Genomic DNA, 55,820 nt, shown 5'->3' on the forward strand with positions numbered 1-55,820 from the left:
CCGTTACCGCCCCTGCCGCCGTTGCCGCCGCTGGTCGCCGCGGCCCCGTTGCCGCCGGTCAGGCCGGTGCTAGAACCGTTGCCACCCTGTCCGCCAGTCCCGACGGCACCTGGATCGCCGCCCTTGCCGCCGTTGCTGCCGGCGATGCTGGTCGAGGTACCGTCGGAGCCCCTGCCTCCGTTTCCGGCGATGCCCGCCGCGCCACCAGCGCCGCCGTTACCACCGGCACCCTGGTTACCGGCGAGGGCAGCACCACCGTTACCACCCTGGCCACCGGTACCGCCGGCGCCGCCATTACCACCGGTACCACCGGCCTGGGACGGGTTCGTCGAGGGAGCGCCGACACCACCGGTACCACCCTGGCCGCCGGCACCACCCGTGCCACCGGCCCCACCGTTACCGGAATCGGAGCCACCGGCCCCACCGTTACCGCCGGTGCCACCGTTACCACCGACGACACCGACACCGCCGGCTGCGCCGGAGGTCGCCCCGCCGCACCCGTGCCCCCGAGCAAGCCGGCACCACCGGCACCACCGGCGCCACCGTCGCCGTTCGCACCGGCGTCACCACCGTTACCGCCGAGGCCGCCGCTGACCTTGCCCGCGCCGCCTGTGCCGCCCGCGCCACCGTTACCCGAGGTCGCGCCGCCGGCGCCACCGTCACCACCGATACCGCCCACACCGACCGACGACTGCCCGATGCCGCCGGTCCCACCGGCGCCACCGTTTCCGGTGTCGCCGCCGGCCCCGCCGTGTCCGCCGTGTCCGCCCTGACCACCAACCGTTCCGCTGGCGCCGCCCATACCGCCGTCGCCACCGTTCCCAGAGCCGTCGCCGGCCCCGCCGTTGCCACCCGTGCCGCCAGTTCCGACTGCGCCACCCGCACCGCCGGCGCCGCCCTTGCCGCCGGCCAGGTTTGAACCCTCCGCGGCGTTGAAGCCGGCGCCACCGTTTCCGCCGTCACCACCACTGGTGACCGCGGCGCCGGAACCGCCATTTCCGCCGGCAACGGAGCCGGTTCCACCATTGCCACCCAGGCCTCCGGTGCCCGGGTCGCCGCCCTTACCGCCAGCGCTGCCGTCCAGGTTGGTAGCAGTGCCGGCAGCGCCGTCGCCGCCCTTACCGCCGAATCCGGCAACGCCGCCCGTCCCGCCGGCGCCCCCGGTGCCGACGGTGCCCTTGGCCGACGCACCGCCGTTGCCGCCGACACCGCCCTGGCCGCCGACCCCGCCGTTCCCCGCATCGGTGCCGTTGACAGTCGGGTCGGTGGAGTCGACGCCCTCCGAGCCGGTGCCACCTTGACCGCCGGTGCCTGCCGCGCCGCCGGCGCCCCCGTTACCGGCCTGGCTTCCGGCGGCGCCACCGGCACCACCGTTACCGCCGATACCGCCGGTGCCACCGGTGGCCTGCGCGCCCAACGCGCCCGTGACGCCCGTGGCACCGTTACCACCGGCGCCGCCCGCGCCACCGTTGCCGAGATTCCCGCCGGCGCCGCCCGCGCCGCCGTTACCGCCGTTGAGGCCGCTCGCGGTCGGGTCGGTGTAACCATTACCGCCCGCACCACCGTTACCGCCACTGGTGGCCGCAGCACCGTTACCGCCGCTCGAGCCGACATTGAGGCCGACGCCGCCCTGTCCACCGCCACCGGCGCTGCCCGCGTTACCGCCGATCCCGCCGGCGCTGGCGTTGAAGTTGGCGGCGGTTCCATCGGCACCCCGGCCGCCGTTACCGCCGAGCCCGGCCGCACCGCCGTTACCGCCGTTACCGGCGAGGCCGATCGGACCGGTCGGGTTTGGCGCCGCGCCACCGTTACCGCCGTTGCCGCCCTGACCACCGACACCGCCGACCCCGCCGGTGCCACCGATCTGGGTGGGGTCGGCCGCGTCGGCGCCGACCGCGCCGGTGCCACCCTGGCCACCGACACCGCCCTGGCCGCCGGCGCCACCGACACCCGCAGCCGTCCCGGCGGAACCACCGTCACCGCCGTTACCACCGTTGCCGCCGAGCCCTCCGGCACCACCGGTCTGGGTCGGGTTGGTGCCGGTGGCGCCCTGTGCGCCACTGCCGCCGGCCCCGCCCGCGCCACCGTTGCCGACCAGGCCGCCGGCGCCGCCGCGACCACCGTTACCGCCGTTGGCCCCCGGAGTGGTGGCGTTCCAGCCCGCGCCGCCGGCACCGCCGTTGCCACCACTCGTCGCGCCAGTGCCGGTAGCACCAGTTGCCGCGATCGCGGTGCCGGCGCCGTTCACGCCGCCGAGGCCGCCGGCACCGCCGGCGCCGGGGTTGCCGCCCTGACCGCCGGTTCCGCCGTTGGGATTTGTTGCGGTGCCGGCTCCACCGATCCCGCCGTCACCGCCGATGCCGGCCGCGCCGCCGGTACCGCCGCCACCGCCGGCGCCGGTGACACCGCCGGTTCCAGAGCCCAGGGCGTAGCCCGCGGCACCGCCGGCGCCGCCGTGACCGCCGGCACCACCCGATCCGCCTAACCCGCCGGTGCCGCCGGTGGCACCGGCCACGGTGGCGTTGGCCCCGGTAGCGCCGGCACCGCCGCCACCACCCTGGCCGCCGAGGCCACCCGCACCGCCGTTGCCGCCATTGCCCGATATCGCACCGCCGCGTCCACCGGCTCCACCCACGCCACCGGTGCCGCCGACGGCGCCGGTGCCGCCAGCTGCACCTGCGCTGGCTCCGGCTGCGCCGGCGGCGCCCACCGCGCCTGCGCCGCCGGTACCACCGTTGCCGCCGTTACCGGTCACGCCGCCGTCGCCGCCGGCGCCGCCTTGGCCACCGACCACTCCGATGCCGCCGGCGCCACCGTTGCCACCTGCGCCGGAACCGTCGCCGTTACCGCCGCTACCGCCGGCACCGCCGTGACCGACCACCCCGGCGTTGCCGCCGGTTCCGCCATTACCGCCGGTCAGACCGGAGCCGCCGGGGGCGGTGAGACCCATACCGCCGACACCGCCGTTGCCGCCGCTGGTCGCCGCGGCCCCGGTAGCGCCGTTCGGCGCGCCGAGTGAGCCCGCACCACCCGCGCCGCCGATACCCGGGTTACCACCCAGACCGCCGGTCCCGCCGTGGATGAACGTGCTGTCGCCGTTGCCGCCGGCACCGCCGTTACCACCGAGTCCCGCCGCACCGCCGGCGCCACCCGCGGCGCCGGCACCGAACATGCCGGTGCTGCCGGCCGCGCCACCGGCGCCACCATTGCCGCCCTGGCCACCGGCGCTGCCCGTCGTGCCCCCGCCCGTGGCGTCGGCGCCGTTACCGCCGTATCCACCCGCGCCGCCGACGCCACCGGCGCCGGCCGTGCTGAACACGGTCCCGCCGTTACCGCCGTGGCCACCGACACCTCCGGTGCCGCCGGCGATGCTCAGTGACGGGTCGCCGGCACCGCCCGCCCCACCGGCGCCGCCCACACCGCCCGCGCCGAAGAAGCCGGCATTTCCGCCCATACCGCCGGCACCACCGGTCAGACCCGCAGCGGCGCCAACACCGCCGGTACCACCGATGCCGCCGTTGCCGAACAGGATGCCGCCGGAACCGCCGTTACCGCCGGTGGCACCGGCGCCGCCGGTACCGCCCCGGCCACCGTTACCGAACAGCCCGGCGGCACCCCCGTTGCCGCCGACCTGGCCGTCCGCACCGGATCCACCCGCACCGCCGTTGCCCCACAACAACCCGCCCGCGCCACCGTTGGCGCTGGTTCCGGCTGCCCCATCGGCGCCATTGCCGAACAACGGACGCTGAAAGAGCGCCTGGGAGGGCGCATTGATCAGGTCCGACACCGCCTGCAGTGGGTTGGCGTTGACCGACTCGGCGAGCGAGTAGGCGTTGCCCGCCGAGCTGAGGGCCTGCACAAACTGCTGGTGGAAGGCTTGCGCCTCCTGGCTGAGCGCCTGGTAACTCTGGGCGTGCGTTCCGAACAACGCGGCGATGGCGGCCGAGACCTCGTCCTGAGCCGCCGGCAGCAGCGAGCTGATGGGGCCAGCCCATGCCCCATTGGCCTCGCTGATCGACGTGCCCAGACTGTTCAGGTTCGCCGTCGCAGCAGCAAACAGGTCCGGGGCAGCCACCAAATACGACATCGCGGAAACTCCTGTGGTTCATGGCCGATGGGGTCACTCGAGTTGGGAATGTACATGCTCGCGAGCCGGAAACACCAGAAGTTGAAACAAGAATTTTCAGATTTTCTGAAACAGCACCGCGGTGGAGCAGATACCGCTCCTGCATCCACTCCCCGCCCAAGTTTGCGGAGGGTCAGTTGAATTCATCAGGTCGTTCTCCTGAGAAGCTCTGACCTAGCGATACACCTTTTCAAACGAACCATATTTCGTTGTGCCACAACGTATTACAGCGGCTATTGCAGGCCTGTGGAATAGGGCGTAGCGTACTGACAGAAGTTGAATACGTGGCCCGTTCCAGGGGCAAAAATCCCTAACTAACGGGCCCGTCAAACGGTCACGACGCACCGGTATTTTGTTTGCTAGAGCCCATAGCGAGGACACCGAGGCGGGTAGCCGCCGTTGACACTTCCCGTCCGGAGTGTCACGGGGACGACGCGCCAGCGGTTCCTGTGCTGATGGGTATTTCAATCCAGCAGACGGCGCCGCACCAACCGTCAGTTAACGATCGCGGTGGCTACTTGCCGTAGCGCCGATGCCGCATGCTGTAGTCCCGCAACGCACGCAGAAAATCGACGCGCCGGAACGCCGGCCAGTGCGCCTCGGTGAACCACATCTCCGAGTAGGCGCTCTGCCAGAGCAGAAACCCGGATAGCCGCTGCTCTCCCGAGGTGCGGATCACCAGATCGGGGTCGGGCTGTCCGGAGGTGTACAGATTTTCCGAGATTCCTTCGACGGTGACCGCGTCCACCAGTTCCTCGGCGGTCGCGCCGTTGGCGAGCGCCTTGTTCAACAAGGCGCGTACCGCGCCCACGATCTCCTGGCGGCCGCCGTAGCCCACCGCGACGTTGACGTGGAACGCCGCGTTCTGCGGCGTGGAGTCCACCGCGTCGCGCAGTCGTCGGGCCGGCTCCTCACCAAGCAACTCCAGATCGCCGACGGTGCGGACGCTCCAATGGTTGGCCGGCGCGCAGATCTCCTCGACGACGTCGGTGATGATCTCGATCAGCGCGCCGAGTTCCTCGGGATCGCGCTGCAGGTTCTCGGTGGACAGCAGGTAGACGGTGGTCATCTCGATGCCGGCGTCCTGGCACCACCGCAACATCTCGGCGATCTTCACCGCTCCCATGCGGTACCCGACGCTGACGTCGTCGTAGCCCAGGCTGCGCGCCCAGCGACGGTTCCCGTCGCACAGAACCGCGATGTGACGCGGCAGTTCGGATTTGGTGGCGGCCAGTCCCTGCCGTAGTCGCAGCTCGTAAAGCCGGTACAGCGGCTCCTTGAGCCGTGGCGGGATGATCTCCACGAGGATCCACAGTACTGTGACCGACGCCCTTTTCCCGGTGTCATCTCCGGCAATCTCACGTGGCGTCATACGGGCCTCTGACAGATGGTTTCGCTAACCTGATCGGTAACCCTCAACCGCCATCAAAAGACGGGGCACAAGCACAGATGAGCAGCCAGACCAGCACGCTCACCGACAACCAGCCGCAGTCGCAGCCTGAGCCGGACGGCCACTCGCCGATCGACGCCGCGCAGAAGGCCGCGCACCACCTCGTCGAGGGCGTCGCCCGGGTGTTGACCAAGCCGCGCTTCCGGGGCTGGATCCACGTCTACTCGGCGGCCACCGCCGTATTCGCCGGCGCGTCCCTGGTCGCGGTGTCGTGGGCGGTGGGCTCCACCAGGGCCGGCCTGGCCACACTGCTGTACACCTTCGCCACGATCATCATGTTCACCGTCAGCGCCACCTACCACCGGGTCAACTGGAAGTCGGACACCACCCGGATGTGGATGAAGCGGGCCGATCACTCGATGATCTTCGTGTTCATCGCGGGCAGTTACACCCCGTTCGCGCTGCTGGCGCTGTCCGGCCACGACGGGCATGTGGTGCTGGCGATCGTCTGGGGCGGGGCGGCGGCCGGCATCATGCTCAAGATGCTGTGGCCCTCAGCACCGCGCTGGGTCGGTGTGCCGCTGTACATCCTGCTGGGTTGGGTCGCGGTGTGGTACACCGCGTCGATCCTGCACAACGCCGGGGTGACGGCCATGGTGCTGCTGTTCGTCGGCGGCGCCCTCTACAGCATCGGCGGCATTCTGTACGCACTGAAGTGGCCCGACCCGTGGCCGACGACATTCGGCTATCACGAGTTCTTTCACGCCTGCACCGCGGTCGCGGCCATCTGCCACTACATCGCGATGTGGTTCGTAGTGTTCTGAAGCCCGTTACAGCCGGGTCACGTCGGCCGGCGACCAGTAGGCCTTCATCGCGGTGACCTTGCCGCTGCCGTCGAACACCATGGTCTCGATCGGCTCGATGCGCATCCTGCTGTCGCCGGCACCGACGATCAACCGGAAGTGAAACGCCGCCTCGTTTCCCGACACCCGCAGCGTCACCAGCTCGCATTCGCGCGCCACGCCCTCCACTGCCGAGTAGAAGCCGCGGATGGCGCTCTTGCCGATGTGGACCTCACCGCCGCCCACCGGGTCCTCGAGCGTCGCGTCGTCGGCGAAGAAGGCGGCCAGCTCGTCGGCGGTCCCGTTCGACACCGTCTCGATGTAGCGGTGAACCGTCTCGGTGATGGCTTGGGTCCGGTCGGCGGTGTTCGGCATGTGACGCACGCTACTACCCAGGTACAGCCAACGCCGTAGCGAGTGCCTGCGCACTGGTCACCGGCAAGTCGCAGACCCGGCCCCGGCAGACGTACGCGGCGTCGGCTCCGGCCACGCGGTCGCGTCCGGCCAGCAACGGCGACGAGTCCACCGCGCCACCGACCACGACGGCCCCGCCCGGCGCCAGCCGGCGGGCGTCGGCCAGCAGCGGCGACGCGTCCCCGGCGCAGGCGACCGCGATCTGCAACGGCCCGCGCACCGCGGCTTCGGCGACCGCCAGCCAGTGCCCCGCCGACCGCGGGGCGCGGGCCAGCAGCACCGAATGCGCGCCCAGCGTCTCACCGGCCAGCCGCAGATACCATTCGGCGCGCTCGTCGATCAGGTGAGCGCCCATCAGCAGCGCCTCGGCGAGCGCCGACGCGCCCGACGGAGTGGCACCATCCAGCGGGTCGGCTGGTCGCAGCACCAGCTGCTCGGCGTCGTCGGCGGTGTCGAACCAACGGCCCTGCGGGCCGCCGAAATGCTCGACGGCCGTGTCGAGCAGGCCGGTGGCCGCGTCCAGCCAACGCGCATCGGAATCCAGCTGGTACAGCGTCAGCAGGCCGGTGGCCAGCATCGCGTAATCCTCCAGGATCGCCGCGCTGTCCCCGACCGTCCCGCCCAGGCTGGCGCGGCGCAGCCGCCCGGCCACCAGGTGCAGGTCCAGCAGCGCGGCCGCGCATCGCCGTGCGGCGCGCACCAGCGCCGGCTGCCCCAGCGCCACGCCCGCTTCGGCGAGCGCGGTGATGGCCAGCCCGTTCCAGGAGGTCACCACCTTGTCGTCGCGGCCGGGCTGTACGCGGCGCGCCCGGGCTGCCAACAGCTCGGCACGAACCCGCTCCAGCCGGTGCAAATCCTCGGGGTCGTGCCGCAACTGCAGCACCGATGCCCCGTGTTCGAACGTCCCGGACGCGGTGACGTCGAAAACCTGCGCCGCCCACAAGCCGTCGTCGGCCCCGAGCACCTCGGTCAGCTGCGCGGGCGTCCAGACGTAGCTCGAGCCCTCGACGCCGCCGGCGTCGGCGTCCAGCGACGAGACGAACATGTCGCCGGCGGCGAGGTCGGTGAGCAGGAACTGAGCCGTCTGCGCGGCCACCCGGTGCGCGAGCGGGTCAGCGGTCCGGCGGGCCCAGTGCGCGTAGCACCGCAGCAGCAGCGCGTTGTCGTAAAGCATCTTTTCGAAGTGCGGGACCACCCAGGCGGCGTCCACGCTGTAGCGGGCGAACCCGCCGGCCAGTTGGTCGTAGATGCCGCCGCGGGCCATTGCGCTGCCGGTGCGCTGCACCGCCATCAGCACCTCCGGCGACCCGGTGCGCTCGTAGTGCCGCAACAGCGCCTCCAGCAGCGCCGACGGGGGAAACTTGGGTGCGCCACCGAAGCCGCCGTGGGCGGTGTCCTGGTCTTGCAGCACCGCGGCGACGGCCTGGTCGCACAGCTCGGGGACTAGCTCCGGGCCGCCGCCGGGCAGCCCCGAGCTCATCGCCCGCAACTCGCCGGCGATGTGTTCCGAGGCCTGCTCCACCTCGTCGCGGCGTTCCCGCCACGTTTCGGTGATGGCCGAAAGTAGTTGCAGGAAGCCTTCTTTCGGGTAGTAGGTGCCGCAGAAGAAGGGGCGGCCGTCGGGGGCGAGGAAACAGGTCATCGGCCAGCCGCCCTGACCGGTGAGCGCGACAGTGGCGTTCATGTAGACCGCGTCGATGTCGGGACGTTCCTCGCGGTCCACCTTGATGCAGACGAATCCTGCGTTCATGACGGCCGCCACGCCGGGGTCCTCGAACGACTCGTGCGCCATCACGTGACACCAGTGGCAGGCGGCGTAGCCGATGGACAACAGGATCGGCACGTCGCGCGCCGCCGCCTCGGCCAGCGCCTGCGGCGTCCACTGCTGCCAGTGCACCGGGTTGTCGGCGTGCTGTCGCAGATAGGGGCTGGTGGCCTGGGCGAGGGTGTTGGTGCCCGACTCAGCCGGGGTCATGAGCGGATCCCGACGGTCGCGCGGAGCCGTCGCCCTCAGGCGGGCCGGGCCCATCCGCGTCGACTGCGTCGGTGCCCTCGTCGGCGGCCTGGTCGGGCTCGGGGTGCTGCGGGTCGAAGGACGGCGGAACCTTTCTGAGCTGACGGTTCATCGACCGCACTAGGAACACGGTGGCGACCACCAGCAGCACGACGATCAGCAACCCCAGCGGGCTGGCCTTGCCGAAGTCGGGACCGTTGTTGCGAGTTCCCCCGGCAGCAATCACGGTGAGCAGAAGATGGTTCACCAGTCCTCGATCCCCGCGAAAAGATCCGTCTCCGGTAGGACCGCCGGGACCCGCGAGCGCGCCAACTCGAACTCCTCGGTCGGCCAGAGCCGCTCCTGCCAGGAGATCGGTGCGGCGAAGAATTCCGCGTTCGGGTCGATCTGGGTCGCGTGGGCCAGCAGCGCGTCGTCGCGCCGGCCGAAGTACGCCGAGCATTCGACGCGGGTGGTCACCCGCTTCTCGAAATGATCGTGCTCGGGCAGCCAGTGCTTGAGCCACTTCGCGAACGGGCCTTCCTGGCCGTGCTTGGCGAACTCGTCCTGCAGCAGTTGCATCCGGGCCCGTAGGAAGCCGTGCACGTAGTACAGCTTGGACACCGCCCACGGCTCGCCGGCGTCGGGGAATCGCCGGTGATCGGCGGCCGCCTCGTAGGCACTGACCGATACCTCGTGGCAGCGGATGTGATCGGGGTGCGGGTAGCCGCCGTTCTCGTCGTAGGTGATCATCACGTGCGGCCGGAAGTCACGGACCACGCGGACCAGCGCTTCGGTGGACTCCTCGAGCGGCACCAGCGCGAAGCAGCCGTCCGGTAGCGGCGGTGGCGGGTCGCCCTTGGGCAGGCCGGAGTCGACGAATCCCAGCCAGGTGTGCTCGACGCCGAGGATCTCGGCGGCCTTGGCCATCTCGTCGCGACGGATCTCGGAGATGTGTCCGTGCACGTCGGGCAGGTCCATCGCCGGGTTGAGGATCTCCCCGCGCTCGCCGCCGGTCAGCGTGACCACCAGCACCTGATGTCCCTCGTCGGCGTATCGGGCCAGGGTGGCGGCACCCTTGCTGGATTCGTCGTCGGGGTGGGCGTGCACCGCCATCAACCGCAGCTTGCTCACGTGCTCCCTCGTGTCGTGTTGATTCGAGTCGGTCTCGCCGGCCGCCCACCGGCCCGCTCGGATGCCCATATAATTCCAGTTCTCCTGTACCCCACAAATCCCGAGGGCATGACTGAAGGCTTGACTGACGGTTCCGATTCGCGTCCCGCGGCGCGTTATGGCCGTCCTCGACTGGCACCGAAATCGCGGCGACGGGTGATCGTGGGGCTCACCGCGGCGGTGCTGGCGGCGGGCGTGGTGGTTGCCGTCGTCGGCTACCAGCGCATCGGGACCGCAGACGTCACCGGCACCTTGGCGGGCTATCAGGTGATCGACGACGAGACGGCTTCGGTCATCATCAGCGTGACCCGCAAGGACCCCTCCCGGCCGGTGGACTGCATCGTGCGGGTGCGGTCCCGGGACGGCAGCGAGACGGGCCGGCGAGAGGTGTTGGTGCCGCCCGCCGACCAGACCACCGTGCAGGTGACCACCACGCTGAAATCCAGCAAGCCGCCGCTGATGGCCGACGTATACGGGTGCGGCACAGACGTACCCGCGTATCTGCGGCCGTCATAACCGCAGAAAAATCGCCGAACTGCGGATATGTCGGTCATTCATCGTTAGCACGGTGGTAACGTAGGTGAATGCACGGTCCTGCTTGGGACCGTGTATTGCTGCATTAGAGGCCGTGGGCAGGACGGAGCGGCAGCGCCGGGGGTGGGACCTGAAGACGTCCGACCGGTTGCCGTTACCTGGCCCAGGGCTCACATACTTGCGCAACTGCGCGGAACGACAACACGAGGAGCAGGACCAGATGACGGACACTCAGGTGACCTGGTTGACCCAGGAGTCACATGACCGACTCAAGGCCGAGCTCGATCAGCTGATCGCGAATCGTCCGGTCATCGCAGCCGAGATCAACGACCGGCGCGAGGAGGGGGATCTGCGCGAGAACGGCGGATACCACGCCGCGCGCGAGGAGCAGGGCCAGCAGGAGGCCCGGATCCGCCAGCTGCAGGACCTGCTCAACAACGCCAAGGTCGGCGAGGCGCCCAAGCAGTCCGGCGTCGCGCTGCCCGGTTCGGTGGTGAAGGTCTACTACAACGGCGACAAGTCGGACAGCGAGACGTTCCTGATCGCCACCCGCCAGGAGGGCGTCAACGACGGCAAGCTCGAGGTGTACTCGCCGAACTCACCGTTGGGCGGCGCCCTGATCGACGCGAAGGTCGGCGAGACCCGCAGCTACAAGGTGCCCAGCGGCAGCACGGTGGAAGTGACCCTGGTCAGCGCGGAGCCGTACCACTCCTGACCTTCTCCGCCGAGCGTGAACGGCGCGCGCTTCGCGTCGTCGAATTCACCGTCGGCGAGGAATTAACCCGGGATTCAGGCCAGCGCTTGCTCGAGGTCGGCCAGCAGGTCGGCGATGTCCTCGATCCCGACCGACAACCGCACCAGGTCGTCGGGAACTTCCAGCTGCGACCCGGCCGTCGAGGCGTGCGTCATGGCGGCGGGGTGCTCGATCAGCGACTCCACGCCGCCCAGCGACTCGGCCAGGATGAACACCCCGGTGGCGGCGCACAGCTTCTCGGCGGCTTGCCGTCCGCCCCGCATCCGCACCGAGACCATGCCGCCGAAGCCACGCATCTGGCGCGCGGCGATCTCATGGCCGGGGTGCCCGGGCAAGCCCGGGTACAGCACCGCGCTGACCGACGGCTGCCCGGCCAGGAATTCGGCGACGGCCAACGCGTTCTCGCTGTGCCGCTGCATGCGCAACGGGAGCGTCTTGAGCCCGCGCATCGTCAGGTAGGCGTCGAACGGGCCCGGCACCGCGCCCGCGCCGTTCTGCAGAAACGCGAACGCCTGATCCAGCTCCTCGTCATTGGTGACCAGGGCGCCGCCCACCACGTCCGAGTGCCCGCCGATGTACTTGGTTGTCGAGTGCAACACGATGTCGGCGCCCAAGGTCAGCGGCTGCTGCAGCGCCGGCGAGGCAAAAGTGTTGTCCACCAGAACTTTTGCCGAAGCCTCGGCGCCCAGCGCAGCGATACCCGCGATGTCGGCGATCGACAGCAGCGGGTTGGTCGGCGTTTCCACCCAGATCAGCCGCGTGCGCGCGGTGATCGCCGAACGCACCGCGTCCAGGTCGGACAGCGGCACCGGCGTGTATTCGACACCCCACTGGGTGAAGACCTTGTCGATCAGCCGGAAGGTGCCGCCGTAGGCGTCGTCGGGAATGACCAGATGGTCCCCGGGACGCAGCACCGCCCGCAGCACACAGTCGCTGGCGGCCATCCCGGAGCTGAACGCGCGGCCGAATGCGCCGTCTTCGACGGCTGCCAGTGCGGCCTCCAGCACGGCCCGGGTCGGGTTGCCGGTGCGCGCGTACTCGAAGCCGCCGCGCAGGCCGCCGACGCCGTCCTGGGCGAAGGTGCTGCTGGCATAGATCGGGGCGTTGACGGCTCCGGTGGCCGGGTCCGGTCGGTAACCGGCGTGGATCGCTTTGGTCGCCAACCCGGCGAACCGGGTCACGTCGTGGTCGTCGCTCATCGACCGTCAGCCTAATCGGACGACGGCGCGGGTCAGGTCAGAGCGGCAGGCAGACCGTGGTCATGATCTTGTCGGCCAGGGTCTGGCGCTTTTTGTCCCACAACGGAAACAGGAACCCGATGTAGCAGATGATCGCGTCGACCAGGTGCGCGATCTGGCGCACCAGCGACATGCCGAAGCCCAGGGGTTGGCCGCTGACCTCGCTGACGACCTTGAACTTCATGATCGACTTGCCGATGCTCGATCCGGTGGTGCCCTGTTTGTAGCCGTAGTTCCAGATCACGTAGGCGGCGATCGCCAGATATGCCAGCCAGTTGGCCAGGACGCCGATCATCGATTCCTGGCGCCAGCAGGTCGCGGCGACACCCGGGTACCCGCATTTCTCCTCTTCGGTCACCTTCGAGATCGCAAACGCGACGGCGTACACGATCAACACCGGCGCGTAGTCGATCAGGAACGCCACGGCCCGGGTGGCCCACGGGGTGTAGGACTCCGACGGCAGTTCGCGGATGGCGGGTCCCGGCGGCGGCGGCGCGACCGCACCGGCCGCTGGAGGCGGCGGCGGGTAGCCCCCGGGTGGCGGCGGGGGTGGCGGGGGCGGCGAGGACGGCGGAGTCGGGGGGGTCGAGCCGCCGACCGTCGCTGAGCCACCGACCGGGGGCGGGTCGAAACTCACCTCCCCGCGGGGTGCCGGAGGCGGCGCCGAGGGCGTCAAGAATCCACCCGACGGAGCTTCACCTGCTGATTCGGGCGGCGGGTACGACCCGCCTGGCGGCTGATCGGTCATTGGGCACCCTTCCGGTACGGATTTGCTGAACTAAGCCGGATAGCGTACCCGAGCGGGGAGAGCCAGGTCACAGCCGTCAGCGTCGCCGCGTCCCCTCGGACAGGAATCCCAGCAGGTCATACCGGGTTATCACGCCGACCGGCTTGCCCTCCTCGACGACCATCAGCGCATCCCAGTCGCGCAACGCCTTGCCGGCCGCACTGACCAGTTCGCCGGCGCCGATCAGCCGCAGCGGTGGGCTCATGTGCTGCGATACCGCGTCGGCCAGCTTGGCGCGGCCCTCGAAGACCGCCGAGAGCAGCTCCCGTTCCGAGACACTGCCGGCGACCTCCCCCGCCATCACCGGCGGCTCGGCGCCCACCACCGGCATCTGCGACACCCCGTACTCGCGCAGGATGCCGATGGCGTCCCGCACGGTCTCCGACGGGTGCGTGTGCACCAGGTCGGGCAGCGCTCCGGACTTGCGTCGCAGCACGTCCCCGACGGTGGCCTCGGCGGTGGAGCCGTCCAGCGGGCTGCGCAGGAATCCGTACGACGACATCCACGCGTCGTTGAAGATCTTCGCCATGTAGCCGCGACCGCCGTCCGGCAGCAGGACGACCACCAGCGACTCGGGGCCCGCTTCTTCGGCGACCTTCAGTGCGGCGACGACGGCCATCCCGCACGACCCGCCGACCAGCATGGCTTCCTCGCGGGCCAACCGCCTGGTCATGTCGAAGGAGTCGGAATCGGAGACCGCGATGATCTGGTCGGGGATGGACGGGTCGTAGGCCGCCGGCCAGAAGTCCTCGCCGACGCCTTCGACCAGATAGGGCCGACCGGTGCCGCCGGAGTACACCGACCCTTCGGGGTCCGCGCCGATGACCCGGACCCGACCGTCGGAGACTTCCTTGAGGTAGCGGCCTGCGCCGGTGATGGTGCCGCCGGTGCCGATGCCGGCGACGAAGTGGGTGATCTTGCCGTCGGTGTCGGCCCAGATCTCGGGACCGGTGGTGGCGTAGTGGCTGGCCGGCCCCTCCGGGTTGGAGTACTGGTCGGGTTTCCAGGCGCCCGGAGTCTCCCGGACCAACCGGTCGGACACGCTGTAGTAGCTGGCGGGGTCCTCGGGCGGCACTGCCGTCGGGCACACGACAACTTCGGCGCCGTAGGCGCGCAACACATTTCGTTTGTCCTCCCCGACCTTGTCGGGGCAGACGAACACGCACTTGTAGCCGCGCCGCTGGGCCACCAGGGCCAGTCCGACACCGGTGTTGCCCGAGGTGGGTTCGACGATGGTGCCGCCCGGCTGCAGCGCCCCGCTGGCTTCCGCGGCATCGATCATCCGCTCGGCGATGCGGTCCTTGGAACTGCCGCCGGGGTTGAGGTATTCGACTTTGGCGGCCACGACGCCGGACCCCTCCGGGACCACGGAGTTCAGCTGCACCAGAGGGGTACCGCCGATCAGGTCACTGATGTGCTGCGCGATTCGCATGTGCCTATGGTCTCAGGCGATTTCGCGCCGCGCACTCGGGCTTGGGCTTACCCGGTCGCCTCGCGGATGTACTCCCCGATCTGGCGCAGCGAGCGTTCGGCTTCCGGCAGGATCGGGCCGGCGACCTGGAAGTCGTGCACCTGCCCGGGCCAGACCCGCAGCTCGGCCGGAACCCCGGCCGCCGCCAGTTTGCGGGCCGCCAGCCTCGCGTCGTGCAGCAGCACCTCGGACCCCGACACGTGGATCAGGGTGCGCGGCAGGCCCGGCTCGATGTGATCGAGGGGTTCGTAGATCTCTTCGGGCTGGCCGTCCACGATGTTCTTCGCCGCACACCTAGCAACCAATTCTCCGAGCGCGTCGAAGGCGTTCGACGGGAACATCGCATCCGTTTTGATGTTCGGGTGGGCCTGCTTTTCTTCCTTTGCTAGCTGCAGCAGCGGTGAGATTGCCACCAGCGCGGCGGGCTCCTCACCGGCGCGCTGCAAACGCTGCGCGAGGGACAGCGCGAGGTAGCCGCCGGCGGAGTCGCCGGCCAGCACAATCTGGTCCGGTTCATGCCCGAGCAGGCGTAGCCACTGATAGCCGTCGTGGCAGTCGTCGAGGGCCATCCCGATTGAGTGCTTGGGCATCAGCCGGTAATTGACCACGAGAATCGGCGAGTCAGCAAACTTGGAGAGTGCTTCAACCAGTCGGCCGTGCGAGTTTGCGCCACAGGTCAGGAAGGCGCCGCCGTGCAAGTAGAGGATGACCCGTCTGGTGCCGTCCGCCGGCAGCACGCCGGGCGCGCGAACCAGCTGTGCGGAGGCGTTTGGCAAGTTCACGTCGGCCCGGACGGTATTGGTCGCGGGGAGCAGCACGCGGGCGGCGTGGTCCAGCAGCCCCCACGGCCAAGGGAAATGCGGGACGTTGCTGCCGACAGCCAGAACCGGCCGAATGGTTACGCGCGATGCAAGCGTAGCTAACCGCGCAGCGACGCTGGGACCAGACTCGACAACCTCGACGGGGGCGCCGTCGCTGATCGCGAATCTGCGTGCTTCGAGTCTACGAGCCTTCAACGCGTCGCGCGGGCGAATGGCGACTCTAGGTGCGCCAGAAACCTTGTTGGGTGCGGTCATGCTCAACACTTCCTACGCCGTTGTAGTCCGATACAGCATGTGACGAGGAGGCGGAGCGCTTGGTTCAGCCAACCTCGCAGACTTAGCTTGACAGTCGTTTACCCGTTCAACATCCAATGAATCAGTTTCGATACCACATGTGTTCCACACCGTAACCGGTTTGTTCGTCAGCTACTCACGAAATCAGCACAACCGTCCTAAAATGACTGCCGTGAGCATGCGCGTGCCACGACGGTCGACGATCGCCTGGGCCACCGCGGGTGCACTTGCCTCGACGGGCTCGGCCTATCTGGGTGCACGCAACCTGCTGGTGGGTCAGGCGATGCATGTGCGCACCGTGATCCCGAAGTCCTGGGATGCGCCGCCCCGGGCCGACGGTGTCTACAGCGCCGGCGGCGGACCCGTCCAACGCTGGGAGCGCGGGCTGCCCGTCGACCTGCACCTGATGGTGTTCGGCGACTCCACGGCGGCCGGGTATGGGTGTCTGACCGCTGAGGAAGTGCCGGGTGTGCTCATCGCTCGCCAGCTCGCCGAGCAGACCGGCCTCCGGATCCGGCTCAGCACCAAGGCGATCGTCGGGGCCACGTCCAAGGGCGTCCGCGGTCAGGTCGACGCGATGTTCGTGGCCGGGCCACCGCCGGATGCGGCGGTGATCATCCTGGGCGCCAACGACGTCACCGCGCTCAACGGCGTGGGGCCGTCGGCCCAGCGGCTGGGATTGTCGGTGCGCAAGCTGCGCGACCGCGGCGCGGCCGTGGTGGTGGGTACCTGCCCGGACTTCGGCCTCATCACGCCGATCCCGCAGCCGCTGCGGTCGCTGGCACGGACCCGCGGGTTGCAGCTGGCGCGGGCTCAGGCGGCGGCGGTCACGGCGGCCGGCGGGGTGCCGGTGCCGCTGGCCCATCTGCTGGCTCCCAAGTTCCGGGAGATGCCCGAGCTGATGTTCTCCGCGGACCAGTACCACCCGTCGGCGGCGGGATACGCGGTGGCGGCCGAGCAGCTGTTCGTGGCGCTGCGGGAGGCGCTGAGCGACAGGCTCGGTCCGCCTCCGGCGTCGGATCCGGTGCCGGTGGCACCCGTGACGGTGCCGGGCGAGATCGTCGTCGCACGACGAACCCGGGTGTCACGGTTGTGGACGCGGGGACTGGTTGCCGGGCCGCCGGACGAGGGCGCGGCTGTCGCCGCCCCCTGACCCAGGCCGTCCTTCGGACGCGCGTCGTCGCCCGGATAGGCTCGGCGCTGCCAGGCTCGAATGGCCACAGCCCACCGGAGGAATCTCATGCCCGAAGCCGTCATCGTCTCAACTGCCCGCTCTCCGATCGGCCGCGCCATGAAGGGCTCCCTGGTCAGCATGCGGCCCGACGACCTGGCGACCCAGATGGTGCGTGCGGCGCTGGACAAGGTGCCGGCGCTCAACCCGCACCAGATCGACGACCTGATGCTGGGTTGCGGTCAGCCGGGCGGCGAGTCCGGCTTCAACATGGCCCGGGTGGTCGCGGTCGAACTCGGTTACGACTTCCTGCCCGGCACCACGGTCAACCGTTACTGCTCGTCGTCGCTGCAGACCACGCGCATGGCGTTCCACGCAATCAAGGCCGGCGAGGGCAACGCCTTCATCTCCGCCGGCGTGGAGACGGTGTCCCGGTTCGCCAAAGGCAGCGCCGACTCGTGGCCCGACACCAAGAACCCGCTGTTCGACGAGGGGCAACAACGCAGCGCCGCCGCGGCCGCCGGCGCCGACGAGTGGCACGACCCCCGCGCCGACGGGAACCTGCCGGACGTCTACATCGCGATGGGTCAGACGGCTGAGAACGTCGCCGTGCTGACCGGTATCAGCCGCGAGGACCAAGACCACTGGGGTGTGCGCAGCCAGAACCGCGCCGAGGAGGCGATCAAGAGCGGCTTCTTCGCCCGCGAGATCGTCCCGGTCACGCTGCCGGACGGCAGCACCGTCAGTACCGACGACGGGCCGCGGGCCGGAACCACCTACGAGAAGATCAGCGAGCTCAAGCCCGTCTTCCGGCCCAACGGCACCATCACCGCGGGCAATGCCTGCCCGCTCAACGACGGCGCCGCGGCGGTGATCATCACCAGCGACACCAAGGCCAAGGAACTCGGCCTGACGCCGCTGGCGCGCATCGTGTCCACCGGAGTCAGCGGGCTGTCCCCGGAGATCATCGGTCTGGGGCCGATCGAGGCGACCAAGCAAGCGCTGCAGCGGGCCGGCATGTCGGTCAATGACATCGACCTGTTCGAGATCAACGAGGCGTTCGCGGTGCAGGTCCTGGGCTCGGCGCGCGAGCTGGGGATCGACGAGGACAAGCTGAACGTCTCCGGTGGAGCGATCGCCCTGGGGCACCCGTTCGGCATGACGGGCGCGCGCATCACCACCACGTTGCTGAACAACCTGCAGACGCACGACAAGACGTTCGGCGTGGAGACCATGTGCGTCGGCGGTGGTCAGGGCATGGCGATGGTGATCGAGCGGCTGTAGAGAAAGCCGGCACGCCGCGAGGCGTGCCGGCTTTGCCCGTTCAGGGACTAGCCGCCGCTAGTCGTTCTGTAGATAGCTGAGCAGACGCAGGATCTCGATGTACAGCCACACCAGGGTCACGGTCAGGCCGAGGGCGATGCCCCATGCGGCCTTCTCCGGCGCCCCGGCGCGGATCATCTGGTCAGCGGCGTCGAAGTCGATCAGGAAGCTGAAGGCCGCGATACCGATGCAGACCAGCGAGAAGATGATCCCGACGGGCCCGGCGCTGCGCAGGCCCAGGCCCTCACCGCCGCCGACGTGGAACATCGACAGCACCAGGTTGCCCAGCATCAGCACGACCACGCCGATCAACGCCGCGAACAGCATCCGGGTGAACTTCGGAGTGACGCGGATGGCCCCGGTCTTGTAGACCACGAGCATGCCGAAGAACACGCCGAGGGTGCCCAGGATCGCCTCGCCGATCAGCACCCCCGCGTTGGCGGAGCCCACCGAGAAGTGCGCCAGCACGAACGAGATGGCGCCGAGGAACAACCCCTCGAGCGCCGCGTAGGTGAGCACGATCGCCGGGTTGTCCTGCTTGCGCCCGAAGGTCGCGATCATGACCAGCGCGAAGCCACCGAATGCGCCGATCATGGCCAGCGGCATCGCCAGGCCCACGTTGGTCGCGGTCAAGAAGTAGGACACGACCGCCGTCGCCGACAGCAGGGCCAGCGTCAGGCCGGTCTTGGTGACGACGTCATCGATGGTGACCGGCCGCGAAACTTGTGCCGGCTGCTGGTAGGGGGCGTAAGGGTCGGGCTGGTAGCCCGGCGTTACGCCCGGGCCGAATTGCGCGTACCCGCCCTGCTGCTTGGGCAGCGAACGGAATACCGGGTTGCTTGTCTCCCGCACCGTCGGATCCTCTCTCAAAAGTGCTGTTGGCTTCGAGCGTGCGAACAACTACCCAACGAGTGGTGGTCCGCTCGAGTTCCCAGCGGAGCTGCTGTTTTCTCGGTCGTCCGGGACCTGCGTCCGCGGTCCGGATGATGGTCCGGATAAGCCTAAACCTTAGCCCCGCGGGCATCGCCGAGCGAGTAACGATCTAGATTGCTGGTCAAACTCTATGGCGGCGGCCGAGTCGCAGCTGAGTCGTGGCGAAGCGGCCGGGTCTGACAAGGATTCCGACGAGGGGAGACGTGGCGTGACTGGGGCCGTGACTGGGGAATCCGACGAGGTCCTGACCCGCGTCGACGGCGGGGTCGGCTTTGTCACCCTCAACCGTCCCAAGGCGATCAACTCGCTGAACCAGACGATGGTGGAGTTGCTCAGCACGGTGCTGACCCGCTGGGAGCGCGACGACGCGGTACGCGCGGTGGTGCTCACCGGCGCCGGCGAACGTGGGCTGTGCGCCGGCGGCGACGTGGTGGCGATCTATCACAGCGCCCGCAAGGACGGCGTCGAGGCGCGGAAATTCTGGCGTGACGAGTATCTGCTCAACGGTCAGATCGGCCGGTTCGCCAAGCCCTATGTGGCGGTGATGGACGGCATCGTGATGGGTGGCGGGGTGGGCGTCAGCGCACACGGGAACACCCGGGTGGTCACCGACACCTCCAAGGTTGCGATGCCCGAAGTCGGCATCGGGTTCATCCCGGACGTCGGCGGCGTCTACCTGCTGTCCCGCGCGCCGGGCAAGCTGGGCCTGCACGCCGCGCTGACCGGGGCGCCGTTCGACGGCGCCGACGCCATCGCCCTGGGCTTCGCCGACCACTACGTGCCGCACGGCCAACTCGACGCGTTCACCTCGGCGATCGCCACCGACGGCGTCGAGGGCGCGCTGGCCGGCTACGCCATCGAGCCGCCGCCGAGTAAGCTTGCCGCACAACGTGAATGGGTCGACGAGTGCTATTCTAAGGACACCGTCGCAGACATCGTCGCCGCCCTGCGCGACCACGACGCGGGACCGGCCCACGACGCCGCCGACCTGATCGCCACCCGCTCCCCCATCGCGCTGTCGGTCACCTTCGAGGCGGTGCGCCGCGCAGCTGAGCTGCAGACGCTGGAAGACGTTCTGGTGCAGGATTATCGGGTGTCGTCAGCGTCGTTGCGATCACACGATCTGGTGGAGGGCATCCGCGCGCAACTGGTCGACAAAGACCGCAATCCGAAGTGGTCGCCGGCGAGGTTGGACGACGTCACCGTCGCCGACGTCGCCGCGTATTTCGCTCCGGCCGACGACGACCTGACGTTCTAGAAAGGCGAACCATGACTTACGAGACCATCCTGGTCGAGCGCGACGAGCGGGTCGGCACCATCACCCTGAACCGACCCAAGGCCCTGAACGCCCTCAACACCCAGGTGATGAACGAAGTCACCAGCGCGGCAACCGAATTGGACAATGACCCGGGTATCGGCGCAATCATCATCACCGGCTCGGCCAAGGCGTTCGCCGCCGGCGCGGACATCAAGGAGATGGCCGGGCTGTCGTTCGCCGACGCATTCGGCGCCGACTTCTTCGCCACCTGGGGCCGGCTGGCCGCGGTGCGCACCCCGACGATCGCCGCGGTCGCCGGCTACGCCCTGGGCGGCGGCTGCGAGCTGGCGATGATGTGTGACCTGCTGATCGCCGCCGACACCGCGAAGTTCGGCCAGCCGGAGATCAAACTCGGCGTGATCCCGGGCATGGGCGGTTCACAGCGGCTGACCCGCGCGATCGGCAAGGCCAAGGCGATGGACCTGATCCTGACCGGGCGCACCATCGACGCCGCGGAAGCCGAACGCAGCGGCCTGGTTTCGCGCGTGGTCCCCGCCGACGACCTGCTGACCGAGGCCAAGGCGGTCGCCACCACCATCTCCCAGATGTCGCTGCCGGCCGCCCAAATGGCCAAGGAAGCTGTCAACCGTGCGTTCGAATCCACGCTGGCCGAGGGGCTGCTGTACGAACGCCGGCTGTTCCACTCGACATTCGCCACCGACGACCAGACTGAAGGCATGACCGCCTTCGTCGAGAAACGACCGCCGGACTTCACCCACCGATGAGCGATTCCGCGACCACCACCGCGGCCGAGAAGCCGGCCGGGGACGAGCCCGCTGAGGGCCCGGATCCCGCTGCGGCACAACCGATTCAGGGTCATTGGTGGGTTCGCAACTACACCTACACCGGCACCATGGTGGGCCTGATCTTCGTCTGGCTGTCGCTGACTCCCTCGCTGCTGCCCCGCGGACCGCTGTTTCAGGGCGCGGTCAGCGGGTGTTCGGGCGCCATCGGTTACGGGCTGGGGGTGTTCACCGTCTGGCTGGTCCGCTACATGCGCTCGCAGACCACCAGCCCCCCGGCGCCGGCCTGGGCGTGGGCGCCGCTGATCGCCGTCGGGGCGATCGGGATCGTGGTGATGGCGATCCGGTTCCACGTCTGGCAGGACCGGGTGCGCGACATCATGGGCGTGGAACACCTGAAGTGGTACGACTATCCGCTGACCGGGGTGTTGTCGGTGATCGTGCTGTTCACCCTGGTCGAGGTCGGCAAGTTGATCCGCTGGCTGGTGATTCTCCTGGTGGCGCAAGTGGATCGGGTTGCGCCGTTCCGGCTTTCGGCGACCATCGTGGTGGTGGGGCTGGTGGTGTTGTCGATCACCCTGGTCAACGGTGTGGTGCTCAAGTTCGCCATGCGTTCCATGAACGACACGTTCGCCTCGGTCAACAACGAGATGGATCCTGACTTCGCACCGCCGAATACGAAGCTGCGTTCGGGGGGACCGGAGTCGGCGGTGACGTGGCAGTCGTTGGGCCACCAGGGCCGGATCTTCGTCGGCGGTGGCCCTTCGGTGCGGCAGCTCACCGCCTTCAGCGACACGCCGGCCATCGAGCCGATCCGCGCCTATGCTGGCCTGGATTCGGCGAAGGGCATCGAGGCGACCGCGGAGATGGCCGCCCGCGAACTGGCCCGCACCGGCGGGCTGCAACGTGCGGTGGTCGCGGTGGCCACCACCACCGGCACCGGCTGGATCAACGAGGCGGAAGCCTCGGCGCTGGAGTACATGTACAACGGCAACACCGCGATCGTCAGCATGCAGTATTCGTTTCTGCCCAGCTGGCTGTCGTTCCTGGTGGACCGGGAACGCGCGCGTCAGGCCGGGCAGGCGTTGTTCGAGGCGGTCGACAAGCTGGTCCGGCAGATGCCGGAGGGCAGCCGTCCCAAGCTGGTGGTGTTCGGGGAGAGCCTGGGATCGTTCGGCGGCGAGGCACCGTTCATGAGCCTCAACAACATCCTGGCCCGCACCGACGGCGCGTTGTTCAGCGGTCCGACGTTCAACAACACCATCTGGACCCAGCTGACCGCGACGCGGGATCGTGGCTCGCCGGAGTGGTTGCCGATCTTCGATGACGGGCACCATGTCCGGTTCGTGGCGCGGCCCGAGGATCTGAACCGTCCGTCACCCGAGTGGGGCCGGCCGCGGGTGGTGTATCTGCAGCACGCCTCCGACCCGATCGCGTGGTGGCGGCCCGACCTGGCGTTCAGCCAGCCGGACTGGTTACGCGAGAAGCGCGGCTACGACGTGCTTCCCGAGATGCGCTGGATTCCGCTGGTGACGTTCCTGCAGGTCTCCGCCGACATGGCGGTCGCGGTCGACGTGCCCGACGGGCACGGTCACCGCTACGTGGCCAACGCCGCCGACAGCTGGGCGGCGGTGCTCTCGCCGCCGGGCTGGACGCCGGAGAAGACCAAGAAGCTGCGGCCGCTGCTGCACGCCGAGTCGATGCCGCTGGGCACCGGCGAGGGCTCGGACGGCTAGCTCAGCGAGGCGAGCACCCCGGCGGCGGCCAGCGCCTGATAGCCGCCGATCACGTCGGTGGCGCGGTGCAGTCCCAGGTCCAGCAGTGCGGCGGCGGCCAGGCTGGAGGTGTAGCCCTGCGAGCAGAGGATCACCCATTCGACGTCGTCGCCGGCGGCTTCGGGCAGCCGGGCGTCGCTGGTGGGGTCGCAGCGCCATTCCAGGACGTTGCGTTCGATCGGCAGCGCCCCGGGGATCTCGCCCTCGCGGGCGCGTTGGGCCTGCGGACGGATGTCGACCAGCACCGCTCCCCGCGCCACCGCCTCGGGCACCTGTTCGGCGGGCAGCCGCCGGTACCGGCTGCGGGCCGCCTCCAGCACGTCGTCGATGCGGCTCATCCGGGCCCTTCGGGTTGGTCGGTCAGTTCGGTGCGCTGCCGCCGCAGCGAGTTGCGCTCGGTGACTTCGTAGTACGACATCGCGGTCAGCGGCGGCGAGTACGCGTGCACGCTCAGCGTGGGCTCCAACGTGCGAGCAGCCAAGCCGGTCACCGGCGTCGGGCCGGGGATGGGCCTGGGCGCCCACACCACGTCGTGCACCCAGCCCAGCGGAAACCCGGCCTGATCGCCGGCGTCGAGCCGACGGCGACGCAGTTTCCTTCCGTCCCAGCGGAATTCGTTGAGCGAGCCGGAGAGCACCGTCAACGCGCCCAGTGAACCGCCGTGGTCGTGCAGTTCGGTGGCGTGTCCGGGAACCCAGCTGATCAGCCAGATATCGAGTTCCTCGTCGCCGTGGATGCGGGTGAACCAGCGTTCGGTCTGCGGGACGCCGCCCGGGGGCAGCAGGTGGTCGCAGCGTCCGCTGAGCACGTCGTCGGCGGCCTGATCGGTGGCGTGCAGCAGGTCGGGCACCCGCAGCCGGGTGGGCCCGGGATAGGGGGCGGTCAGCGCGGCGGACAGGGTCGGGTAGGGCCGGGACAGCGGTTTGGCGAGTGGCTTGGCAAGTGGCATGGCCATGGGAGAACTCCGGGTTGGGAACGTTTGGAGGCAGGCGGTGTCAGGGCCGACAACACTCGCAAAATCCGAACCGGGCCATCACGGGAGGAAGTTTTGCATAGATTGAGACGGTGCGTCGGTGCCGTCGTCTCCCGCTGCGGTGGTCAGTGCTGTGGAAAACGACTGTTGCGATCGTGGTTAGCGGGTGCGCGTTGACGGGCTGCTCGGCCGGCGGCGACGGCGGCAAGGCACCCTCGTCGTCGGTGTCGACGACGACGGCGACGAGTTCGCTGCCGCCCGGTGCCATCGGGGTCTCCCCCGCCGGTGTGACGACGCGGGTCGACGCTCCGGCGGAGTCGACCGAGGAAGAGTATTTCCAGGCCTGCCATGCCGCCCGGGTGTGGATGGACGGTCAGGGCGCCGCCGGCGACGCCGCGATCGAGCCGTATCTGGCGATGGTTCAGGGGTCCGCATCGGGCGTTGCCGGCAGCTGGAACAAGCGGTGGGCGGATTTGGGTCCGGCGCGGCAGGCGGGAGTGATCGTCGCGGCGCAGGCGGCGGCCCGGGGCGAGTGCGGCTAGCCGGCCCGGCAGCGGCTTCGGCGAATTGCGATCAGGGGTAGGCGAACTGCCGGCCGGGTCGGCGGAGCGGCCTGGCGCCAAGCAGAATGGCGGGATGGCCGAACCGACTGCCGTGCACCCGCGCCGGTCCCGCGTCGCGCTGGCCCTGGGCAGCGGCGGCGCCCGCGGGTACGCGCACATCGGCGTGATCCAGGTGCTGCAGGAACGCGGCTACCAGGTGGTCGGGATCGCCGGCTCGTCGATGGGCGCGCTGGTGGGCGGAGTCAGCGCGGCCGGCCATCTCGACGAGCTCGCCGAGTGGGCCCAGTCCCTGACTCAGCGCACCATTCTGCGGCTGCTGGATCCGTCGTTGACCGCGGCGGGCGTGCTGCGGGCCGAGAAGATCCTGGACGCGGTGCGCGACATTCTCGGGCCGGTCGACATCGAGGAGCTGTCCATACCGTTTACCGCGGTGGCCACCGATCTGCTGACCGGCAAGTCGGTGTGGTTTCAGCGCGGACCCATCGACGAGGCGATTCGCGCGTCCATCGCGATACCCGGGGTGATCGCTCCGCATGAGATCGACGGGCGTCTGTTGGCCGACGGCGGCATCCTGGATCCGCTGCCGATGGCGCCGATCGCCGCCACCAACGCCGACCTGACCATTGCGGTGAGCCTCAACGGCAGCGAACCGGGCGCCACGCGGGACGCCGAACCGGGTATGACGGCCGAGTGGCTGAACCGCATGGTGCGCAGTACCACAGCGCTTTTCGACATCAGCTCGGCCAAGGCCCTGCTGGATCGGCCGACGGCGCGCGCGGTGCTGAGCCGGTTCGGCGCGACCACACCGGAGCTCGAGGAATCCGAATCCGACCCGGAAAACGTTGCTGGACAACACCACAACGACGACGACGTCGAGGTGCCGGAGATTCCCAAGCTCGGCGGTTTCGACGTGATGAACAGAACTATCGACATCGCGCAATCGGCGCTGGCCCGCCACACCCTGGCCGCCTACCCGCCCGACCTGCTCATCGAGGTGCCGCGCACCACCTGCCGCAGCCTGGAGTTCCACCGCGCTGCCGAGGTGATCGGGACCGGCCGCGACCTCGCCACCCGCGCGCTGGATGCGTTCGAGGACACCGGCCAGACCCGCCAGCCGGCGATCGAAGGCTGAATCAGACACCCAGAAACGTTGCGACGGAACGAGCTTCGCGACGGCCCTGGGCGCGACCGGCCGTCGCCGACCCGATCCGGCAGCGTGGGTCCAGCGGGTTGGCCCCGAATGCCGCCAGCGACTGCTCGTCGGCGAACACGGTGATCGTCTCGCCCGGGAACGCCGCGATCTCGGCGGCCGGCCCGGCGCCGAACGGCGACGGGGTGTCCGCACCCGCGGGCACCAGCACCACCGCGACGTCGCAGTCGTCGACGACGCCGATGTTGACGGAGCTGTTGACCCCGCCGTCCATGTAGCGCCGGCCGGCGATGGTCACCGGTGGCCAGGCGCCGGGCACCGCGCAACTGGCGGCTACCGCGTCGACCAGGTCGACTCCCCAGTCGCGGTCGAACACCACCAATTCGCCGGTGGCAGTGTCGATTGCGGTGATCCTCAGGTCCCGCTCCGGCCACTGGTGCGACGGCAGACGCGCGGCGATGATCTGGCGCCGCACCGACTCGGGCACGGTTTCGGTGGCCAGCGCCACCGACCCGATGCGCTGCAGCCGTCCCCGCGTGCGGTCAAATCCGTCGGTGCGGGGCTCGCGCAGGGCATCCAGGAAGAGCTCGGTGATGGTCTCGATGTCGACGCCGGGATCGATCTCGGCGGAGGTCTCGGCGATCTGCCGGCCGAACAGCGCCTCCAGTGGGCTGCCGCTGCCGATCTGCGCGGAAACCGCCGAGCCCGCCGAGGTGCCGAGCAGCACGTCGGAGTCCAGCAACAGCCGCGCCGCCTCCGGCGATTCGTCGGCGATACCTTGCAGAACCCCGGTCTCCCAGGCGATTCCGGCGACTCCGCCACCGGCCAGGACAAGTGCGCGCCGGGTCATCTACGTTTCTCCGCGGGGCGCGGGGTGCCGCGTGCCCGGCAGCGCATGCTGGGCGCGAAACACCGGCTGAGCCAGATCATCTCGGCGTAGCAGCTGGCGGGGCGGGTCGGGCAGCACCAGGGTGCGCGTGACGTGCAGATCGGTGTCGACGTGTACCAACTCCCCCGCCTCGAGCAGACACCAGCGCGGGTCGTCGTCCATCGGCTCGGTGGCGAACAGCACCGACGACCTTTCGGCCAATGTGTCGCTCTGCGCATGAATCCGCACCGTGGACATGTCGAAATCGGGGTCGCCGTCCACGTGCCGATCCAGCATGAACAGCTGATGCGTGTCCGGGTAGCGCAGCGCCCACATCTGAGTTCCCATGCACAGCAATATATTGACGGCGTAGATCGGCACGTTGGCGGCAAGCCAGCCGACGGCGTCGGCGATACCGGTCGACACCTCACCGTGGGCACGGATGCTTGCGGTGATGAGTGCGAACACCCGCTCGGAATCGGTCTGACCCAAAACCAGGTCGTACGTGCCTAATTCGCGTAGTCGTTCGTCGAGGACGTCGAGACCTTCGATCATCCCGTTGTGCGCGAAGATCCGGCCGTCCTGCAGGAACGGGTGGGTGTTGAGCACATCTCTGGAGCCGGTCGTGGAATACCGGACATGGGCGATGAAGGTGGTTCCGGTCAGTCGGTGCGCCTCGGTGGCGAAGTCGTGGTCACGCCAGGCCGCGATCGGCTCTTTGAACAGTTGGGCGCGGCCGTGCTCGTCGAAGACGCCGATGCCGCTGCCGTCCGGGTTCTGCCGGCTCTGCCGGGCCAGGCTGTCCGGCGCGTCCAGCAGCCAAAAAGTTGCTGTCACAACCTCTGTCCCGGCATGCAGGCCGAATAGCCGACACACGTTTCAATCCACCAGCTGGGCGGACAGTTTTTCCAGCACCACGCGGGCGTAGCCCTTCCACATCTTGGCGAACACCGGCGTCACTGCCGCCGCCGCAGGTGATTTGGGGTGCAGCGTCCACTGCCAGCTCACCCGGGTGCCGGTGCCGGCGGGGGTGAACGACCAGAGGCCGTCGACCGAGGTGACCAGGGCTGCCAGCGGGCCGCTGAGTCCGGACAGTGTGTACCCGAACGAGTTTGGCGGTTCAACGCTGGTCAGCGTCTCGCGTGCGCGGCCGCCGCCGACCATCAGCAGCACGCGAGTCTGGCCGACGGCATCCCAGGCGCCGGTTTGCTCGCGCACCTCTTTGATCGGCGGGATCACGCCGTACCACTGCGAGAAGATCCGCGGCAGCGGTATCGGCATCGTTGCGGTGAATGCATCCTCGACCGAGACCGGGATGGCCCGCGACTGTTCCACTACGACAGGTCGTGGCATGCCTATCCTTCTTTTCGCGAAAGTTGCGGCGCCGCACGGCCGGTGATCAGCGGCAGGTCGAAGAAGCTCTGGATGCCGGCCGGGGCCGCGCACGTCGCGGGTACGGCGTTGACGCAGTGCGCCGCGGTCGCGACGATGCCGGGATTGCTGATCAGTCCGGCTGCCACGCTTTCCGGCTGCCAGCCCTTGACGGTGACGAAGGTGTCCGGGTTGCCCCGCACCTCGATCTCGTAGCGTTCCCCGGCCGGCCCGAAAGACCAAGGCGGATCCAGGTTTTCCTCGCCCATCAGCCAGTTCACCGTGATCTGGACGACGGGCGTGTCACCGACCAGGGCCTCCCAGTGGAATCGGCGGCCGGCGACCTGGCCGGGCTCGATCACCCCGATCGGGGAATCGATCGGGGCGCTGGCCACGGCCACTTCCTGGGAAGGGCGGATCTCGGGTTCGGCGGCGAAGCCGAGTTTGTCGACGATCAGCCGAACCGATTGGAAGAAGCCGCCGTTGAGCAGCTTCTGCATGGGGCCGGTCAGCGCACTGTCCGGGGTGCCGCCGAAACCCATCACGTAGCGCAGCACGTCCGGCGCCCCGTAGGTGCGCAGGTCGGAGAACTCTTCGGCGCGAACGAATGTCACGCCCGTCGACATCACCGACAGCAGCAGCGGGAACAGCTCGGTGGCCGCGCCGGGGCCGATGCCGGCGCCGTGCAGCGTGGCGTTGCCGGCCTGCGCGGCGACTTCGAGTGGGGCGGCCTCTTTTTCGGTCGGGTAGTACCAGCCGAGCGGGGTGATCACGTTCTTGCCGGAGCGCAGCAGCGCGGCGACCTCGTCGACGCTGGGCAGCAGCGGCGCGTAGATCACCGCGTCGGCGTCGAGCGTGAGGATGTCGTCGATGTTGTTGGTGGCGGTCACGCCCAGCGGTGCGGTGCAGATGATGTCGCCGACGTCCTTGCCGCTCTTGGCTTCCGAATGTACCCAGCACCCGGCGAGTTCAAGTTCGGGGTGTTCGAGCACCCCCTTGATGGCGGCTACGCCGACCCCTCCGGTGGCCCACTGCACGACCTTGAGGCTCATGGTTACCTTTCTACCGCGAGCCTAGTCGTGCGCTTCGGCGACGTCGTATTCACCGTCGGCGTACCGCGCCCGGATCGTCTTCTTGTCGTATTTGCCGACGCTGGTGCGCGGGATCTCGTCGACGAACGCCCACCGTTCCGGCAGCCACCATCGAACGACCTTGTCGGCCAGAAACTTTCGCAGGCCATGCGCGTCGACCTCGGTCCCTTCGCGGGCGACGACGACGGCCAACGGCCGTTCTTGCCAGCGCTCGTCGGGAACCGCGACCACGGCGGCCTCCTTGACGTCGGGGTGCGCGATCAGGCAGTTCTCCAGCTCGACGGAGGAGATCCATTCGCCGCCGGATTTGATCACGTCCTTGGCGCGGTCGGTCAGGGTGATGAAGCCCCGCTCGTCGATGCGACCGACGTCGCCGGTGCGTAGCCACCCGGAGTCGAACTTGGACTCGTCCTGCCCCAGGTAGTACGAGCCGGTGATCCACGGCCCGCGGACCTCCAATTCACCAACTGCCACACCGTCTTTGGGCAGTACCGCGCCGTCGTCGTCGACGATGCGGGCTTCCACCCCGAACACCGGCTGGCCCTGCGTGACCCGGTAAGCCCAGTGCTGGTCGTCCGGGCTTCCCGGCGGCGGCCACGCCATGGACGCCAGCGGCGACGTCTCGGTCATGCCCCACAACTGCCGGATCTGGACGTTGTGCTTGTCCTCGAAGGTGCGCATCAACGACTCCGGAACCGCCGAACCACCGCAGGCGACCATGCGCAGCGAGGACATGTCGTGGCCGGGGTCTTTCTCGAGGTGGTGCATGACGTCGTTCCAGATGGTCGGTACCGCGCCGGCCAGGGTGGGTCGCAGCTTCTCCACCATGTCGATCAGCGAGGGCGCGTCGAGGTGGCGGTCGGGCAGCACCAGGTCGGCGCCGGCGGCCAGCGCGGCGTACGGCAGCCCCCACGCGTTGGCGTGGAACATCGGGACGATCGGCAGCACGCGGTCGCTGGACCCGACGCCGATGCCGTTGGTGCTGCACGCCGCCATGGTGTGCAGGAAGCTCGAACGGTGGCTGTAGACAACGCCTTTGGGGTGGCCGGTGGTGCCGCTGGTGTAGCACATGGCGGCAGCGGATTTCTCGTCGATGTCCGGCCACTCGAATTCGGTCGACTCGCCGTCGAGCACGTCGGCGTAGCGGACCACCGTCTTGCCGGATTCCGCCAATGCCGCGGTGTCGCCGTCACCGACCGCGATGACGGTGTGCACGGTGTCGAATTCGCCGAGTACCGGCGCCAGCAGCCGGGCCAGCGACAGGTCGACCAGCACCACCTGATCTTCGGCCTCGTTGGCCACGTAGACGAGTTGTTCGGCGAACAGCCGGATGTTCAGCGTGTGCAGCACCGCGCCCATCGAGGGCACCGCGAGGTAGGTGGTGAGGTGTTCGGTGTTGTTCCACATGAACGTGGCGACCCGCTGGTCGCCGGTGATGCCGAGGCGGCGCAACGCGTTGGCCAGCCGCGCGGCCTGTTGGCCCACTTCGCGATACGTGGTGCTGCGGTAGCCGTCCTCGGTTGCGGTGACGACCTCCCGCAGGCCGTGTACGCCGCAGCCGTGCCGCATGATCGCGGTGATGGTCAGCGGGAAGTCCTGCATTGTGCTGTACATCGACGTACCGCCTCCCGCGTCTCGGCGCACCCTACGTGGGCGAATGCTATCGCCGCACCACGAGCGGGGATACGCCGGGCGTCAGACGAGCGCGGCGTCGTATCGCAGCAAGTCGGGCACGAACAGATCCGCCGACCGGTTGGCTTCCAGCGCCGCCTGTTCGATCCCGGCCGCGCCCGCGCCGACCGGGACCACGGTGATCACGCCCGAATAGTCGGCGATGTACAGGTTGGTGCCGTCGCGGCTCTCGACCACGCAGGACGGCTGGGTGCCGACGTTGATGGAGTCGACGACGTCCTGGGTGAGCGTGCACAGCACGGTCACGCTGTCGTCGCTGACCAGATACGCGCGGTCGCCGTCGGCGCTGAGCGTGAGCCGGGTGAGCAGGCCGGTGAGCTCGGGGATCTTGCGGGTGGCGGTGACCTTGTTGGCGCTGGTGTCGACGACGTCGATCGCCACGAAGTCCGGTCCGCTGCTGGCGACGTAGACCAGCGCGCCGTTGGGGCTGACGGCGACGTCGCGAACGGGCAGCCCGATGTCGATTGTGCCGATCACCGCGGGTCCGTTGACCCGCACCTTGGGCCGCGGCTTGGTGTTGGTGCGGCGCCACCGTGTACGGCCGCCGGTTTCCTCGGTGGCCAGCCCGGTGTCGACGACGACGACCTGGCCACCGGACGGGCCGTTGACGCCGACGTAGGCGCGGTCGCCGTCGGGGCTGACGCGGACACACTCGGTGACGGTGCCGGCGGTGGTGGCGACGTCGACCACCCGCAGCTGCCCGGATTCGGTGTCCAGGACGGCGAGGTCGGCGTTGCGGGCACCGTTGCGGGCGATGTAGACGTGCTTCCCGTCGGCGCTGACCGCCAGGTCGCTGACGCTGAGCGCGACCGGATGGGTCGCGACGACGACTCCGGCCACGCAGTCGACGACCTGGATCGCGTCGTAGGCGGGCGACACGCTGCTCACATACGCGCGGTCGGCGGCGGCCAGGGCGATCGCGAAAGGCTCGTCGACGCCGGGGATGGTTTCGGCGACCCGGCAGGCACGGGTGTCGACGATGGAGACGCTGTCGCCGCCGTGGTTGGTCACCACCAGGCGCCGCCCGTCGGGGCTGATGGCGATGCCGCTGATGGCGCCGTTGTGCACGGGAATCTGAACGGCCACCGGGCCGCCGTCGAGGACCTCGACATCCCGGCTTACCCGGCTGTTGTGGTTGTTCCCGAGGCTCATGCTGGCACCGCCTTCACTCTTGTCGGTCCCCGGGAATTGGGTGGGTGTGCGTGGCGCGGAGCTGTGCGACGCCCGGTTCCCGGGGCGGGCACGAAACAGCACGAAAATAACCGTTTCGATGCGTATGACTCGATATTCTAGTCGCATAATTGCCGGTAATTGATTGCCGAATCTGCGCTGTTATGCAGATCACGACCGGGGTTCGGGTCAAAATCAGGCGGGGAAAACCATCGGCCTCATCTGCCCCAACGCAGCGAATGCCATCAAGGTTGTTGAAATGCCCATAGCGCAATCGTGGCTAATTTACGCCCCGTTAAGCCGCCCACGGCATCAATTTAAGAAAATCTTAATTTCATGCGTGAAAACGAGGCGCACATCACAGTCCCCAATAGGCGAGTCGAGTCGATTATTCCCGAATCGCCTGCTCAGCTGAACTGCGTACGTGGCCGCGGCAACCGCACGCCGTCGACGGTCAGGTCCAGTTTCTCGTTGTAGAAGGCCACCAATCCCGCGATCGGGGCCACTGCGGGCAGCGGATAGTGGTAGGTCCAGGCCAGATCGGGTTGCACCGCCCGGCCCGTTCGCACCGACCAGTAGCCCGACGTCACCCCCTTGTAGGGACACAGCGTCTGACTGGACGACGGTTCCAGGTGCTCGAAGAAGACATCCGCCGGATCGAGGTAATACCTGGTGGGCAGTCCGGTCTCGAACAGCAGCACCGGGCAGCGGGTGTCGGCGAGCAGGATGCCGTCCAACTCGACCCGGACGTGACGGTGCGAGCGCAGCGCGTCGACCCGTGCGTACGGGTTGCGGGGGTGCCCGTAGATCTGCTCGTCCTCCTCCAACCAGCGCAGCGGAGCCCAGTCGAATCGCACCAGGCCCGCGACCGGGCTGTCGCTGCCCTCGTCGAACACCCGCGCCGCCGACGGGTGGCTCTGGCCGCCGCCGGTCAGGGTGTGCAGCCGCGAAGGGCCCAATTGCACGCGCTGCGGATGGTTCTCGTCGTGCAGGAATTCGGTATGCACGTCGGCCAGCGGGATGTAGTACTGCGGGTAGTACGGCAGCTCCCACACGTAGCGCGCCGCGGTGGTGTCGAACACCAAATCATGGCCGAGAAAGCCGCGCACCCGGCGCGGTGCCGACTCGATTCGCCCACGCGCAGCGGCACTTTCGGGGTAGTCACGCATCTGGTGGCTACTGATCCCGGGAGGCCAGCCCGACGGGCGCATGACCGATCGCCTTGTGGATCGCCTCGGCCAGGGCCAGCGCGCTTTCCTCGGTGAGTTCCAGGGCGACCCGGGCCGACGGGCCCAGGTCCGGGTTGAGCACGTCGATGTTGACGGTGTGGCCGTAGGGCGCGTGTACGGGATGGTCGACGTACACCGTGGCCCGGCTGGCGCCGAACCATCCAGTGGCGCCTTTGCCGCTGCCGTCGATCTGGACATGTTCGGTGAGATAAGTGCACATTGCCTGGCAGACCTAGCCTTTCAGGTGGGTGGCGAAGAATTCGTCGATGCGGCGCCAACCGTCGACCGCGGCCTCCGGGCGGTAGGCCGGACGGTCGACGGAGAAGAAACTGTGGCCGGCCCCCTCATAGGTGTGGAATTCGTGCGGCTTGCCCAGCCGCGTCAGCTCGGCGTCCAGCGCGGCCACCCCGTCGGGCGCCGGGAAACGGTCCTGCGCGCCGAACAGGCCGAGCAGCGGGGCACTCAGGTTGGCGGCCAGCCCGAGAATGGGTTTCATCGTCTTGGGCATGCCCTCCGGTGCGTCCTCCACGATGAAGGCGCCGTAACAGTCCACCGCGGCGTGCAGCGGCAGCGAACAGGCCGCGAGAAAGGCGTGCCGGCCACCCGAGCAGTGCCCGATGACACCGAATTTGCCGTTGGCGCCCGGCAATTCACGCAGATGTTCGACGGCGCCGGCAACGTCGCCGACCAACCGGTCGTCGGGCACGCCGCCGGCCGCTCGGGCGGCCGCGGCCGCGTCGTCGGGCGCGGCACCGGGAGCTTCGCGCGAATACAGGTTCGGCGCTATGGTGTGGAACCCGCTGACCGCCAGCCTGCGAACGAATTCTTTTGTCTCCCGGTCATATCCGGGCATGTGGTGGATCCAGACGATGCCGCCGCGTGGTCCGCCGGCCAGCGGCATGGCGCGGTAGGCTTCGATCTCGTCGCCGCCGTGCCCGGTGATGGTGACGGTTTCGGCGCGGATGGCGTCGGGGCTGATGTCGCTCACCGGTCCAGCTTGCCACTCGCGCGGGGTCCGCGGTCGCGCGCCGGGTCAGCCGACCCTGACCGAGATCTTGACCTGTTCGGTCGTGGCGGGCAGCTTGGTGGTGTCCACGACCAGGAACTCCCCGCTGTCCTGGGCGCCGTTGGGCAGCGTCTTGGGTTTGAGCCGAAACGGCGGGGTGTCCGACGCCAGGCCGGCCAGCCCGAAGTCGCTGTCGTTGGCGATGATCAGCGTGTTCCCGCCGTCGGGGGTGATCAGGCCTTCGACCTTGTTGTGACCGAAGAAGTCCCCGGCGGGCGACAGCGAGCGCACCAAGCCGCCCAGGTCGAGCTTGAGTTGCTTTGTGACGACCGAGATTCCGGCCGCCTTGAGTTTGCCGACGGCGTCGCTGTCGGTGCTGACGCCGACCATCGTCTCGATCGGCGCCCGGTTGATCAGTAGCCCGCCGGCGTCGGCCTGATACACGGCGCCGGGCAGTGTCGACAGCGGGCCGACGTCGGTGGCCCCGGCGATGTCGATCTGGTAGATCTTCTTGTCGGCGTTCGGCGCGAACTTGGTGTCGCTCTCGTCGACCAGGAACTGGGTGGCGCTCAGGGCGGTGATCTCCGAGACCCCGACGCGCGTCTGCTGCGGGTTGGCCAGCGGGTAGAGGTATTCGTGCACGATACTGCGGTCGGTCAGGTTGACGGTCACGATGCGGGTCACCGGGACCGATTTGGCCGGGCCCTGCAGTCCGGGCGTCTGCAGGGCCGACTGCATGATCGCCACCAGTGTGTTGCCGTCCGGGGTCATGGTCAGGCCTTCCAGGCCCTGGTTGGGCGTACGCAGCGAAAGTTCCCGGGGCAGCGTTGCGTCGAATGGCGAAAGCCGTTCCAGCTCTTTGCCGTTGGCGTCGAAATGGATGATGTAGGGGCCGTATTCGTCGGACACCCAGAAGGTGCCGTCGCGGGTGGCCACCAGGCCCTCGGGGTCCACGCCGTACTCCGACGGCGGCAGCGGCGTGCCGTCGAGGTCGACCAGCGACTCCCCGGTGGTGGCGTGCGGGTCCACCAGCCCCACCATCGGGACGCCGTCGGTGGCGTAGAGCAGGACGGTCTGCTGCACGGTCGCGACGCCGTCGGCGAGCTTGAATTTGGCGATCTGCGGATGGAAGTCGGGCAGTGGCAGCACTTTCTCGCCGGGGCTGCGGCCGTCGACGTTGGGTCCGCGGTCGGTGAGGCCGTAGATCTCGTCGGCGCTGCCCGGTACGGCGGCGATGGCCGAGCCGTGGGCGGCGGCTTTGATCGTCACCCCGGCCATGGTGGCCAGCGGCAACTGGTCCTCGGCGTAGACCTTGACCGCGCGACTGGTGGTGACGCTGAAGTCGTCGTTACCGGAGAACCCGGAATCGGGGGTGTAGATGATGGCCCCGTTGTCGCCGTAGCTGATCTTGCCGTGCTGGGGCTTGCCGAACGCCACCGGTGTGACGCCCCCGGTGGCCGCCAGCAGCTGGCGTGGCGAGATGCTCAGCGGGCCGGCGGCATGGAACTGTGCGTTGCCGGCGGGCGCCGAAGGCGACGGCGCCGCGCTGGACGCGCAGGCCGACACCGTGACGAGCACGGTGGCCAGGACCGTCAGAGTTCGCGCAGTATGTGCCATTTGCCTTGCTTAGCAATCGAAGTTGACGCCTCGGTGTACTGCGGCTACCGCTTCTTGTCCCGCACCTTGTAGGTCGACGGCCACGACTTGCGGGACTCGTCGCCGGTCAGCGGGGTGCCCATGCCGCCGACCTTGACGTTGTAGGCCTCTTTGCCCGGGCCGACCTCCCGGTTGGCGTGTTCCTGGGCCAGGTAGTAGAGCTCGTCGATGGTGGCCTCGTCGTAGGCCACGAAGGACGTTTCCCGGGCCACGTCGTCGATGCCGGCCAGCATCCGCTCCGGCAGGTAGCGCGACATCAGCGCGGCCACGCCCAGCAGGGCGAACGGGATCACCCAGTAGAAGACGAACGAGGTCGGGGTCTTGGTGTCCAACAGCGTCGCGTTGCCCTGCAGAATCGGCGGAATCGCCGACGCGACCGTCATACCGCCGAATGCGGCCACCCACACCCAGGTCAGGATGCTGGTGGTACGGCGGAAGAGTTCGGTGCTGACCACGTCGGCGGGCTGCTCGGCGGCGGCGTACTCACGCACGAACGGTTTACCGATCAGCACACCGACCAGCGTGACCAGGAAAATCCCGGCGTTACTCAGCGGTTCGATCCAGCGGGCCAGGAAGGCGTCGCTGGCCGAGAACGCCAGCACCGCCAGCACCGCAAACGTTGCGACACCACCGATTTCGAGCGATTGCGCGGGCTTGCCGCCGGCCCGTCCCACCGCGAACACGCAGACGGCCATCAGCAGCGCGATCGACACCGCCGTGGCGAACGGGACGTTACCGACCAGAACCCAATAGACGATCCACGGCGCAAAGCCAAAGAGCATGCCCACGAAGGGTCAGTGTATTGGCGGGCCAGATGTCGTAGCGGCGCGGGCGGCACTGCTAGCGTTCACACCGCAAACATGTCGCCGAGGAGTGTCCATGGCCAACGCACTGACCACCATTGCGCAGAAACTGCAGCAAGTTAGCGAGGCCGGGCGTGCGGTCAAACGACTCGCCGACACCGGCATCATCGACCTGCGGGACCTGAATTCGACGGTGCAGGCCGGCAAGCTGTCCCGGGTCTACGGGCCGCAGGCCACGATGACGATCCTGGGCGGGCGCCGCTATGCGGATCTGCCGGCGATCGTCGACGAACGCGGCACGTTGACGTACAAGCAGGTCGACGACCAGTCGTGGGCGCTGGCGCACGGACTGCAGTCGTTCGGCGTTTCCGCGGGCTCGGTTGTCGGGTTGCTGTGCCGCGATCACCGCGGCCTGGTCATCGCGATGGCCGCGTGCGGCAAGGTGGGTGCGCGCCTGGTGCTGATGAACACCGGTTTCGCCAAGCCGCAGTTCGCGCAGGTCTGTGAGCGCGAGCACGTCAAGGTGGTGCTGCACGACAGCGAGTTCCTCGGCCTGCTCGACGCGCTGCCCGCCGAGCTGCCGCGGGTGTTGATCTGGGTGGACGACGACGCCGAGGTGCCCGAGGAGGCGCACACTCTCGACGGCATCGTCGCGGCGCACCCCACCGAGCCGTTGCCGCCGCCGAGCAAGTCGGGCGGATCGGTCATCCTGACCAGCGGTACCACCGGGCTGCCCAAGGGCGCGCCGCGCGACACGGTGTCGCCGCTGGCGACCGCCCAGATCATCGATCGAATTCCGTTCCCGCGCAAGGGAACCATGGTGATCGTTTCGCCGATCTTCCACAGCACCGGGTGGGCCACCTACACCGTCGGCGCCGCGTTGGGCAACAAGGTGGTGACCGCGCGGAGATTCAAGGCGGAGGGCACCCTGCAGCTCATCGCCGAGCACCGGGCCGACATGCTGGTCGCGGTCCCGACCATGCTGCACCGGATGGTCGAGCTCCCACCCGACGTGATCGGCAAGTACGACACGTCCTCGTTGCAGGTGATCCTGATCGCCGGGTCGGCGCTGAGCCCGGAGCTGTCCAATCGGGTGCAGGACACGTTCGGCGACGTGCTCTACAACATGTACGGCTCCACCGAGTGCGCGATCGCCAGCGTCGCCACCCCGGCCGAGCTGCGCGCCGCCCCGGGCACCGCCGGCCGCGCCCCGCTGACGTGCGAGGTGGTGCTCTACGACGACCAGGGCAAGCGCATCGAGGGCCCGAACCGTCGCGGGCGGATCTTCGTGCGCAACGGCGCGCCGTTCGCCGGGTACACCGACGGCCGCCACAAGCAGATCATCGACGGCTACATGTCCAGCGGCGACATGGGGCACTTCGACGAGAACGGGCTGCTGTTCGTCGACGGCCGCGACGACGACATGATCGTCTCCGGCGGGGAGAACGTCTTCCCGCAGGAAGTGGAGAACCTGCTCGAGGAGCGGCCCGACGTCGCCGAGGTCGCGGTGGTGGGTGTCGACGACGTCGAGTTCGGAAAACGGTTGCGCGCGTTCATCGTTGCCGAGCCGGGCGCTTCCCTGGATGGCGCCGAGATCAAGCAGTATGTGAAGGACAACCTGGCCCGCCACAAGGTGCCGCGCGACGTGGTGTTCATCGAAGAGCTGCCGCGGAATGCGACCGGGAAGCTGCTGCGACGGGTGCTGGTCGAGATGGACGTCCAGCAGCCTGGGTGACACCTCTTGGCTCTTGGCTGTTACGGATTCAGCACGGCCACACCGGGTATGCGTAAGAGCATGACCATGTCTGCGATGATGCATGCCCATCTCACCGGCTAGTAAATCCCTGACCGCGGTGCTCGTCGCCGTCCTGCTGCTCGCCAGATGCTCGACCGACTCGCGTCCCGAAGCGGCCTCCCCCGGGCCTGCGTCGCCGGCAGCGGCGTCGGGTGCATTGGTGCCCGCCAACGTGAGCGTTGCCGCTGACCTGGCGCAGGCGCCGTTCGACCAACCCCGCCAGGCGCTCATCCCCCACGGCTGGACGATCGCGGTGTGGGCGCGAATTCCCAAGGCGCGTCTGGCGGTGTGGACACCCGACGGCGCCCTGCTGGTATCGACTCCGGCCGGTGGGCAGATCGTCAAGCTGACACCCAAACCCGGTGCGGCGCCGGAACAATCGACACTGCTCGCCGGTCTGGACCAACCGCACGGCATGACGTTCGCGGGTTCGACGCTCTATGTTGCCGAAAGCGACCAGATCGATGCGTACGACTACGTCAACGGCGCGGCGGTCAACCAGCGCACCATCGCTGCCGGCCTGCCCGACGCACGCAGCCCGGATCTGCACGGCGCCTACGCCCACGCGCTGAAAAGCGTGGCCGTAGGACCCGACGGCGCGGTCTACTTCTCGATCGGTTCGACGGCCAACATCTCACCGCAGGACCGCACCGCGAATCCGCCGCGGGCGACGATCATGCGGATTGCGCCCGGCGGCGGCCCGGCCGCGCCCTTCGCGACGGGTGTGCGTAACGGAACCGGCCTCGCCGTCGCCCCCGACGGCTCGCCGTGGACCGCGGTCAACAACCGCGACAACGCACCCGACCCGGACGGCAATGTCCGAACCGAGTACGTCAACGATCATCCGCCCGAGTCGCTGGCACGCCTGACGCCGGGACGCGAATTGGGTTGGCCCTACTGCAATCCCGACGGCGGGCCCGCGAATCTCAGGTTCGTGCGCGATATGACGACCAATAAGGACGGATCCCAGCTGGACTGCAGTGCGTTGCCACCGGTGGAGCAGAGCATGGGCGCGCATTCGGCGCCGTTGGGGCTTTCCTTCACCACGGGTGTGTTGCCGCAGCCCTATGCCGACGGTGCGCTGGTCGGTGTCCACGGCTCCTGGAACCGGCAGCCGCCGCGCGCCCCCGAGGTGTCGTTCTTTCCTTGGCGCAGCGGCAGTCTCGGCGATCAACAAACGCTCGTCGGCGGTTTCCAGGGCGGTGACGGGAGCCGATGGGGCCGTCCGGTCGCCGCCGTCGTCGGATCCGACGGGGCGGTGTACGTCACCGACGACGACGCCGGCGCCGTGTACCGGGTGGCCCCACCGGGGCGGTAGCCACCCACCGCGACGCCGAGTGAGCCTGCGTCAGCGCCCGCCGAGGTCAGTTTGCGGGGGCCGGCCCTTCGGGTGGAATCGCCCCGTTACAGCCGCCGGGGGGTGCCGGACCGGGCATAGGTTCGTCGCCGCTGACGCAGTCGTAGTAGAACTGCGGACCGACCATCCAGGTTTTCATCCACTGGTGCCAATACGACCCATCCGGGTATCTCTCGCCGTCGCACACGGCGAGGTTGCCCCAGCCCCAACGACCACCCGGGCAGAACCCTTTCGTCATGTCGGGTTGATGGGGGTCCGGCGGATCGGCGCTTGCAACCGGAGCGGACAGCAAAAACGCTGCAACACAACCCAATATCACAGTGCCGTGGCGGAAAAGTTTGGCTTTCATTTTTCGACTCCCGTTAGCGTTGAATCAAATACGCCGATTACAGGCGATGGGCTGAACTCGCCGACGCACCTTCCTCATGTCAACTCCGGTTCGGCCTCTCGGAAGCCGAGTCTTGATCCACTGGCCTGGAAAGGAACAACGTTTTCGAAAATCCTATGACGCGCGTTGCGATAGTTTACGACGCGGCGGATTGACCATGTCAACACTGATTTGTGTCGGCACCGGGAGTGCGATCGAAGCCTGGCGCAGCACTCAACCACATTATACAGCCGACAATTCGCGCATGGCTGTTGAGAAGTGCTGCTGGCGAATTCGCCTATCCGGCCGACCATCTTCCACCGGCGGAACCTTCCTAAGACCCGGACGCAGCGGCCGCATTGATGCTGGCGCCGCGTGCCAAGAATTTATCAAGGCGCTGATAGCACCGTCTCGTTCTACGTCCCGGAAACCAGCCCGGGCAATTACCCGAGAGAGAACTTTCATGAGCACGACCCATGACACCTCAGCGCGTCGCAATCCGAGCGCAGCCGTTACGGCTGCGCTGACCGTCGGACTATTCACCTCATTCTTCGCACCGGCTGAGGCGAGGGCGACACCTCCGGCCTCCCTTCCCGACCTGGTTTCTGGGGTGCCATATGCCGGCAACATCCGTATCGGCGAGACGGCAACGATCACAGTTGTGGTCAAGAACAATGGCGACGGCCCTACCGCTTCCAATGGGATCGACATCGACCTGCATATGGATCTCGGGCGCGGCCTGGGGCTGCTGGAACTGCAGCCCACCGCGGGCCAGGGTTGGTACTGCTCAAGTCCGGTGCGTGGCGGTAGCGACGGCTCGACAAGGATGGACTGCGGGTCAATCAAGCCGCTGCAGCCTGGGCAGATCAAGAGCATCTCACTTCGCGTGCACGGCGAGAGCGGCCAGGAGGCAAGGAACTTTTGGTTGGGGCTCGCCGTCGATCCGAAACATCGCATCGCCGAGTCGAACGAGGACAACAACGTAGCAATTCTGCATTTCTAGAAAGTGGGTCCGCGGCCCACGACGCCTCTCCAGAGATCGCAAACTGAATGCACGGCAACGATTTTGGGGGCTGGACTGAGCGGGAAGCCTGGTGAATGTTTCTCAAGCCGCCGTCCAACGGTCGCTGGGTTTGGCTCGACGTGCCTCGCGGGCGCATCCGCGACTCACCTTGCCGCCGGGTGTCCGATCAGTCGTGCTTGGCCTCGTAGCGCAACAGGACCGCGCCGCCCGGGAAGGTGCGGTTCTCCAACAGTCGCAGCGAGATCCAGGACGGCAGCGTCGGAAAGAACGGGGTGCCGCCGCCCACCGCAGTGGGCGCGACCACGATGCGGTACTCGTCCACCAGTCCGGCCTGCACGATCGGTGCGGCCAGCGTCGCGCCGGCCACCTCGAGCGTGCCGTCGGTTTCGGCTTTCAGCTTCCTCACCACCTCGACCGGGTTCCCGCGTTCCAGGCGGGAGTTCCAGCCGACGGATTGCAGGGTCCTCGAGAAGACGACCTTGGGCATCTCGCGCCAGATATGGGCGAAGTCGACGATCAGCGGGCCGGCGTCGGGCGCCTCGTCGGCGGTCGGCCAGTACGCGGACATCAGTTCGTAGAGCCGCCGCCCGTAGCAGGACAGGGCGGTGTCCCGCTCGAAGTCGTTCCAGTACTGGTGCAGTTCATCGCAAGGTGCGGACCAGTCGATGCTGCCCTGTGCGTCGGCGATGTACCCGTCCACCGACACGTTGAAGCCATAGATGAGTTTGCCCATGCAGGAAAGACTGCATCGGAGGTGAGAACTCATCGCGACGCCAGGCACCCGCGCATCCAGAGTTTGGCAAGCCCAGGGGCTTTGCGCCGGGTGAGCCGCGCCGCGCATGGACTGCGGACAACGGCGGCGCGGCGCCGCGTCAGCAACGAATCGCCTCTGAGATGGACAAATGCGGTGCGCCCAGTCGGACTCGAACCCAGCCGGTGCATTTGCCCGAGGGGATGATCATCGACCGCTCCGGCTCCGAGTGGGGTCGCTACCTCGCCCCCGACGGAACCCCGTACGCCGACCGCGCGCCGCCAGAATCGGTCGGCGCCGACTACAAACCGATATGTGATCACCGGAAAACCGCTGCCCCCAGGCTGGCACTTCGTCCAAGGCCCGATAGAACCCTGGTTCGGCCAGACGCCGCAAGCAGGCACAACCCAATACTTGATTGTGGGACCCGAAGGTACCCGGGTGAATGTAAGGGAACTTAGACGGGGGAATAATCGAAAATTATGGGCCTCCACTCGGGCGATAACACCGAAGTTCTGCAATCCGAAATTGACCGACTTTCAGCCGAGCTCAGCGTCAGATCCATGCCTGTAGGACTCCGTACCAACGACGGCCTAAATCTCTTCGTTGCTGACGACGGTAACTTCCACTTCGCTTTCTTTGACCGAGGCCAACTCAGCTTCGACCGCGTTGGCGGGCTAGACGATGTTCTCTATTGGTACTGCGAGGACATTGTCACAAGCCAAGCCGCTAAACGGATCGGGGACCGCGCAGAACGCTTCAGGTACGAGTACCAGATCTTGAGTCGCCTCGATCCTGCATGGGCGAAACGACGTGTGCGTGAACTTGCCGCGCTGTTCCGCGATGGACAACCAGAGGATATCGCGTTACTTCCCGACATTGGCGAATCGCTCTAGTATTTCAATTGTCTAGTTCAACCACATGGTCGGCTAGGTGCAGCTAAACAGATGGTGCGGCGCAAACTTGGCCTACCTGGGCTGGATGCCCTCCCCGACGGCGCGATACTGGAATGGCATGTTTCGGATCCATATGGCGCTGCGGCGCTACGCGACCTGTTCAACTTCAACGGGCTGTCTGAGATAAGGGTCCTTTACACTCCGAAGATATGACCCAGCAATCGCCGGTGAGGCCGGTGTGGGCGGCCAAGGCTTTACTTCGCGCCATCTGGGTTGCAGAGGGAGAGTCTCCCAAGTGGATTGCCGAGCGCTGCGATGCCCTCGTACAGGCACTGCAAGCAATTTTCGGTGTCGAACGTTGGGAGAAACCGCCGCGCTCCATCCTACGAATTTCGTCGGATCTGACCCCACGCAGTGATTAGTTCCGTTTTGAAATGTTTTGCCGCTCAGCACATTATCTCCATAATTGTATCGTTGGAAACTGATGCCCGTTGCCACCCGACATATAGCCGCCTGACGCTGCCTGCTGGGAGCTGGGGTTGGCGCCGCTTGCGTTGCCAGTTTGTGCCGGTGTTTCTCCTCCGCACGCGACAAGTAATGCCATTAGAGAAGGAAGAGTGACATACGCAGAAGGAAACTGTTTACATCGACGTACAGACATGACGCGTCTCCTGGAGTCAGAGCTGCTAATTTGTTCAATTGTACCGTGCGATCCAATCTTTGGCAGTATTAACCATCCTAGGAACTGCCAGGCGAGAGTTTAATTATAGGATGGTGTCTGGTCACTTTGGCTTGGGCAGTAAATTTGAGATAAGTTTGGGAACATAATTGGCTACTGCATCCTCAGCGGCTCTAATTGCCTCTGCCGGATGATGAACCGTGTAGTCCACTGTATTGGTGAACGTCTGAACGGTGAAGTTGCCGTTCTGGACGTTTTGAGCCACCAGGTTGGCCACATCACCGGTCTGCTGGATAGCCACGCCTGTTAGGTATCCGACTGCGGAATGATCCGCGACGTTTTTGACAACGCCGCCCAGGACATCAGTAAGGCCGTGGGTGGCTGCGACAATTTTGTCTGCCGGGCTGAGCGAGGGATCAAATGCGATGCCGAGGCTGTTTATCAGGGACTGAACATCTCCGCTATAGGGCGAAAGAATGTTGGTAAGTAGTGACAGCCGCGTCCCAATTTGGGATTCGAGAAAGTGTCGTCCGTCTACGAATAGTTGTTCGGTTAAGGTCAAGATATTAGGCGGTGTCGGGCTGGGATTGGTCGTGGGTGGCGGGGTAGTGCCGCCAGTGCCACCCGTAGAAGAATTCGATGAAACCACTGCTGGATCGATCACAGCGATGTGGTTAGTGCCTAAGCCCTCGCTGAGATAAATCAACCCGTTTGGCATTGTTACTCCGAGGTGTGGACCGCCGCCACCTGCCAAACCGGTTTGCCCCCAGTCGACAGGGATGGGGCTTGCAAGAGCATTAGTGGCAGTATCCAGCACATTGATGCCGCCAGGGCCGGGTATGAAGACATAGTGTCCGTCTGAGCTGACGGTCGTCCCCCAACGGCTCACGCTCGCGAAGTTCCCGTCACCGATAGTGATAGGAGTTCCAGCACTATTAGTTGCGGTGTCGAACACAGTGACGGTGCCGAGATTCGGGTCTGGCACATAGATGTAGTGCCCGTCCGGGCTGATGGTCAGCGTCGCAAACCCGTTGTAGGCATTAGAGATAGGTGCTGGGGTACCGACGACGGCGTTGGTCGCGGTATCGATAGTGGTTATACCGAAGGCCGAACTAGCGGTCTCAACGTAGACATGTGCTCCGTCAGGGCTCATCGCCAAATAACTTGGCTCGGTGTAGCCCGGACCCAGCCCTATCCCGGACGCCGTATCAGTCGCGGTATTGATCACCGTAAGTTCACCGTAGTTTCGCGTACTTACGTAGAGGCTTTTGCCGTCGGGCGTCATCACCATGTCAAAGGGTGAATTAGCGAGAATCGGATTCGGTGCGAACGTATTGGTGGCGGTATTCAGCACTAGGACATTGTTATTTGTGTCTTCCATCAGGTAAAGATGATTACCATCGGGCGTGATCGCCATCACCGGATCGACTGTATAATTTGTCATTGCCGGCGACCCGACCGCATTGGTCGCGGTGTTGATGCTTACGACTCCTGTTGGCTGATAACCAGGTGAGTCGCTGATGACCGCGCCGGAGACGTAAACATGGCTGCCATCCGGGGACACGATGATTTCCCTCGGATTAATCCCGACAGGGAGAGTGGCAGTGACGGCTTTCGTTGTCGTGTCGATTACCGAAACGGTGCCAGCGTCATAATTGGCGACGTACACGTAACGCCCGTTCGGACTGGCGACGATCCCTTCAGTTGCCCCGTCGACAGGGACGGTGGCTACCACGGGGTTCTGGGTCGCTGACGTCGTGGAAGAGCCGGCAGCAGCACCACCCGTGCCCGAACCGGCAGCGGCTGATCCACCGGTCGATCCCGTGCCCGAAGTCGTGCCCGATTGACCGGTCGTAGCAGAAGCGAGGGTCGGTGTTTGGCCCGTCGACGTCGAGGTCTGGGTGCCGGAGTTGGTGCTATTGGTATCGCTGCCATTGACCGCCGCGCTTGCTTGTGCAGCTTGCGGCTTGGCCGCACCAGTTGGTCCGGTCTTAATCAATGGATGGCCAAGTAGGAGTTCGGCGGGCGTGTTGATAGCGCTGATCAAATTCTGCGTCACCGCGTCGACCAGGGAAGCATTGGACGCCTCCGCTGCGGCGTAGACGCCTGCCGAACTATGGAGGACTTGCGCGAAGTCACTTTGCAGCGCAGCTACCTGCTGACTGAGGAATTGGTACTGCTGGCCGTGTCCGGCAAACAGCGATGCGATGGCCGCGGAGACCTCATCCTGCGCCGCCGCTGCGATTTCCGTCGTGGGAATAGCTGCCAGCGCCCGGGCCTGATTGACCGCCGTGCCGATGTCGGCGACTTGGGACGCTGAGATGCCCACTACTGCCGGTACGACACCAACGAACGACATCCGCAGACCCCCGACTTGTTTGAAATTTGTAAGGGGGAGCGCTGCTCCCCAGCCTTGCGTACCGTACGACGTCGACGGCGAGATTGCTTGAGTTTGGTCAGAAGTGTCTTTGAATGTTTGCCAGCTTCACGAAGTTCCCTGACTAGAACTCCCACTCAGGATCAGATGGACGCGGTTGGTCCGCGTCCGTTCTTCCAGTACGCGCCGTTCTCAGCTATCTGGTTTCCAAGGAGCCCTCCCTCACGCGTAGCCTCGCTAGCTTCTCCGTTGCCTCTTCTGATGCCATGCCGCTGACCCCCTGTTCAACAACTCCACAGTTATCGGCGGCACCACCCACGTCTCTGAGCTACGAACTGTGCGCAGCCGCAGTGATCGAGGCCCTGCGATCGCACCCGACGCACTTGCCGACGACACCCTCAACCCTTGACGGACTGCCCAAGCCGGTAGGTCTCAGGGATCAGCATCACGACGGGTCTCACCCGTCGACGCCCACACCCACGCTCATCGTCACCACGCCGTGCAGCACAGCGTACAGCAGCCACAGAGCTATCACGGTGGCGGCGATCAAGCCGCTCAGCCAGGGGAACCTGCGTGCGTCGTTCATCGTATTCCGTTGCGTCGCACTACACATCGGTCCGAGCACACCACCATTGGGCGCGCCCTCCCGCGCGGGTGTCGGCGCTGCACCTCGAACGCCACGGTCGAGGCGGGTGCACGGGGAGGCGCGCGATCCTCGACGCGTCGGCGAAGTCTGACTCACCGTGAGCCACGTCGACCGGCGTGCGCTGCACCGCCGCGCGGTGCACATCGCGGATGCTGATGGCGCGCTGCGTTCCGGTGCGGTACCAGCTGCAACACCACGGCGTAACGCCGCCGTGGGTTGGGCAGCCCTGCCGATACCGCGCCGCAGCGGCCAGCAACGACAACGGCGCGCTGGCGACGAGCGCTAGTCTAGGGCGGCAGTGCGATTCGCGTCGTTGCGCCATGCTTTGGTGACATGTTCGCCGCAATCGCTGAGGACAAACGTTAAATCGTCAATCTCGTTATCAGTCACCGTGTTACGGGGATTGCGGCCGGATTGCCGTCAGCGTCGTCGACCTCGATGACCACTGCCGGGCGGCCATCGAACCCTTCCGGAGCGAACCTCAGTCTGCGGTTGCCTACAGAGCTCATCGTCTGTCCGTGCGGGCAGATGAGCGCTGCGGCTGGTTGTTCGGTGTCAAGCAGCCACCGCAGTCCGATCAGCAGCAGTGGCAGATGAGCCGTAGCCTCCACAGGCGCGCCGGTGTGCGGTGGGGAGGTCATGGTTGCCGCCGATAGGCCGCAGTGAATATCTCGGGCTTGCAGGGCCACGCCGCGCCGCCCGAAAGCAGCACGACGTAGTCGCCCAGATCTGCGCGCACGTCACCGACCGGTGTCGGAATCAGAAGATAGCCCGGCTTTTCGGCGCCGGTGATCGGATTGACCCCGGCCGGAAAACAGCATCGGTCAGCAAGTCCCAGCCATGCGACGATGGACGCCGCGGACGCAGAGGTCAGTTGGAGCGCTTCGGCTTCGACGGTCGCGATGTAGTTGTCTGGCTTGATGGTGTCTGCCTCAGCGTCCAGGCCCACGCCAGTGCAAACGTCGGCCGGCGTCCCTGTTTTATCGTCCACGACATCCCTCCCTGTTGATCGAAATCCCTGCCTCGACAACACAGCTGGGCACACCGGCCGGCGCAAAGACCAGACCCGAGGGCATCGGCCACGTCGTCAGTTTGTTCTCACCCGCGGCGATGCAGCTGAACACCAGCGTCAACACCACGACCACCAGGGCGTCGACTGCGGCGATCCACATGGCCTCTCCCGCAACAGCGGTGGGTGTGGCCGTCCTACGCTCACCGGCGCGGGTGCGGGTGCTCATTGCCGTTGTCCCCGCTCTGCTGGTGGCCGGGCGTTGTGCGTCAGCTCCCAGTGCGCCAACCGGCCCGGCTGGTCATGGACGCGGCGTACTGCGCCTTGGCGTTGCAGGATCAGTAGCGCCCGGTAGACCTCTTCGGCGACCACGGGCCGCACGCGGTCGCCGGCTCTATTGCTCAGCGCGATACGCGCCGCGCTGGTCGTCGTGGGCTCGTGAGTCCTCAAGCAGCAGATCATCACCGAGCTGTTGTTTCTCCCCCTCGGTGAGCATGCGGCCCCTCTTCGAGGCCATGGGTGTGGTCACCTGACTTGGCCCCACTTTGGTCGGGCGGATTCCAGTGAACGTCGCAACACCGAGGCTATTCGGAGGTTGCGGTGGCAGCAGAGCGGAAGACCCGGCCGCGTGGACGCCCAAGTGGCGGAATGCTGGTGGAGGAGTAGCAGTGGTTCGGTCGGCTGATCGCGCAAGGGTTGGGTAACTCCGAGGCCTGCCGGATTGTCGGAATCGACCGCAGAACAGGGACACGCTGGCGTTATGGGCGCACGATGCGCAATGCTGTCAGCGGTCGGTGCACTATCCACCGGTGAGGCTCACCGCTCCCAAGCCCCGGCATCCGCGGTATCTTTCGTTGGCTGAGAGGTCGACGATTGCTGATCTAAACCGCGCGGGAGTCGGTGTGCGCGCTATCGCCGAGGAGGTGGGCAGGGCGGCCTCGACTGTGTCTCGGGAGCTGCGCCGTAACGCTGACGATCGGGGCCGCTACTTGCCCGCAACGGCGGAGCGAATTGCGCTCGAGCGGCAGTCCCGGCGGTCGCGGACACGCCGTGTAGCACATGACGATCAGCTCCATGGTGTCGTCGCAGATCTGTTGGGCAAGCGGTGGAGTCCCGAACAGATTGCTCATGAGTTGCCGGTGCGCTTCCCCGACCAGCCCGAGCGTCATCTGTGTACTGAGTCGATCTAGCAGGCGATCTATGACCCGCGAACCGATTTAACCCGTCCGGCCAAATGGCGGCGCCGGCGACGCCGGGTTCAGGGTCTAGAAAGGCGTGGTTGGCTCACCGGTATGACGATGATCGCTGATCGGCCCGTCGAGGTTACCGACCGGGTCGAGGTTGGGCACTGGGAGGGTGATTGCATCATGGGCGTTGGAAATCGTTCGGCGATCGGCACTTTGGTCGAACGGGTAACTCGCTTTGTGATCCTCGTCCATGTTCCCACCGGGCGGCCGACCGCAGCGGCGATGGCTAACGGCATCGTCGATGCTCTGGGTGCTCCTGCACCGCAACTGCGTCGGACCCTGACCTGGGATCAGGGCAAAGAGCTTGCGTTGCATCAACAGACCACTGGCGGCGGGTGGAGGTTCGAGATGTAGCTTGGCTGGCCGGCTTCGAGGGCTCCCACGTCCACCGCTCCGCGCTTAAGGGCCTCGTGCTGAGCACGAGTCAGCTGCGCCACGTCGCCGAGCAAACCTCATAAGTTGGAATCGCCGGTTCGAGAAAGCGCGGGGTAGTCACGGCAGGGGGTGGCCAAATACAATGCGCGAAGACCCCGACCGAAATCCGGTGCGCTGGACTGCTTTGTCGCCTTCGGCGTGCCAAATCGCAGGCCATGGAGGTAGACACGTGTCTTCCGTGATCGCCACGCCAGAGCTATTCTCTGTCGCCGCAGCGGATCTGGGAAACATCGGCTCGGCGGTCAGCCAAGCAAACGCGGCCGCCTCGGCCCAGACAACCACCCTACTGGCCGCCGGTGCGGACGACGTCTCGGGGGCCATCGCCGAGGTCTTCGCCGCGTACGGGCAGGCATACCAAGCACTCAGCAAACAAGCGGCAGCATTCCACAACGAATTCGTCCGACTCATCAACGCGGGCGCCAGCGCATATGCCGGTGTCGAAGCGGCCAACAGCAACCCGCTGCAGATCATCGCGCAAGACCTGCTCGGCGTCATCAACGCGCCCACCGAGGCGCTCCTGGGACGCCCGCTGATCGGCAACGGCGCCAACGGAGCACCGGGCACCGGAGCCGACGGCGCGCCCGGCGGCATCCTGATCGGCAATGGCGGCAACGGCGGATCCGGTGGCGGGGCCGACCTCAACGGCGGCAACGGCGGGGCCGCAGGCCTGTTCGGCAATGGCGGATCCGGCGGCAACGGCGCGGGCGGTGCGATCTCCGGCGTGGGCGGAAAGGGTGGCGCGGGTGGCCTGATCTTCGGCACTGGTGGCGCCGGCGGGGCCGGGGGGCTCTCAACAGATTTCAACCATAAAGGCGGGAATGGCGGCAACGGCGGGTCCGCCGGGCTGTTCGGCATGGGCGGCGCGGGCGGCGCGGGCGGTTACGGCGACGTGGCCCCCCCGAACGGCACAACCGGCGGACATGGCGGTAGTGGGGGCAACGGCGGGCTACTCTTCGGGACCGGCGGCGCCGGCGGGAGCGGCGGTGTCGGCGCGGCTACCGGGACCTTTGTCAACTCCGGCGGTGGCGGCGGCAATGGCGGCAACGCCGGGCTGTTCGGTTTCGGCGGTTCCGGCGGCGTCGGCGGCAGTGGCTCCGAAGGCGGCTGGGGCGGCAACGGCGGCATCGGCGGCACGCTCGTAGGCGTCGGCGGTGCCGGAGGAGGCGGCGGCACTGGGGTCTCGGACGGCGGCGGATGGGGCGGAAAGGGCGGCGCCGGTGGCGGGTTCCTCTATGGAGTCGGCGGCGCGGGAGGCGTCGGCGGGTTAGGCTACGCCGCAGGCGGTGCAGGCGGTGCTGGGGGGGCCGGCGGCACGCTGGCGGGTGACGGCGGCGACGGCGGTGCCGCCGGGTATGGGCGCGACGTTGGCCTCTACGGCGGAAACGGCGGAAACGGCGGCCTGCTCATCGGTTCCGGCGGCAACGGGGGTGCCGGCGGCGACTCGTCAGCTGGTAACAGCCCGTCCTCTTCCCATGGCGGCAATGGCGGCAACGCCGGGCTGTTGGGCATCGGCGGCAACGGCGGCAACGGCGGCGTCGTCCCTGGGCATCCCGAACGCGGCGGCGCAGGCGGGGTCGGCGGCGCCGGCGGGACGTTGTTCGGGGCGAACGGGCTCCCCGGGTTATCGACCGCATAGCGCAGACCGTTGTGCACGCGCACGCTGGCCGAATGCCGAACGCCCGATGAAATTGCCGGCACGGCACGATCTACACCGCCGATGCTGAGCGCGTCTTCGATCAGGCACCTCGAACGTCCACCGGTACTTCACCGGTATTTTTGGTCTCCCGGCACGCCGCCGACCGCCCCGTAACCCTTCTACCTGCTCAAACTCTGTGCCCCCAGTCGGACTCGAACCGACACTTGGCGGATTTTAAGTCCGCTGCCTCTGCCAATTGGGCTATGGGGGCCCGCACACCATGACGTTAGTGCGCGCGGCGTGCGGAGCAGCTGCGGGTGCCGCAGCTTGGCGTCCGCAGCAAGGGCATTGCGTATCCGAGGGCCGATCGCACCGTGTATTGAATACGCAACGGACCCTGTCGCCGAGGAGACTCACCGATGCGCATTCTCATCGTCGGCGCCGGCGTCGCGGGCCTGAGCAGTGCGGTCAACCTCGGTGCCGACGGCCATGACGTCACCATCGTCGAACGCGCGGAGCACTCGGGGGTCAACGCCCCGCCGATCGACGTTCGTGGGGACTCGATCGCCGTCGCCGACAAGATGGGCCTGCTCGAGCAGATCCACGAACGCAGGATCGACATGACGCAACGGGTCCAATTCGTCGACCGCGACGGCACGGTGGCGGCGGAACTGCCGGTGGACGAGATCAACGACAGCCCGGATGACATCGAGATCTCCCGCGACGACCTCCTGACCCTCCTGCGCGCCCGCCTGGGGCCGTCGGCGAAATTGCAGTTCTGCGAATCCATCGCCGAACTCGACGACGGCGCATCCGGCGTCGCCGTCCGGTTCTCCTCGGGCGCGCTCGAACGTTACGACCTCGTCGTCGGAGCGGACGGAATGCATTCGGCCGTAAGGCAACTCGCGTTCGGACCCGAACGGCAGTTCCTGCACCACCTCGGCTTCTACACCGGGATGGCCGCGCTGCCCGGGCCTCACCCCAGCGACCGGATAAACCCGATGTACAACTTCCCGGGCCACATCGTCGGCATCATGTCCTACAACGCAAAAGCACTGGCGTTCTTCATGTTCCGCTCACCTTGGATCGACTACGACTACCACGACCTCGCGGCAAAGAAGCGAATCCTCGCCGACGCCTTCGCCGGTCACGACGAGTGGCGAGTCGCCGAATTGGTCGACGCCGCCCTGCAAGACCCGGGGCTCTACTTCGACTCGGAGAGTCAGATCAAGATGCCGGGCTGGCACAGCGGTCGCGTCGTCCTCGTCGGCGATGCCGCACATTGCGCCTCGACCCTCTCCGGCCGCGGCACCAGCCTGGCCCTGACCGGCGCCTGGTTCCTCGCGCAAGCCCTGCGCGAACATCCCGGCGACCTCAGCCGGGCGTGGGAGCAATACGAACGCGATCAGCGGCCGCGCGCCGTCCGCGGTCAAGCTACGGCGGCGCCGGGAGGCGAGCTCCTGGCCCCCGCCACCCAGGAAGCCATCGACGCACGCAACCGCGCCCTGACCCACGGCTGAGTTCCACCAGGCCGCGCCTACGCCGACTAGGGACAGCAATCGGCACCGAGCCCAGGCGAAAAATGCAGCGCGCGTGAACGGCGTCACACGCACCCATCCCCCTCCAAACACGATGTGCGCGAACACGACTGTTGGTGTAAGGTCCGCGCGCCGCGCACCCGCGCGTGAGAGTAGAACGCGTCGGGGCGCCACGCGTCAGATGACATGAAAATGTCGGCCGCCAAGGCCTTGTTAAAACTGCCCGCGCAAGCGTTAAGACGCCGTAAACGTCCGTCACCCGGCCCTTTTCGACAAGGACTGTGGAGCCAGGGCTGGTTAGCGTTACGCCAACGCACAGGGGCAGTTACGCAAACACCCAGGGTCGACCCGCAACGTCGGGTCGGCATGTTTCACACACCAAGGAGCAATAGATGTCATTTCTGACAGCAGTGCCCGCAGAGCTGGCCGCCGCGGCGTCCCAGCTGGCAGCGATCGGTAGTGCACTCGCGGCGCAGAACGCAGGTGCTGCAGCCCCCACCACCGCCATCGCGCCCGCCGCCGCCGACCAGGTGTCGATCCTGCAGTCGAGCATCTTCACCGCGTACGGCGCCCTGTACCAGCAGCTGGCCGCCGAGGCTCAGGCCATTCAAGAGCAGTTCACCCAGACACTCGGACTCAGCAGCGGTACCTACGAGCAGTCCGAATCGGCCAACGCTGCCGCTGCATCGCTGTCGTCCGCTGCTTCTTCCGGAGCAAGCAGCAGCCCGCTGTCGGGAATCACCGACGCCATCAACTCCATCGACACCTTGCTGGGTGGAGCCGGGCCTACATCCAACCCGTTCAGCCTGTCCGGCAACCTCTCCAACTTCAACAGCTACGAGATCGGCAACTGGGCCTCGGCGTCGTCGAACCTGCTCGGTCTGACCGGTGGTGGCCTGATGCCGGAGGGCTACGGCGTCCCCGAAGATCTGGCGGAGGCCGCAGCCGCGGCTTCGGAGGCCCCGGCCGCCGCGGCAGGTGCAGTCAGCGCGGTCTCTGGCGCGGGCGCACCGGTTGCCGCCGGCCTCGGCGAGGCGACGATGGTCGGCTCGCTCTCCGTTCCGCCCAGCTGGGCCACCGGAACCTTGGTTTCCAGCACCGCCCCCAGCGCCCTCACCGGCGCCGGCTGGACCACCGCTGCACCGGCCGCCGCCGCCCCCGGAGCGTTCTACCCCGGCATGCCGGGCATGGCGTCGGCGGCGCGCAACAGTGCCGGTTTCGGCGCGCCGCGCTACGGCGTCAAGCCCATCGTGATGCCGAAGCCGGTGAGCGTCTAAGCGCCGAACCACTACTCCTACAGACAAATCCGAATCACGCCGACAAGAACGGGATAAAGATGTCTTACTTCGCTACACCCCCCGAAATCACCTCCGGGCTGATTTACGCGGGCTCGGGCTCGGGGCCGCTGATGGCCGCGGCCACCGCCTGGAACAACCTGGCCTCCGAGCTGAGCACCACCGCGACCCAGTACGAGTCGATCCTCACCCAGTTGACCACCGAGCAGTGGACGGGCGCGGGATCGGCGTCAGCGGCGGCAGCGGCACAACCGTACGTGGCGTGGTTGACCCAGACCGCGGCGGCGGCCGAACAGGCCGGCATCCAGGCTGCCTCGTCGGCGGCCGCCTACGAGGCAGCCTTCGCCGGCGTCGTTCCCCCGCAGGTGATCGCCGCCAACCGCAGCTTGTTGGCCACCCTGGTCGCGACCAACTTCCTGGGCATCAACACCCCGGCGATCATGGCCACCGAAGCCCAGTACCTGGAGATGTGGGTGCAGGACGCGGTCACCATGGCCACCTACCAGGCCGCCGCAGCCGCCGCAGCTGTCCTTGAGCCACTGACGCCAGCGACGCAAACCACCAACCCCGGCGCGGCCGGCATCCAGTCCGCCGCCGTCGCCGCGGCAGCAGCGGAATCACCCGCGTCATCGCTGGGCGACATCGTCAGCGGCCTGCAGGGCGAGTTGTCGAACCTTGCCTCGGCTGTCGAACCCATTGGTGAGGGGCTGTTCCAATCGTTGCCGGTGCCAGTCCAGGAGCTCCTGAGCGCACTCGACGGCCTGCTGGGCACCCCGCTGATCTTCAACGGCATCCAGCAGGTGGGTGTGACGGCCTCGTGGTTCGTGTTCGCCGCCATTCCGAACGCGATCTTCGCCGGGCACACCATCGACGGCAATATCGCTTCCGCGGCTGCCGCGGTGGCCGCGGCAGCGCCCGCAGCCGCCGAGGGGGCCGCAGCGGGTCTGGCCTCCGAGGTCGGAGCGGCCGGTGCGGCCGCCAGCCTCGGCGAAGCCTCGTTGGTGGGCAGCCTGTCGGTGCCGGCCAGCTAGACGGCGGCCGCGCCGGTGGCGGCGAACGCCGGAACCGCGCTGGCGGGCAGCGGCTGGACCGTTGCGGCCGAAGAGGCCGGCACTCCGGCCATGATGGCCGGCATGCCGGGCATGGCGGCCGCCGCCAAGGGCGCCGGCGCGTACGCCGGGCCGCGGTACGGCTTCAAGCCGATCGTCATGCCCAAGCAGGTCGTCGTCTAACGGCGAAAAAGATCGCCCGTTTCGGGCCCAGTGTCGCCAAGTGGCCGTAATATCCGCGGGGCGTTACTAGACCCATGACCAGGTACGAACCCAGAATTACGAGATAAGGAGAAACCAAGTGGCTACTCGCTTTATGACCGACCCGCACTCGATGCGGGCGATGGCAGGCCGTTTCGAAACCCACGCGCAGACCGTCGAGGACGAGGCACGCCGGATGATGGCGTCCTCGCAGAACATTTCCGGCGCCGGCTGGAGTGGTCTGGCCGAGGCCACCTCGATGGACACCATGACCCAGATGAACCAGGCCTTCCGCAACATCGTCAACATGCTGCACGGCGTTCGCGACGGACTGATCCGGGACGCCAACAACTACGAGCAGCAAGAGCAGGCCTCCCAGCAGATCCTCAGCAGCTAGAAGGGACTACCACGATGACGATCAACTACCAGTTCGGCGACGTCGACGCCCACGGTGCCCTCATTCGGGCGCAGGCCGCAAACCTGGAGGCCGAGCACCAGGCCATCGTTCGCGATGTGCTGGCTGCCGGTGACTTCTGGGGCGGCGCCGGTTCGGTGGCTTGCCAGGAGTTCATCACCCAGCTGGGTCGCAACTTCCAGGTGATCTACGAGCAGGCCAACGCTCACGGCCAGAAGGTGCAGAGCGCCGGCAGCAACATGGCGCAGACCGACAGCGCCGTCGGGTCCAGCTGGGCCTGACACCAGCCTCAACGAAGCGTGGCCGCACACCGCCAGGTGTGCGGCCACGCTGCTTTGCCAGACCCCCTCCAACTCGCCGGCCGTTTTGCCGGTCGCGGGCCGTAACGCCGCTACGCTGACCGCTGGTGCCCGCGCGTAGCGCGAGCCCGC

General features: G+C 67.5%; 55 protein-coding genes, 1 tRNA gene and 1 pseudogene. 25 read left to right on the forward strand and 32 right to left on the reverse strand.

Annotation, left to right across the window (positions count from 1 at the left end; all coding sequences use genetic code 11):
- Positions 1-58: 58 nt before the first annotated feature.
- Together MKCMC460_RS24695 and MKCMC460_RS24700 are read right to left on the reverse strand one after the other, a co-directional pair.
- Positions 59-4,087: a PE family protein gene (locus MKCMC460_RS24695; RefSeq protein WP_238304971.1), complete on the reverse strand. Its 4,029-nt coding sequence runs from the start codon at positions 4,085-4,087 to the stop codon at positions 59-61.
- 553 nt (positions 4,088-4,640) lie between these two features.
- Positions 4,641-5,429, reverse strand: a complete 789-nt coding sequence (locus tag MKCMC460_RS24700) for a (2Z,6E)-farnesyl diphosphate synthase (protein WP_236977679.1) — start codon at positions 5,427-5,429, stop codon at positions 4,641-4,643.
- A gap of 146 nt (positions 5,430-5,575) precedes the next feature.
- On the opposite strand from MKCMC460_RS24700, the gene MKCMC460_RS24705 reads away from it, so the two are divergent.
- The gene (locus MKCMC460_RS24705) at positions 5,576-6,340 is read left to right on the forward strand and encodes a hemolysin III family protein (protein ID WP_236977680.1); all 765 of its coding nucleotides are present in this window, start codon (positions 5,576-5,578) and stop codon (positions 6,338-6,340) included.
- A 6-nt stretch (positions 6,341-6,346) separates the two neighbouring features.
- Here the strand turns inward: MKCMC460_RS24705 and MKCMC460_RS24710 are convergent, their stop codons facing one another.
- The 4 genes from MKCMC460_RS24710 to mca are packed head-to-tail and all read right to left on the reverse strand — an operon-like array spanning position 6,347 to position 9,899.
- Positions 6,347-6,733, reverse strand: coding sequence for a nuclear transport factor 2 family protein (locus MKCMC460_RS24710; protein ID WP_236977681.1), 387 nt, complete (start codon positions 6,731-6,733; stop codon positions 6,347-6,349).
- Positions 6,734-6,746: 13 nt separating this feature from the next.
- On the reverse strand, positions 6,747-8,747 hold the full coding sequence (locus MKCMC460_RS24715) for a thioredoxin domain-containing protein (protein ID WP_238304972.1): 2,001 nt from the start codon (positions 8,745-8,747) through the stop codon (positions 6,747-6,749).
- The gene (locus tag MKCMC460_RS24720) at positions 8,734-9,033 is read right to left on the reverse strand and encodes a hypothetical protein (protein WP_236977682.1); all 300 of its coding nucleotides are present in this window, start codon (positions 9,031-9,033) and stop codon (positions 8,734-8,736) included. The genes MKCMC460_RS24715 and MKCMC460_RS24720 overlap by 14 nt, the downstream gene beginning before the upstream one ends.
- Positions 9,030-9,899 carry a mycothiol conjugate amidase Mca gene (mca, locus tag MKCMC460_RS24725; protein ID WP_236977683.1) on the reverse strand — a complete coding sequence of 290 codons (870 nt, stop codon included), beginning with the start codon at positions 9,897-9,899 and terminating at the stop codon, positions 9,030-9,032. The genes MKCMC460_RS24720 and mca overlap by 4 nt, the downstream gene beginning before the upstream one ends.
- Before the next feature lie 108 nt (positions 9,900-10,007).
- On the opposite strand from mca, the gene MKCMC460_RS24730 reads away from it, so the two are divergent.
- Together MKCMC460_RS24730 and greA are read left to right on the forward strand one after the other, a co-directional pair.
- On the forward strand, positions 10,008-10,454 hold the full coding sequence (locus tag MKCMC460_RS24730) for a DUF4307 domain-containing protein (RefSeq protein WP_236977684.1): 447 nt from the start codon (positions 10,008-10,010) through the stop codon (positions 10,452-10,454).
- Between the two features lie 238 nt (positions 10,455-10,692).
- On the forward strand, positions 10,693-11,187 hold the full coding sequence (gene greA, locus MKCMC460_RS24735; RefSeq protein WP_180915039.1) for a transcription elongation factor GreA: 495 nt from the start codon (positions 10,693-10,695) through the stop codon (positions 11,185-11,187).
- A 74-nt stretch (positions 11,188-11,261) separates the two neighbouring features.
- Here the strand turns inward: greA and MKCMC460_RS24740 are convergent, their stop codons facing one another.
- From MKCMC460_RS24740 to MKCMC460_RS24755, 4 genes are all read right to left on the reverse strand, one after another.
- Positions 11,262-12,425: a cystathionine gamma-synthase gene (locus tag MKCMC460_RS24740; protein ID WP_236977685.1), complete on the reverse strand. Its 1,164-nt coding sequence runs from the start codon at positions 12,423-12,425 to the stop codon at positions 11,262-11,264.
- 37 nt (positions 12,426-12,462) lie between these two features.
- Complete coding sequence (locus MKCMC460_RS24745; RefSeq protein ID WP_238304973.1) at positions 12,463-13,212, reverse strand: RDD family protein; 750 nt, start codon at positions 13,210-13,212, stop codon at positions 12,463-12,465.
- Between the two features lie 76 nt (positions 13,213-13,288).
- Positions 13,289-14,683 (reverse strand): cystathionine beta-synthase, encoded by a 1,395-nt coding sequence (locus MKCMC460_RS24750; protein WP_238304975.1) that lies wholly within the window; start codon positions 14,681-14,683, stop codon positions 13,289-13,291.
- Positions 14,684-14,730: 47 nt separating this feature from the next.
- Complete coding sequence (locus tag MKCMC460_RS24755; RefSeq protein WP_236977689.1) at positions 14,731-15,798, reverse strand: alpha/beta hydrolase; 1,068 nt, start codon at positions 15,796-15,798, stop codon at positions 14,731-14,733.
- 223 nt (positions 15,799-16,021) lie between these two features.
- Here MKCMC460_RS24755 and MKCMC460_RS24760 point away from each other — a divergent pair, with 223 nt between their 5' ends.
- On the forward strand, positions 16,022-16,990 hold the full coding sequence (locus MKCMC460_RS24760) for an SGNH/GDSL hydrolase family protein (protein ID WP_236984388.1): 969 nt from the start codon (positions 16,022-16,024) through the stop codon (positions 16,988-16,990).
- Positions 16,991-17,077: 87 nt separating this feature from the next.
- Positions 17,078-18,292 (forward strand): acetyl-CoA C-acetyltransferase, encoded by a 1,215-nt coding sequence (locus tag MKCMC460_RS24765; protein ID WP_236977691.1) that lies wholly within the window; start codon positions 17,078-17,080, stop codon positions 18,290-18,292.
- 57 nt (positions 18,293-18,349) lie between these two features.
- Here MKCMC460_RS24765 and MKCMC460_RS24770 read toward each other — a convergent pair whose 3' ends face one another.
- Positions 18,350-19,183 (reverse strand): Bax inhibitor-1/YccA family protein, encoded by an 834-nt coding sequence (locus MKCMC460_RS24770; protein WP_238304977.1) that lies wholly within the window; start codon positions 19,181-19,183, stop codon positions 18,350-18,352.
- 301 nt (positions 19,184-19,484) lie between these two features.
- On the opposite strand from MKCMC460_RS24770, the gene MKCMC460_RS24775 reads away from it, so the two are divergent.
- Genes MKCMC460_RS24775 through MKCMC460_RS24785 form a run of 3 tightly spaced genes read left to right on the forward strand, consistent with a single transcriptional unit; the run spans position 19,485 to position 23,061 of the window.
- Complete coding sequence (locus MKCMC460_RS24775) at positions 19,485-20,522, forward strand: enoyl-CoA hydratase/isomerase family protein (RefSeq protein ID WP_236984390.1); 1,038 nt, start codon at positions 19,485-19,487, stop codon at positions 20,520-20,522.
- 11 nt (positions 20,523-20,533) lie between these two features.
- The gene (locus tag MKCMC460_RS24780; protein ID WP_236977694.1) at positions 20,534-21,307 is read left to right on the forward strand and encodes an enoyl-CoA hydratase; all 774 of its coding nucleotides are present in this window, start codon (positions 20,534-20,536) and stop codon (positions 21,305-21,307) included.
- Entirely contained in the window at positions 21,304-23,061 is a 1,758-nt protein-coding gene (locus tag MKCMC460_RS24785) for an alpha/beta-hydrolase family protein (RefSeq protein ID WP_236977696.1), read from the forward strand. The genes MKCMC460_RS24780 and MKCMC460_RS24785 overlap by 4 nt, the downstream gene beginning before the upstream one ends.
- Here the strand turns inward: MKCMC460_RS24785 and MKCMC460_RS24790 are convergent.
- Both MKCMC460_RS24790 and MKCMC460_RS24795 read right to left on the reverse strand, forming a co-directional pair.
- On the reverse strand, positions 23,058-23,438 hold the full coding sequence (locus tag MKCMC460_RS24790) for a rhodanese-like domain-containing protein (RefSeq protein ID WP_236977697.1): 381 nt from the start codon (positions 23,436-23,438) through the stop codon (positions 23,058-23,060). The two genes, MKCMC460_RS24785 and MKCMC460_RS24790, sit on opposite strands and share 4 nt — an antisense overlap.
- Entirely contained in the window at positions 23,435-24,049 is a 615-nt protein-coding gene (locus MKCMC460_RS24795) for a cysteine dioxygenase family protein (protein WP_370653199.1), read from the reverse strand. The genes MKCMC460_RS24790 and MKCMC460_RS24795 overlap by 4 nt, the downstream gene beginning before the upstream one ends.
- A gap of 116 nt (positions 24,050-24,165) precedes the next feature.
- Here MKCMC460_RS24795 and MKCMC460_RS24800 point away from each other — a divergent pair, with 116 nt between their 5' ends.
- Together MKCMC460_RS24800 and MKCMC460_RS24805 are read left to right on the forward strand one after the other, a co-directional pair.
- On the forward strand, positions 24,166-24,615 hold the full coding sequence (locus tag MKCMC460_RS24800; protein WP_370653003.1) for a lipoprotein LpqV: 450 nt from the start codon (positions 24,166-24,168) through the stop codon (positions 24,613-24,615).
- A 94-nt stretch (positions 24,616-24,709) separates the two neighbouring features.
- On the forward strand, positions 24,710-25,768 hold the full coding sequence (locus tag MKCMC460_RS24805) for a patatin family protein (RefSeq protein WP_236977699.1): 1,059 nt from the start codon (positions 24,710-24,712) through the stop codon (positions 25,766-25,768).
- Position 25,769: 1 nt separating this feature from the next.
- On the opposite strand, the gene MKCMC460_RS24810 is transcribed toward MKCMC460_RS24805, so the two are convergent.
- The 11 genes from MKCMC460_RS24810 to MKCMC460_RS24860 all read right to left on the reverse strand — a co-directional run bounded on the left by MKCMC460_RS24810 (position 25,770) and on the right by MKCMC460_RS24860 (position 36,657).
- The gene (locus MKCMC460_RS24810; RefSeq protein ID WP_236977700.1) at positions 25,770-26,636 is read right to left on the reverse strand and encodes a patatin-like phospholipase family protein; all 867 of its coding nucleotides are present in this window, start codon (positions 26,634-26,636) and stop codon (positions 25,770-25,772) included.
- Entirely contained in the window at positions 26,637-27,530 is an 894-nt protein-coding gene (locus MKCMC460_RS24815; protein WP_236977701.1) for a class II glutamine amidotransferase, read from the reverse strand.
- A 3-nt stretch (positions 27,531-27,533) separates the two neighbouring features.
- Positions 27,534-28,007 (reverse strand): SRPBCC family protein, encoded by a 474-nt coding sequence (locus tag MKCMC460_RS24820; RefSeq protein ID WP_236977702.1) that lies wholly within the window; start codon positions 28,005-28,007, stop codon positions 27,534-27,536.
- A 2-nt stretch (positions 28,008-28,009) separates the two neighbouring features.
- Entirely contained in the window at positions 28,010-29,077 is a 1,068-nt protein-coding gene (locus tag MKCMC460_RS24825; RefSeq protein WP_236977703.1) for a dihydrodipicolinate reductase, read from the reverse strand.
- A 21-nt stretch (positions 29,078-29,098) separates the two neighbouring features.
- A complete protein-coding gene (locus MKCMC460_RS24830) occupies positions 29,099-30,730 on the reverse strand; it encodes a long-chain fatty acid--CoA ligase (RefSeq protein WP_236977705.1) in 1,632 nt (543 codons plus the stop codon).
- A gap of 81 nt (positions 30,731-30,811) precedes the next feature.
- Positions 30,812-31,960, reverse strand: coding sequence for a YncE family protein (locus MKCMC460_RS24835; protein ID WP_236977707.1), 1,149 nt, complete (start codon positions 31,958-31,960; stop codon positions 30,812-30,814).
- Positions 31,961-32,385: 425 nt separating this feature from the next.
- Positions 32,386-33,147 carry a DUF427 domain-containing protein gene (locus MKCMC460_RS24840; RefSeq protein WP_236977708.1) on the reverse strand — a complete coding sequence of 254 codons (762 nt, stop codon included), beginning with the start codon at positions 33,145-33,147 and terminating at the stop codon, positions 32,386-32,388.
- Between the two features lie 7 nt (positions 33,148-33,154).
- A complete protein-coding gene (locus MKCMC460_RS24845; protein WP_236977709.1) occupies positions 33,155-33,427 on the reverse strand; it encodes a DUF6295 family protein in 273 nt (90 codons plus the stop codon).
- Between the two features lie 12 nt (positions 33,428-33,439).
- On the reverse strand, positions 33,440-34,195 hold the full coding sequence (locus MKCMC460_RS24850; protein WP_236977710.1) for a dienelactone hydrolase family protein: 756 nt from the start codon (positions 34,193-34,195) through the stop codon (positions 33,440-33,442).
- 45 nt (positions 34,196-34,240) lie between these two features.
- Positions 34,241-35,830, reverse strand: a complete 1,590-nt coding sequence (locus tag MKCMC460_RS24855; RefSeq protein ID WP_236977711.1) for an esterase-like activity of phytase family protein — start codon at positions 35,828-35,830, stop codon at positions 34,241-34,243.
- 44 nt (positions 35,831-35,874) lie between these two features.
- Positions 35,875-36,657: a hypothetical protein gene (locus tag MKCMC460_RS24860; RefSeq protein WP_236977712.1), complete on the reverse strand. Its 783-nt coding sequence runs from the start codon at positions 36,655-36,657 to the stop codon at positions 35,875-35,877.
- A 91-nt stretch (positions 36,658-36,748) separates the two neighbouring features.
- Between MKCMC460_RS24860 and MKCMC460_RS24865 the strand changes: the two genes are divergently transcribed.
- The gene (locus MKCMC460_RS24865) at positions 36,749-38,407 is read left to right on the forward strand and encodes an acyl-CoA synthetase (RefSeq protein WP_236977713.1); all 1,659 of its coding nucleotides are present in this window, start codon (positions 36,749-36,751) and stop codon (positions 38,405-38,407) included.
- An 82-nt stretch (positions 38,408-38,489) separates the two neighbouring features.
- Entirely contained in the window at positions 38,490-39,785 is a 1,296-nt protein-coding gene (locus tag MKCMC460_RS24870) for a sorbosone dehydrogenase family protein (protein ID WP_236977714.1), read from the forward strand.
- Between the two features lie 46 nt (positions 39,786-39,831).
- On the opposite strand, the gene MKCMC460_RS24875 is transcribed toward MKCMC460_RS24870, so the two are convergent.
- Positions 39,832-40,173 carry a hypothetical protein gene (locus tag MKCMC460_RS24875; protein WP_236977715.1) on the reverse strand — a complete coding sequence of 114 codons (342 nt, stop codon included), beginning with the start codon at positions 40,171-40,173 and terminating at the stop codon, positions 39,832-39,834.
- A gap of 196 nt (positions 40,174-40,369) precedes the next feature.
- On the opposite strand from MKCMC460_RS24875, the gene MKCMC460_RS24880 reads away from it, so the two are divergent.
- Positions 40,370-41,194: a hypothetical protein gene (locus tag MKCMC460_RS24880; protein ID WP_238304981.1), complete on the forward strand. Its 825-nt coding sequence runs from the start codon at positions 40,370-40,372 to the stop codon at positions 41,192-41,194.
- A 187-nt stretch (positions 41,195-41,381) separates the two neighbouring features.
- Here MKCMC460_RS24880 and MKCMC460_RS24885 read toward each other — a convergent pair whose 3' ends face one another.
- Positions 41,382-41,948 carry a dihydrofolate reductase family protein gene (locus MKCMC460_RS24885; protein WP_236977717.1) on the reverse strand — a complete coding sequence of 189 codons (567 nt, stop codon included), beginning with the start codon at positions 41,946-41,948 and terminating at the stop codon, positions 41,382-41,384.
- A 221-nt stretch (positions 41,949-42,169) separates the two neighbouring features.
- Here MKCMC460_RS24885 and MKCMC460_RS24890 point away from each other — a divergent pair, with 221 nt between their 5' ends.
- The 3 genes from MKCMC460_RS24890 to MKCMC460_RS24900 all read left to right on the forward strand — a co-directional run bounded on the left by MKCMC460_RS24890 (position 42,170) and on the right by MKCMC460_RS24900 (position 43,284).
- Positions 42,170-42,427 carry a hypothetical protein gene (locus MKCMC460_RS24890; RefSeq protein ID WP_370653005.1) on the forward strand — a complete coding sequence of 86 codons (258 nt, stop codon included), beginning with the start codon at positions 42,170-42,172 and terminating at the stop codon, positions 42,425-42,427.
- A gap of 102 nt (positions 42,428-42,529) precedes the next feature.
- A complete protein-coding gene (locus MKCMC460_RS24895) occupies positions 42,530-42,862 on the forward strand; it encodes an immunity 63 family protein (RefSeq protein ID WP_236984393.1) in 333 nt (110 codons plus the stop codon).
- Between the two features lie 209 nt (positions 42,863-43,071).
- Positions 43,072-43,284 (forward strand): hypothetical protein, encoded by a 213-nt coding sequence (locus tag MKCMC460_RS24900; RefSeq protein ID WP_238304983.1) that lies wholly within the window; start codon positions 43,072-43,074, stop codon positions 43,282-43,284.
- Positions 43,285-43,644: 360 nt separating this feature from the next.
- Here MKCMC460_RS24900 and MKCMC460_RS24905 read toward each other — a convergent pair whose 3' ends face one another.
- Together MKCMC460_RS24905 and MKCMC460_RS31450 are read right to left on the reverse strand one after the other, a co-directional pair.
- Entirely contained in the window at positions 43,645-45,900 is a 2,256-nt protein-coding gene (locus tag MKCMC460_RS24905; RefSeq protein WP_236977718.1) for a PE domain-containing protein, read from the reverse strand.
- A gap of 475 nt (positions 45,901-46,375) precedes the next feature.
- Positions 46,376-46,504: a hypothetical protein gene (locus MKCMC460_RS31450; RefSeq protein ID WP_255730954.1), complete on the reverse strand. Its 129-nt coding sequence runs from the start codon at positions 46,502-46,504 to the stop codon at positions 46,376-46,378.
- Between the two features lie 157 nt (positions 46,505-46,661).
- Between MKCMC460_RS31450 and MKCMC460_RS24910 the strand changes: the two genes are divergently transcribed.
- A complete protein-coding gene (locus tag MKCMC460_RS24910) occupies positions 46,662-46,850 on the forward strand; it encodes a hypothetical protein (RefSeq protein ID WP_238304984.1) in 189 nt (62 codons plus the stop codon).
- A gap of 351 nt (positions 46,851-47,201) precedes the next feature.
- On the opposite strand, the gene MKCMC460_RS24915 is transcribed toward MKCMC460_RS24910, so the two are convergent.
- From MKCMC460_RS24915 to MKCMC460_RS24925, 3 genes are read right to left on the reverse strand one after another with little or no spacing between them, the layout of a single operon-like run.
- Positions 47,202-47,513, reverse strand: coding sequence for a hypothetical protein (locus MKCMC460_RS24915; protein ID WP_236977720.1), 312 nt, complete (start codon positions 47,511-47,513; stop codon positions 47,202-47,204).
- A 31-nt stretch (positions 47,514-47,544) separates the two neighbouring features.
- A complete protein-coding gene (locus tag MKCMC460_RS24920) occupies positions 47,545-47,802 on the reverse strand; it encodes a hypothetical protein (protein ID WP_236977721.1) in 258 nt (85 codons plus the stop codon).
- On the reverse strand, positions 47,799-48,023 hold the full coding sequence (locus MKCMC460_RS24925) for a hypothetical protein (RefSeq protein ID WP_236977722.1): 225 nt from the start codon (positions 48,021-48,023) through the stop codon (positions 47,799-47,801). Before MKCMC460_RS24925 ends, MKCMC460_RS24920 begins: the two co-directional genes overlap by 4 nt.
- Before the next feature lie 359 nt (positions 48,024-48,382).
- Here MKCMC460_RS24925 and MKCMC460_RS31915 point away from each other — a divergent pair, with 359 nt between their 5' ends.
- The 3 genes from MKCMC460_RS31915 to MKCMC460_RS24935 all read left to right on the forward strand — a co-directional run bounded on the left by MKCMC460_RS31915 (position 48,383) and on the right by MKCMC460_RS24935 (position 50,891).
- Entirely contained in the window at positions 48,383-48,763 is a 381-nt protein-coding gene (locus MKCMC460_RS31915) for a transposase (protein ID WP_370653007.1), read from the forward strand.
- Positions 48,764-48,769: 6 nt separating this feature from the next.
- A complete protein-coding gene (locus MKCMC460_RS24930; RefSeq protein WP_236984395.1) occupies positions 48,770-49,174 on the forward strand; it encodes an IS30 family transposase in 405 nt (134 codons plus the stop codon).
- Positions 49,175-49,424: 250 nt separating this feature from the next.
- Entirely contained in the window at positions 49,425-50,891 is a 1,467-nt protein-coding gene (locus tag MKCMC460_RS24935; protein WP_236977723.1) for a PE family protein, read from the forward strand.
- 197 nt (positions 50,892-51,088) lie between these two features.
- On the opposite strand, the gene MKCMC460_RS24940 is transcribed toward MKCMC460_RS24935, so the two are convergent.
- Positions 51,089-51,162: transfer RNA gene (locus tag MKCMC460_RS24940), tRNA-Leu, on the reverse strand.
- 148 nt (positions 51,163-51,310) lie between these two features.
- On the opposite strand from MKCMC460_RS24940, the gene MKCMC460_RS24945 reads away from it, so the two are divergent.
- From MKCMC460_RS24945 to MKCMC460_RS24965, 5 genes and pseudogenes are all read left to right on the forward strand, one after another.
- Positions 51,311-52,411, forward strand: coding sequence for an FAD-dependent monooxygenase (locus MKCMC460_RS24945; protein WP_236977724.1), 1,101 nt, complete (start codon positions 51,311-51,313; stop codon positions 52,409-52,411).
- Between the two features lie 410 nt (positions 52,412-52,821).
- A complete protein-coding gene (locus tag MKCMC460_RS24950) occupies positions 52,822-53,706 on the forward strand; it encodes a PE domain-containing protein (protein WP_236977725.1) in 885 nt (294 codons plus the stop codon).
- 59 nt (positions 53,707-53,765) lie between these two features.
- A pseudogene (locus MKCMC460_RS24955) lies at positions 53,766-54,956 on the forward strand (PPE family protein).
- 118 nt (positions 54,957-55,074) lie between these two features.
- Positions 55,075-55,371 carry a WXG100 family type VII secretion target gene (locus tag MKCMC460_RS24960; RefSeq protein ID WP_180913534.1) on the forward strand — a complete coding sequence of 99 codons (297 nt, stop codon included), beginning with the start codon at positions 55,075-55,077 and terminating at the stop codon, positions 55,369-55,371.
- Between the two features lie 14 nt (positions 55,372-55,385).
- Positions 55,386-55,670 (forward strand): WXG100 family type VII secretion target, encoded by a 285-nt coding sequence (locus MKCMC460_RS24965; RefSeq protein ID WP_083111340.1) that lies wholly within the window; start codon positions 55,386-55,388, stop codon positions 55,668-55,670.
- Positions 55,671-55,820: the final 150 nt, after the last annotated feature.

Source organism: Mycobacterium sp. 20KCMC460 (assembly GCF_022179425.1).
GTDB classification, from domain to species: domain Bacteria; phylum Actinomycetota; class Actinomycetes; order Mycobacteriales; family Mycobacteriaceae; genus Mycobacterium; species Mycobacterium kiyosense.

Excerpts from the sequence above, each read along its gene's own strand:
- MKCMC460_RS24695 (WP_238304971.1), bottom strand. The coding sequence starts at position 4,087 with ATGTCGTATTTGGTGGCTGCCCCGGACCTGTTTGCTGCTGCGACGGCG.
- MKCMC460_RS24705 (WP_236977680.1), top strand. The coding sequence starts at position 5,576 with ATGAGCAGCCAGACCAGCACGCTCACCGACAACCAGCCGCAGTCGCAG.
- MKCMC460_RS24710 (WP_236977681.1), bottom strand. The coding sequence starts at position 6,733 with ATGCCGAACACCGCCGACCGGACCCAAGCCATCACCGAGACGGTTCAC.
- MKCMC460_RS24715 (WP_238304972.1), bottom strand. The coding sequence starts at position 8,747 with ATGACCCCGGCTGAGTCGGGCACCAACACCCTCGCCCAGGCCACCAGC.
- MKCMC460_RS24730 (WP_236977684.1), top strand. The coding sequence starts at position 10,008 with ATGACTGAAGGCTTGACTGACGGTTCCGATTCGCGTCCCGCGGCGCGT.
- greA (WP_180915039.1), top strand. The coding sequence starts at position 10,693 with ATGACGGACACTCAGGTGACCTGGTTGACCCAGGAGTCACATGACCGA.
- MKCMC460_RS24740 (WP_236977685.1), bottom strand. The coding sequence starts at position 12,425 with ATGAGCGACGACCACGACGTGACCCGGTTCGCCGGGTTGGCGACCAAA.
- MKCMC460_RS24745 (WP_238304973.1), bottom strand. The coding sequence starts at position 13,212 with ATGACCGATCAGCCGCCAGGCGGGTCGTACCCGCCGCCCGAATCAGCA.
- MKCMC460_RS24750 (WP_238304975.1), bottom strand. The coding sequence starts at position 14,683 with ATGCGAATCGCGCAGCACATCAGTGACCTGATCGGCGGTACCCCTCTG.
- MKCMC460_RS24755 (WP_236977689.1), bottom strand. The coding sequence starts at position 15,798 with ATGACCGCACCCAACAAGGTTTCTGGCGCACCTAGAGTCGCCATTCGC.
- MKCMC460_RS24765 (WP_236977691.1), top strand. The coding sequence starts at position 17,078 with ATGCCCGAAGCCGTCATCGTCTCAACTGCCCGCTCTCCGATCGGCCGC.
- MKCMC460_RS24780 (WP_236977694.1), top strand. The coding sequence starts at position 20,534 with ATGACTTACGAGACCATCCTGGTCGAGCGCGACGAGCGGGTCGGCACC.
- MKCMC460_RS24785 (WP_236977696.1), top strand. The coding sequence starts at position 21,304 with ATGAGCGATTCCGCGACCACCACCGCGGCCGAGAAGCCGGCCGGGGAC.
- MKCMC460_RS24790 (WP_236977697.1), bottom strand. The coding sequence starts at position 23,438 with ATGAGCCGCATCGACGACGTGCTGGAGGCGGCCCGCAGCCGGTACCGG.
- MKCMC460_RS24795 (WP_370653199.1), bottom strand. The coding sequence starts at position 24,049 with ATGCCACTTGCCAAGCCACTCGCCAAACCGCTGTCCCGGCCCTACCCG.
- MKCMC460_RS24805 (WP_236977699.1), top strand. The coding sequence starts at position 24,710 with ATGGCCGAACCGACTGCCGTGCACCCGCGCCGGTCCCGCGTCGCGCTG.
- MKCMC460_RS24810 (WP_236977700.1), bottom strand. The coding sequence starts at position 26,636 with ATGACCCGGCGCGCACTTGTCCTGGCCGGTGGCGGAGTCGCCGGAATC.
- MKCMC460_RS24820 (WP_236977702.1), bottom strand. The coding sequence starts at position 28,007 with ATGCCACGACCTGTCGTAGTGGAACAGTCGCGGGCCATCCCGGTCTCG.
- MKCMC460_RS24825 (WP_236977703.1), bottom strand. The coding sequence starts at position 29,077 with ATGAGCCTCAAGGTCGTGCAGTGGGCCACCGGAGGGGTCGGCGTAGCC.
- MKCMC460_RS24830 (WP_236977705.1), bottom strand. The coding sequence starts at position 30,730 with ATGTACAGCACAATGCAGGACTTCCCGCTGACCATCACCGCGATCATG.
- MKCMC460_RS24835 (WP_236977707.1), bottom strand. The coding sequence starts at position 31,960 with ATGAGCCTCGGGAACAACCACAACAGCCGGGTAAGCCGGGATGTCGAG.
- MKCMC460_RS24840 (WP_236977708.1), bottom strand. The coding sequence starts at position 33,147 with ATGCGTGACTACCCCGAAAGTGCCGCTGCGCGTGGGCGAATCGAGTCG.
- MKCMC460_RS24845 (WP_236977709.1), bottom strand. The coding sequence starts at position 33,427 with ATGTGCACTTATCTCACCGAACATGTCCAGATCGACGGCAGCGGCAAA.
- MKCMC460_RS24855 (WP_236977711.1), bottom strand. The coding sequence starts at position 35,830 with ATGGCACATACTGCGCGAACTCTGACGGTCCTGGCCACCGTGCTCGTC.
- MKCMC460_RS24865 (WP_236977713.1), top strand. The coding sequence starts at position 36,749 with ATGGCCAACGCACTGACCACCATTGCGCAGAAACTGCAGCAAGTTAGC.
- MKCMC460_RS24870 (WP_236977714.1), top strand. The coding sequence starts at position 38,490 with ATGCCCATCTCACCGGCTAGTAAATCCCTGACCGCGGTGCTCGTCGCC.
- MKCMC460_RS24875 (WP_236977715.1), bottom strand. The coding sequence starts at position 40,173 with ATGAAAGCCAAACTTTTCCGCCACGGCACTGTGATATTGGGTTGTGTT.
- MKCMC460_RS24880 (WP_238304981.1), top strand. The coding sequence starts at position 40,370 with ATGTCAACACTGATTTGTGTCGGCACCGGGAGTGCGATCGAAGCCTGG.
- MKCMC460_RS24885 (WP_236977717.1), bottom strand. The coding sequence starts at position 41,948 with ATGGGCAAACTCATCTATGGCTTCAACGTGTCGGTGGACGGGTACATC.
- MKCMC460_RS24890 (WP_370653005.1), top strand. The coding sequence starts at position 42,170 with ATGATCATCGACCGCTCCGGCTCCGAGTGGGGTCGCTACCTCGCCCCC.
- MKCMC460_RS24895 (WP_236984393.1), top strand. The coding sequence starts at position 42,530 with ATGCCTGTAGGACTCCGTACCAACGACGGCCTAAATCTCTTCGTTGCT.
- MKCMC460_RS24900 (WP_238304983.1), top strand. The coding sequence starts at position 43,072 with ATGACCCAGCAATCGCCGGTGAGGCCGGTGTGGGCGGCCAAGGCTTTA.
- MKCMC460_RS24905 (WP_236977718.1), bottom strand. The coding sequence starts at position 45,900 with ATGTCGTTCGTTGGTGTCGTACCGGCAGTAGTGGGCATCTCAGCGTCC.
- MKCMC460_RS31450 (WP_255730954.1), bottom strand. The coding sequence starts at position 46,504 with ATGAACGACGCACGCAGGTTCCCCTGGCTGAGCGGCTTGATCGCCGCC.
- MKCMC460_RS24920 (WP_236977721.1), bottom strand. The coding sequence starts at position 47,802 with ATGAGCACCCGCACCCGCGCCGGTGAGCGTAGGACGGCCACACCCACC.
- MKCMC460_RS24945 (WP_236977724.1), top strand. The coding sequence starts at position 51,311 with ATGCGCATTCTCATCGTCGGCGCCGGCGTCGCGGGCCTGAGCAGTGCG.
- MKCMC460_RS24950 (WP_236977725.1), top strand. The coding sequence starts at position 52,822 with ATGTCATTTCTGACAGCAGTGCCCGCAGAGCTGGCCGCCGCGGCGTCC.
- MKCMC460_RS24965 (WP_083111340.1), top strand. The coding sequence starts at position 55,386 with ATGACGATCAACTACCAGTTCGGCGACGTCGACGCCCACGGTGCCCTC.